Raw genomic sequence first — 56,425 nt, 5'->3', positions numbered from 1 at the left:
CCGAACGATTCCGAAGGCATCATGCAGAGGCTCGCCTAGGTGTTCGCCTTATTTGCGTTTTGTAAGGTAAATAATCCAGCGGTGAGATAACTTTTCACCAATTCATCAAACAGCAATATATCCGACCGGCTTCTTGCGATCAGCTGTGCGCCCGCGATGGCCGAATAGATCGCCCGTGCACGGGGTTCACAATCAGCGATGGAGATGCTGCTCGCGATAGAAAGCATCTTGCTCAGCCAAACAATATTGATTTCGGCGAAATTGCCCACCTCCTGCTTGGCCTGATCGGGCAGATCATCGTACTCGGTGCCCATGAAGCTTATCAGGCACATCCTGTTCCCATTCTCCAAAGCCCATCGGAAGGTTTCAGGATATCGCCGAAGGCACTCAGTGGCATCCGGGATTTCAGCATGGAGTTTGTCCAAATATGCTGATGAATCCTCCCAGTAACGCTTGGCCACAGCGCTGGCGATGTCGGCCTTGCTTGGGAAGTGATGGTAGACACTTGCAGCCTTGATGCCGACGGCCTGCGCCAGATCACGCAGGTTTAACCCGTTATATCCGTGCGCCTGCACGGCCTCCTTCGCTGCACGCAAGATCGCTTCTCTTGAGCTCAGATTCGCCATTGCAGTCATCTCTCGAACTTAACTAACTAACGTTAGATAGCTGTTGATGATGAAAAATAAAAGTGCTAACAACTCATGGAGACTAACAAGTGTTAGGTAGGCAAGAGACGGCAATGAAAATTTATGATTGGCACAAAGGGCCCTATCCTGCGCGCGTCCGTATCGCGTTGGCGGAAAAACAACTTCAGTCTGGCGTTGACTTCGTGTCTGTCGATCTCTGGAAGGGTGAACACAAAACGAATGCTTTCCTCAGCAAGAATTACTCCGGCACGTTGCCGGTTCTGGAGCTTGATGATGGCACTTTGATTGCCGAATGCACGGCAATTACGCAGTATCTTGACGCGTTGGATGGCGTGCCCTTCCTCACCGGCGAAACGCCGGTTGAAAAGGGCGTCATACATATGATGAGCAAGCGTGCGGAAATCGAGCTGCTTGACGCCATCAGCACATATTTCCATCACGGCACGCCTGGGCTTGGACCTCAGGTTGAACTGTATCAGAACCCTGAATGGGGGTTTTACCAACGTGACAAGGCGATGAGAGGCATGTGCTACTTCAACGACGTTCTGAAAGACCGATCGTTCATCGCTGGCGAAACGTTCTCAATGGCCGATATAACCGTCATAGGCGGTCTCATCTTTGCCGCTCTCGTTAATCTCAAGATGCCAGCCGACTGCAACCATCTACTCGCGTGGTACGCGAGAATGAACGAACGGCATAGCGTCCAGAACTGGATCGAAATGTCGGAACGAGTTTGAGCGTTTGAAGGATCCAAGGACTTCCAAAGCTTTACTTATCAGTCGCGGACCAATGTCCCAAAATCAGGAATTCCGCGACATTGGTCCGCTACTCAATGGGGCGCGTGATTTGAATGAGGTGGGCGACCTGACGCTCACGGCCAGCGTGGATTTCACGCACCTGACACGCCCGTCGCCTCGGGCGTTGGACCGGCCGCAGCCGATTTTTGGGCGGGGGCTTCGATCAATGTCGGCGAGGTTTATGCCTCGCTCGGGCGCGATCTCGCCGGCGGCACCCATCGGACGCCGGGTTTTGCGCATGCGCTTCACAACTCCCGCCTTGTCGCTGCGGTCGAGCGCGCGGCCCAGACCGGCGAGCGTCAGAAAAACCTGGCCTGAGCCACGGGCTTTGACCGGTCCCGACCATTCGTTTTGCGCGGCCGGGGCCTGCTCACAAAACGCATATTCGATCGTTTCAAGGGGAAATATCATGCGCATGCGCAAACTGGGCGGCAGCGGACTATTCGTGTCGGAATTGAGCTTCGGCGCCATGACATTCGGTGGCACGGACGGCATATAGGGCCAGGTCGGAAAACTGGGGCAATTGGTGGCAGACGTCCTCGTCAAGGCGGCACTGGAAGCGGGCATCAACCTGTTCGACACGGCGAATGTCTATGCCAACGGGCGAAGCGAGGAAATCCTCGGCCAGTCGCTATCCAATCTGGGCGTCGCCCGAGATGATGTCGTCATCGCCACGAAGGTCGCCTCCGCGATGGGCAATGGTCCGAACCGTCGCGGTGCGTCCCGGGGACATATTCTCGCCGAGGTCCGCGCAAGCCTGAAGCGCCTCGGCGTCGATTATATCGATCTCTATCAGATCCACGCTTACGATCCCTCGACGCCTATTGAGGAAACGCTGGAAGCACTCGACACGCTCTCGCGCGCGGGCGACGTGCGCTATATTGGACTGTCGAACTGGGCAGCGTGGCAGATCATGAAGGCGATCGGAACAGCCCGGGCGCGACAGCTTGCGCCCGTGACGTCGCTACAGGCTTATTACACGCTTGTCGGCCGCGATCTGGAGCGCGAGATCGTCCCGCTTCTGAATTCCGAACAGGTGGGATTGATGGTCTGGAGCCCACTCGCAGGCGGGTATCTGACCGGCAAATATTCCGATGGGTCGAGCGGCCATAACGGACGCCAGACAGAACTCGACTTCCCGCCGATCGACCGCGTCCGTGGCGAGCCGCTCATCGATGTCCTGAAGACTGTCGCACAGAACATGGTGAGCAGTCGGCGCAGATCGCAATTGCCTGGCTGTCGAAGCAGCCTGTCGTGTCAACCGTCATCATCGGTGCCAAACGTGTCAAGCAACTGCGTGAGAATATCCGTGCCACGGAGATTTCGCTTGATGCCGACGACCTGGACGCGCTCGATCGCGTTAGTCGCCTGCCAATTGAGTATCCTGGATGGCCGTTGACCCCGACAGGAGCCTAGGCTTCAAAATCAAAGGATGATGTCTGGCCAGCCGGAAACGGCCAACGGCCCTGTTGAAGCGAAGCGAGGATCGATGAGAACCTATGGAATTGCGATCGCAGGTTTCGGCGGCGTGGGTCGGGCAACGGCAAGCCTGCTTCTGTCGCGGCGCGAGCATTATCGCGCCGCCTATGAGGCGGATGTCAGGCTGGTGGCGGTCTGCCGATCGAAATCCGGCCTTGCAAAAGCTGAAGGCCTTGAGGTGGAACAACTGAATGCGCTTGTAGACGGTCTGTCGGGACCTGCGTTCATCGAAGCGAGCGGTGCCGACATCCTCATCGAAGCGGGACCGAGCGATTTCCGCAATGGCGGTCCGGGGCTAGCCTATATCGCTTCGGCTTTGGCGGCCGGCCGCGACACGATCGTCATATCGAAAGGCGCTCTCGTCCATAGCGGAAGGCGGCTCCGCGGTCTGGCGCAGGGCTCAGGTGCCATGCTGAAACTGAGCGGTGCCGCTGCCGCTGCACTGCCGACTATAGATCTCGTCGATCACAGTCTGAAAGGCTGTGAGGTGCTCGAAGTCGAGGGCGTTTTGAACGCCACGACCAATTATCTCCTCGACGCCATGACCACGAAAGGGCTTGGTTTCGAGACAGCGTTGCGGGAGGCGCAGCAGGGCGGTTTCGCCGAGGCCGATCCGCGCAATGACACGGAAGGCTGGGATACCGCCTGCAAGCTGCTGATCCTTGCCAATTTCGGCCTCGGTGCCGACCTGGTCATGGCTGATCTGAGCGTTGAAGGCATTCACTCGGTCACTCCCGAACGTATCGAGGCGTGGCGCCAGCAGGGTCTCGTTCCCAAGCTCATCGGCCATCTCATCCGTACGGAACGCGCCGTCCGCGCCAGCGTCGGTGTCAGAACCTACCCGTTGACCGACCCGCTCGCGAATGTGCGCGGCAACGACAAGGCGATCCGCATCACCACGGATGCGATGGGCCAAACCATTGGGATCGGCAGTGGCAAGGAGCCCCTCGCGACTGCCGCCGCTGCTCTCAAGGATCTCGAGCATATCCTTGCGGCACGAATGCCAAGGCGGCTTCCGGAGGCGGTACTGTGAAGGACGGAGGAGTTTCCGTCATCACGTCGCCTCGGGTGGTGAGCATGCCATGCGGATAGCCGAAGTGGTCGCGAGTCGGAGTCTCGGAGCTTGCCCATCCTGGCCTGTTTGCAGAAGTGAAATTCGTCGCGGTCAAGCGATAAAAGATCAGTAGAATACGTTAATAATAGCGGGAGCCGGGTGAGCCAGACTGTAAGGTACATCTCCGGCAGACAGCATCCGGGCGGGACGCAGGTATGTGTGACTTTCTTGCGATAGCAGCGATTCCTATCCTGGTCTTCATGCCTAGCGTTCTGGAATTCGGGGAGGAGTTCCATAATATATCTTATCTGATTTTTTATAAGTAATTGAAATAATTGGTCTATCGTGGCCTATACGGAGATGGCGCGCCAGCGAAGCTGGGTGGACGCGATTGTCCAACTGACAAACTGCCTACTCGGGTGCGTACGAGACAGATAACAGTTGACCGCGCCGAATAGCCTCAATCACTGTCGAAGTCCTGTTTGGGGTACCAAGGCGCCTTTTGGATTGCCGGACATGTTGGTCCACCGTAGCCTCCCTTATGCCTAAGATTTCACCGATCTCAGCCGATGTCTTTCCTAGCGCTAACCAACTGCAAATCGTGCGCTGTTGACGGGTGAGGACATGATCTTTCGGGCAACCGTATAAAGCGCGGCATCGCCGGTATGCGATGGTCGCACCCGCCTCCAAAAGTGATGTGAAGGTTGCGTCCAGATCTTCGCGCCTGCCAATATATGTAACCATGCCCAACCGTCCGTCCGGCTGCGGCACAGGAACAAACATCAAGTCGTCAAAAGTGATCTTATTCGCCCTGAGGGAATCCTCTTGCGAAAGTTGGGCGTCTCTTTGGGCTGAAGTTGTCCGAAGTGTCAGAGAACCGGGCAAGTAATCTATCCATCGGTATTTTTGATACGGCGCGAGCAAACCCCTGGCAATCTCCACCGGCCAATCATTCGGCCAATACTCCGCCAAAACCTCATGTGGCGGGTGGTCGCAGGCGAGTGGTAGGGACTCTGAAATGGTGACGGCCTGAAACCCAAAGCGACGGCCGAATATGCGAAGGGTGCGAGCCACAAGTCCAGGCTCTTTAGCCTGGGATATCGCCTCAGCGAACATTTCGAATGACCCATGCGAACACTGATCCATTAAATCGCTCCGTACTGAAACGTCGCCACGCTAGTGCGCATTCGGTCGAGAGAAAATAACTCGCTGTCATATTGACCATTATAGTAGGTGGAGGGCTATCACTTCCTCTGGAACATAGGGGTGATGAGATTGAGAAGCGTGTTCGCCCGAAATCTGCGACTTGCGCGACATCGTTCGCGGCTTTCGCAATATGAACTAGCCCAGCTTGCCGGCTTGGACCGTAACTACGTTGGCAAGCTTGAACGTGAGGAAAGTTCACCTACGGTCGACACTATCGAGGCATTGGCGATCGCACTGGATTGCGATCCTGAGCGGTTTCTCACCTTCGCGGAATAGTCTGATACGATCTCAGTCATATTGGCGGAGTGATCAGATCGCATAGCGTCACACTGAGTTCCTCGGCCAAGCGTTCCAGTGAAGAAATCGTCGGGTTTGACCTGCCGTTTTCCAATTCGCTCAGATATGCTCGCGTGAAACCGCTACGGAAGGATAGCTCTTCCTGCGTGATCTTGCGGGCTTTCCTGAAGCGTCTGACGTTTTTGCCGATGGTTATGCTGGTCTCCATCCGGCGATGCTGCAAAAATGTATACTATAGCACGACACGTTATACCCGACATTTTCGCTTGACACCGAGCGTTACCAGCTGCCTTAATTCCGTTATCGGCACACTGTGCGCATATACGGAACACGGAAGATGCAGGGAAACTTGTCGCTAGAGCGCGGTCTCGCGGTCCTAAAGGTTATAACAATGGCGGAGGAGGCACTCGGCGTCCGCGAGATCGCTCGACGTTGCGATCAAAGCCCGTCCAGCGTCCAGCGCATACTCAATACGCTAGGCGATCAAGGGTTTGTTGAGCAGGTAGCCGAGACACGCCGGTATCGATCTGGCCGCGAGATCTTGAACCTCGCCCGCAAGCAACTGGATCAAGACGAGCTCATCGCGCTCGCGAGATTTCAGCTCAAACGTCTTGCCGATGACTTCGACTTGAATGCCTTCCTTGGGTCTCGGCGAGGAACGAAGGCAATTTATCTCGATGCGCTTCAGAGCAGCGGTTCCCTGGTGATCCGTGCAACGCCTGGTGAGAAAATGCTTCTCCATTCAACCGCATTGGGAAAAGCTCTCCTGATGGATGCCTCTGACGAGGAAATTCACGAGCTCGCCAAGGCTGAGCCATTCATTCAGAAGACGCCGCGCACAGTTACGGACCCGTACAAGCTGATCGACCAGCTCAGACGTGCGCGCCAGGTTGGATACGCAACGGCCCTCAACGAGAATATTGCAGGCGTATTTTCCATTGGGGCTCCTATCCGCGATCATACGGGCGCGATCGTAGCGGCGCTCAGCTTCGCCTTTCCGCGCGCTCTCCAGCCCCGTCTTTCGGTGGCGGAGCTGGGTGTGCAGGTCGCGCAAGCCGCTAACAGGGTTCTGGGTCCTTATGATGGTATAAGCAGAAACAGGGATAATAGTGATGTTGCTTAATGAAGATCGGCTTTTCATGGAGATGGATCGGCGCGGCTTCGACGTCGTGATCGGTACAGCGGCAGAAAATGTAACCTATCTGTCAAATTTCTGGGCGCTTCCACAATGGATCCGACCTGGCCCTCAAGCATACGCCATACGATCGCGACATAACCGCGGTAGCTCAAGCATCATCACCAGCAGCGGGACACTTGATCTTGTCGCCGACCAACCGGTCTCGGCAACCCGTGTGCGTCATTACGGCGAATTTTCCGTGCGGGCCGGAAAAGATCATCAGCTTGATGAGACCAGTCGCAAGCTTCTATCCATGCAAGACGGACCATGTCACTCGCATCCGATCGATGCGCTGGCGGTGGAACTCAAAGAGCTTTCTCTCGACCGTTCTCGGATCGGTATCGATGTCGAAGGGCTTCAGCCGGGTTACCTGGAAAAACTGAAAAACGCTGTCCCGGATGCGCAGTTTGTGGATGCGGGGAGCGCTCTCCGTAAAGTCCGCAGCGTGAAGACGCGTGAAGAGATCACTCGATTGCGTCGTGTCGGCGAAATTGCCGAAGAGGCGATCGGTACGGCGCTAGACCTGGCGCAAGTCGGCATGACGGAGCTTGAAATGGCCCGCATTTTTCACACGGTGACCGTTCAGGCAGATGCCGTTCCTGTTCTCGGCTGTATCGGTTTCGGCGAACGCAGCGCTCTCATGAACGTACAACCTTCGGATCGTCCACTCCGTCGAGGCGACGTCATCCGTTTCGACGCCGGTGGGCGATACAAGTATTACCGCGCGGATATAGCCCGAATTGCCGTCTTTGGGGTTAACCCTGGGCCGATCGAAGGCCTCTATGAGGCACTTCGTGCTGGAGTTGATCGCGGCGCGGAGTTGGCTCGACCTGGTGTTGCAGCCAGCGAGCTGTTCTCCGCGGTTTGTGGTGAGGTTCGCCGATGCGGGATCATCGACTATGAGCGTAACCATGTCGGGCACGGTATCGGCCTTGACGGCTATGATGGCCCGATTCTTTCCCCTTCCAGCAACGACGTACTGGAGGAGGGAATGGTCGTTTGCATAGAGACACCTTACTACCGGATCGGCGAGTTCGGATTGCAAGTGGAGGACATGTTCGTCATCAAGGCTGACGGTGTGGAGCGGCTGACGAATGCAGGGCCGCTGCGGGTGATCCAGTCATGATCGGTCCTGATCTCGCACTAGCCTGTCTACGATGCCACGAGGTTGTCTCGGCTACCTTTCCGATTACGTCGGAAGGATGCCTACACTGCTCCACGACTGCGCCTTCTAATTTCCGCGCGCATTATGCGATACGCTGGAAACCTGACGCATGGCATGCAGGCCAAGTACCCTCGATTTGGCGATACAACGCTATGCTGCCAATTGATACGTCGTTTCGGGAGACGCTTGGAGAAGGGCTGACGCCCCTCACTCCTACCAAAAGGCTTGGTACCTTACTCAAAGTGCCGGGACTTTTGCTAAAGGACGAAAGCCGCAACCCGACTGGTTCCCACAAAGACAGATTTTCTGCAGTTTTCGTGTCCTACGCGCGCCAGCGTGGATATAGCACAATAGCAACAGCAAGTTCCGGAAATGCTGGGGCGTCTCTCGCGGCCTACGCCAGCAAAGCGGGTATGAGTTGCGTTGTCGCGACCACGGCGGGCGGTCCACGCGCCATGGCCGCGCAAATCGAAGCATTTGGTGCAACCATCGTACCTTTTAAGGACAAACACGATCGATGGCGGTTCCTGGCGCAAGGCTCAAAAGACAAAGGATGGCTGATTGCATCGCCGTTCCGCGCGCCGGTCGTCGGCAGCCATCCGATCGGGATCGAGGGCTACAAGACGCTCGCCTTCGAAATCACCGAGCAGTTGGGTGGAAGGGTACCTGAGTGGTGTGTCCTGCCCGTATGCTACGGCGATGCACTTGCCGGGGTCTGGCAAGGATTCAAGGATCTCCAGGCCCTTCATATCATTGACACGCTGCCGCGCCTGATCGCGGCAGAAGCTTATGGTTCGCTTGCGCAAACCATGATCGATGGTGGTGACAAGTTGGTCTCGATGCCACGAAATTTCGAGACAGCGGCTGTGTCGATCGGCGCAACGCAAAGCAGCTTTCAGGCTCTGAACGCGATCAGGGAATCTGGCGGTGTCGCCTGCCCTGTTACCAATGACGAACTCACCGCGATGCAATCACAGCTTGCTACAAGCGAGGGTGTTTTTGCAGAACTCTCTTCGGTAGCGGCCTTTGCGGCAATCGAAAAACTCTCCGACCGCGGACAGTTTTCCAAGAACGACACTATCGTTGCGATCACGACGTCCTCAGGACTCAAGGACCTCGAGTTCGGTGCTGTAGCGAAACGCAGGATACCGTTTCCGTCTCCCAAATCAGCCTGGGACGCGCTGGAAGACACTGCGTTCGGCTGAACCGAACGGGCATGAAATCAAAATAAACAAAAAGGGGATCTATGATGAATAGACGACAGTTTCTTATTGCCTCTGGAAGCATGGCAACCTTTCCGTCCATCGCATTCGCGCAGGCGAACGCGCGGCCGACTGCCAGCGCCACGATCCTTGTCGGTTTTTCGGCGGGTGGTGCCGGCGATCTTGCGGCTCGGGTTGCCGCGGAATTCGCAAAACAGGATAGAAGCTATCCGGTCGGCGTCGAGTTTCGACCCGGCGCGGGTGGCACGATCGCAACCGACCAGGTCAGACGTGCCACGGCCGATGGAACGATCTTATCACTTTATTCAGTGAGCCCTCTTCTTGTGGCTCCACAAATTCAGAAACTTCCTTACGATCCACTCGCGGATTTCACCTACATCGCGTCCTTCGCAAACACGGCGATCCCCGCATTTGTCCATGCAAACAGTCCGCATCAGTCTTGGGAGGAGCTCCTAGCCTTTGCGAAAGCTAGGCGGGGAAAGCTGCGCTGGGCGACAGCTGCTCCTCGAGGCATGGCTCATATCGCAACGGAGGCGGCTTTCCGTCAGGAAGGCGTTACCGGCGCCTTCGTCCCGTTCTCCGGCGGCACCGACGCAATTACGGCATTGTTGGGCGGCCATATTGATATGGTGGTTGCGGCAGATTTCGCGCCGCACTTAAATGCAGGGAAGGTGCGATTGCTCGCAGAGAGCGGCCCGGAACCGATCAAAGGGCATCCAGACATCCCGACTTTCAAGCAACTCGGATATCCCTTGTCGATTGCTAGCTCTTACGGACTGTTCGGACCGTCGAGCCTTCCTAAACCGGTCATCAGTTTCTGGGAGCAAGCCATCCGGGACATGGTCGGTACCGAACTCTACCAGAAATTCCTGACGACGCTTGGGGGGCAGACGTTTTTCCAGGATAGTGCGACGCTCACTGCTACAGTCAAATCGGACTTTGCTGCGATCGGAAAACAGATCGAATTGCTGGGGTTCGCTCAATGACCCTAAAGCGTTTCACACCTACCTTCTTGCTAGTCGGCGCACTTACCACTGCTTTTGCGTCTGTTCGTCTCGGCCTCTGGTCATTTGGAGCACCCGGCCCCGGCTTTTTCCCTCTGGTCGCGTCCTTTATCATACTTGTCGGTGTGCTTTGCGAACTGGTCGCACGACCAAGCTCCCAGGAGAGCACGGAACCGACCGACTGGGTTCGTTTCCTTCAATATTGCGGTGCGATCATCGGGTTTGTGGTCGGAGTTCATTTCCTTGGCGCCGGCCCTGCAATTTTCCTCTTTATCACGCTGGTACTCGGCCGGATCGAACGGGTCGGATGGAGGCGCTCAGCCACAATCGCCGCCGCTGCAGCCATCACGAGTTGGAGCGTATTTCATAGCTTGCTCTCCGTTCCACTCCCCCAAGGTATTTGGAGCTAGTCATGGACGCTGTACTCAATCTTATGCATGGTTTTTCTATTGCGGTCGAACCGACCAATCTCGGCATCGCGCTGATCGGCGTCATCGTCGGTACCGCCGTCGGTGTTCTGCCCGGCTTAGGTCCTACCGCAACGGTCAGCCTGCTCTTGCCCATTTCGATCTCGCTCGATCAAACGGCTGCAATCATTCTTCTTGCGGCCATCTATTATGGAGCAATGTATGGTGGATCGATCACTTCCATCCTGATCAAGGTTCCCGGAGAGGCGGCGAGTGCGGTCACGTCGCTCGACGGATATGCGATGACTTTGAAAGGTCGTGCGGGCGCAGCGCTTGGCATGTCCGCTTTTGCAAGCTTCATAGCGGGAATTGCCGCCACGCTTGGTATCGCAATCGTCGGGCCGTCTTTCGCCGAAAAAGCACTCAGCTTCGGTCCCATCGAACGCACCGGCCTTGTCCTCTTCGGACTGACGCTCGCAGCGTCGGTCGGTAATGGCTCGCGAGCAAAGGCTTGGACAATGGTCGGGCTCGGCTTGCTCCTTTCCACCTTCGGCGTTGATATTGTCTCTGGAGAGGAGCGGTTCACGTTCGGAAGCCCGGACATGCGAGACGGGATCGATATCGCCATCCTCGCTATGGGGCTGTTCGGGGTGAGTGAAGTGCTCGCGTCGGCGGAAAAGAAGTTTGCCGGCCAGTCCGGTAATCTTCCTAGCTATCGCCTGCGTGATCTCTTGCCTGATCGCCATGAATGGAAAGCATCTGCCGGACCAATTGCGCGCGGATCTGTCCTCGGATTCCTGCTTGGCCTGTTGCCGGGCGGTGGCGCTCTCATATCGAGTTTTGCCAGCTACGTGATGGAAAAGAAGCTGTCATCGACGCCTGAACGCTTCGGGAACGGCGCAATCGAGGGCGTTGCCGGACCAGAAAGTGCCAACAATTCCGCAGCACAGGCAAGCTTTATTCCACTCTTATGCCTGGGAATACCAGCAAACGCAGTTATCGGAGTGATCATGGGTGCTTTGCTGATGCAGGGCGTGACACCGGGTCCCGAACTATTAAATCTGCACCCGGATCTTTTTTGGGGTGTTGTCGCCAGCATGCTTGTCGGGAATGCAATGCTTGTCGTTCTCAACGTACCCTTGGTTCGCTTCTTCGTGCTTTTGCTCAAAGTGCCCGAAGCTGTTCTTACACCTTTGATTCTCGTTTTTTGTACCATAGGTGCCTTCAGCATCAACAATAGTCTGTTTGATGTCGGCGTCATGATCGCGAGCGGATTCGCAGCGCATGTTTTGCAGAAGGCCGGCTATGAGCTTGCCCCTCTGCTACTCGCATTCCTCCTCGGATCCCTACTGGAGCAAAATTTGCAACAAAGCCTGATCATCAGTACCGGCGACTACAGTGCATTCGTGCGAAGCCCCATCAACGCGGCGTTTATGGCCGCAGCTGTTGTGACACTGATCTGGCCCATCCTTTCCGGAAGACTACTCGATTCCAAAACGCCAGCCTAAGTGCTGGGCGTAAGCTCTGCCAAGGAGCGCCGCGCCCATTTGAAGACAGTCCAGTCAGCTTCCGCGCCGACTGTTCCGAACTCCACAGCCGTTGGCCCGGGGGAGATCGCTTCGACCGAAGGTCGGTTGCTCGAGTGAGGATCGACCGCATAGGCGGTCGATGTGTATCGGTGGCCCTCGTCCGCGGCGAGAAATACCGTTTTCAGATCGGGACTGTTTCTTGCTATCCAGTCGGCAACGAGAAAGGCAGCACCGCTGGTTGGACCAGCAAAAATTCCGTGGCTTCGGTAAAGCGCGAGCATAGCGTCGCGCGCGGGCTCCACCCCGACCCAATAGACATGATCGACCAATTCATGACGGAGATTTGCCGGTATGATGCTGTTCCCCATCCCACGTAAACGTCGCGGTGCCAATGGTTGGCCGAAAAGCACGCTGCCATGCGTATCAACGGCTACAATCTCCAGGTCGGGAAATGCTATTGTCAGAAACTGCGCGGTGCCGCTCAAAGACCCTCCTGAACCAACGCTGGCCACCAAACGATCGACGTGTCCGATTTTCTGAACAATCAAACTGGCGACAGCCGCGTATGACATCGGGTTGTCGGGGTTCGCATATTGGTTCGGCCAGAAGGCGCAAGGATCTTTCGCCAGAATCCTTTCGACAATCTCTAGGCGGGACTGTTGGTTGCCACTCCCCACGGGATCGTGGGTAACAACCAGTGTAGCGCCGAGCAACTTCAGCCGATGTTCAAATGTCTTGTCGATCAGGCTGTCAGCCGAAACCAGAGACAAGCGATAGCCTCGCGCAGCAGAGATCATCGCCAGCGCCATGCCAAATGTCCCGGATGTTGTTTCAACGATCTGGCCCCCCGGCTTCAGTAGCCCGCGATCCTCCGCGCGATCAAGCATGAACCTCGCCGGTAGCAGTTTCATCAGGCCGAAGCAGACGCCCCAGAGGTTGGGCCTCAGTTGGGCAATGCGAGGTATTTCGAAATCTTCGAGTCGGTGGCGCGATAATTCAGTCAAAGGACACCTCCGCAATCGAGGGTGTTGCGAACCGCACGACATCCATGAAGCGCTCCTGCCAAAGAAGTTCGATTGTGGCATCAATGGTCCGTCGATCGCAGGGCGGCAGCATTAGCCCAGCAATGTTACCGCTATGGGCGATTTGGATACCGATAGCGCCTGAGATCTGCGCTAGTCTCTCGATTTCCACGAACCGAGAGATAGCTAGATGACGCTGGTTCATCCTTGCACTGGCGTGACTGACCTGACCGAGGACCGAAAGATCGCAGGAATGTACCGCCTTGGCGGCTAGTGCGCGAAGTACCGAGAATTCTTCGATTTCGCGAGAAGAATATCGCGCGGGGACCAGGTTCTCGGTGATGACCGGAGGATCGCCAGTTTTGAACCCGATGATCGTCATTGCCGGATAGTCGCCGCCAAATGTGTCGATCAGTTCGCCTGAACGGTGCCCGTACAGTACTGGCTGATCGTGGAAAGCCAATGAGTCGCTGGCGATTTCGGCCGCGACCGAAATCCTCGATATAGTTCTGCGAGACAGTGTCAGCCGGGCAAGGTCTGCTATGGCCCTTATAGTCGCGATGACATCTGCGGTGGATGAGCCTAAACCAGAGCCTTGCGGTATGTTACTCTGGATTGTGAGATCGCCACCAAGATTCTTCAGCCCGAGCACGTTCAGTGTAAGTTGGGCGGCTCTAGCAGCTTTCAAGCTCGAAGGAGGACGGGTATTCACACCTCCTTCCTGTCTCGGCCAAAATGTCGCCCTGCTATGGTACAGTGGACAAGGAACGGTCAGGAGTCCGCGCTTTAGCCGATAGCGCTGGTCAAAAAATACTCCTTGGAGGAATTCGCCATGGTGCCCGTTACAACACCCGATGCCGATACGACAGTGCCGCAACGACTCTAGTTCAAGCTGACCTTCCCTCATCTTCCAGATCCCCGTTTGCCAGCAGCCTGTGCTAATTCAAAGGGAATTTAAATCCTTGTTTAGCAGCAGATTGGGCGACTATATAGGGTAAAAACCTCACCCGACCTGATGCCTCCCGGTCCGGCCGTTGCGGCTGCCAGACGGTGGATGTACCGCGAGGCCCCACGGTCGAAGGGCCACGAACGGTCGAGGTTTTCAACCTCGGCATATCTAAAGTTGCGGGGAAAAACCGGCCGCCGTTCTCTCCCCCACAAGGTCCCTCGACGGGTGTCCCCGTCCTTCCTCCCAGCTCCTGATGTCGCAGCTCGTGCAGGATCGGCCGGCATGCGCCGGCCACCCCTTCGGGCAGGTGATCCCCCTCCCGATCGATGAACCTTGTCCCCCTCTCTTCCGATCGGATCGCCGACTGCTCGGGAACAGGAGCGGGGCTCCTGCCCGACCGGGCAAGGGCCTTCCGCTTCGCGGGAAAAGGAGATTGAAAATGGCGAAATCGGCAGAGAAGAACACCGCACCGCGCGCTGACGTTTACGAGCGCATCACGGCCGCAATCGTGGCGCAGCTCGACCAAGGCACGCGGCCGTGGATGCAGCCATGGGGGGCGGGCGGCTCGCCGGTGCGGCCGCTACGTTACAACGGCGTTCCCTATCGTGGTATCAATACGCTGCTCTTGTGGATGACGGCCGCCGATCAGGGTTTCGTCTCGCAATTCTGGATGACCTACAAGCAGGCGCAGGAACTGGGCGGGCAGGTGCGCAAGGGTGAAAAATCCACCCTCGTCGTCTATGCCGGAGCAATTGAAAAGCAGGAAGAGGACGCAAAGGGCGCGCAGGCTGAACGGCGCATCCCGTTCATGAAAGGCTACAGCGTCTTTTGCGCCGACCAGATCGATGGTCTTCCCGACCATTACTATGCGAAGGCCGAGGCACCCGAGGGCGCGTTGACGAAGGAGCGGATCACCCGCGTCGATGCCTATTTCGCCAATACCGATGCAGATATCCGCGAAGGCGGCAACAAGGCGTTCTATAGCCCCGCTGGCGACTTCATCCAGATGCCGGCATTCTCGGCCTTCATCTCGGCCGAAGCCTTCGCGACAACCCTTGCGCATGAAGGAATTCATTGGAGCGCATCTCGCGTCGGGCGCGATCTTAGCCGCTATGCCAAGGATAATTCCGACCGCGCGCGCGAGGAGCTTGTGGCCGAATTGGGAAGCGTTTTTTTCGCGGCCGACCTTGGGCTTGCGATCGAGCCCTGCGACGATCATGCGGCCTATATTCAGTCTTGGGTCGCCTTATGATGAGGTCGGCATAACTTCAGTTATCTGCAGCAGCGGATAATGTGAAGGGACGCGACAGATCTGCCAGCGCCTGGGATCTCTGACCGCATTCCTCAGCATTATTTCAGAGCGTGTCGAGCCAAACGCTAGAGCCGCGAGGGCTTATGGCGACGGCGGGTTACCGGCCCTATTGCTTGGATCGACCCCGACTGTATCCGATAGCGAACATGATACTCAGGTATGTCAATCCTGCTGAACTGCAAATTAGTAAGAGAACGAGCGGGTAAAAAAGAAACGGCGCAGCGTTCGCATAGATTATTGTTCCTCGTGGACTTGGGAGTTCCCCTTGAATGAGACAAACGACGAACAGAACAAAGAAAACGGGCCCGATAAGAGAAATGCCCAGAACCGCTGCCCACCTCTGAAACCAATCTCTCACGCTATTGTGCCAACCATATCAATGGCGCGGCTGGGGCGTTTTTTACGCCCTATGATCTCGCGGCCGACTTTGAATTGAACGTGAGCGGCGAACGCATAATCGACCTGTGCGCCGGGATCGGCATGCTCAGCTATTTCGTCCTGTGCCGCTCTCGTTATTCCGGTCGGATCAAGGATCTTACCTGCGTCGAGTTCAACCCGCGATATTGCGAGGTCGGCCGCAAGCTTTTGCCGGAGGCCCGCTGGATCAACGCCGACCTGTTCGACTGGCGGGACTGGTGGCGTGATGAGCTCCGGGGCACTCGGTTCGATTGCGCCATTGGCAATCCGCCCTTTGGCAATGTTCGCCGCTCGGGCAATGCGCCGCGATACCGTGGCAAGGATTTCGAATTTCATGCGATCGATGTTGCTGCCGAGATGGCAAATCGGGGCGCGTTCATCCTTCCGCAGCAATCGGCAAGTTTCCGGTTTTCCGGATCGCAAACCTATTGCCGCGAAGTAAGCGGCAAGGGTGTGGAATTCGAGAAGGCGACCGGGTTTGTGATGGAAGACCCGCTCGGCGTTGATACCGGGCTCTACCGCGACAGTTGGAAAGATACGTCGATCATGACCGAGATCGCGACCTTCGATTTCGAAGAGGCGCGCTCACGCAAACGGATCGAAACGCAAGCGCTTGCCTCCCGCCCCCTGCCCCAATCAACCACAGCTGCCCAGCAGCTTGCTCTTTTGTGAGGTGATGCCGTGACGACGATCTATTTTGCAATGGAGTTTCACGGTCGCGGTGATCCGATGTTCGGCGGGAGCGCGGCCGGCTGGGCCCTGTATGGGACCGGTGACGGCCATCATGAGTTCATGTCGGCGTCGGACGCGCAGCGCCGTGGGGTGATCAAGTCCTATTTCGACAGCCAGGACAGAGCCGCCGCAGTTGGAGCCGCCTATCGGAAACGCGGTGGCTGCGTTGGTGCGATCCCGGTTGCACGCCACGACCGGATCGATACAGGCCAAATCCGCTGGCTGGTGGGACGTTTTCATGTCGGGCTTTCGGACGAAGAACTGACTGCGGAACTGATGAGGCGCGCTTCGTCGATCCCGGACGCGGACGTCCTCGCACAAGATGGTCGCCTATGGCCTTACCTTCCATCATGCCAATCAGGCACTGGTCCGCACGTTCGCGCTTTGAAGTCTTCGCCGCGTCGGACTGCTGCCACCGGCGCGGCGAATATCTGGCGGACGTCACAACCTTAAGGGGAGACGATGATTCACAGGATTTGTTACAATTGCGACTTGCGCCGCTTCCCTGAATCGGCGCGATTCTAGCTGTTTACTGAAATCATTGGAGAAAATACCCGAACTGGCCAAATTGCGCGCTTTACCCGACTCGTCTTATCCTTTTCCTAAGAAGTCAGACGAGGACGACGATTTGAAACAGTTTACTGCATCCGAGTTGCACGCCGCTCCGGCGGAAGTATGCGAGCAGGCATATCGCGGCCCCGTCGAAATTTTTAAAAACCGCCGCAGGAAATTCGTCATCCTCGCGGCGTCTGACTATGACGAGCTGGTCGAAAAGGCGCGCTCAACGCCTGCCCATCAGCCGACTGATTCGCATGCCTGATCCGGCGCCGGCCGGAAGCGGCGGTGCTCGACCACTGTGTGGTCTCGCACCAACCAGTACCGGATGCCGGTCCTAGACTGATTTCCTCCACAAGAGGAAATCAGGGTTTCCTAACGGAATTCGGGGTTTAAAAACCACCGTCATAATGCAAACTATTGCATAATGACGCCATTTTGCAAAACGTGGCAAATCGGTATAGCCTCCGGCCACGATGTGAAGAAGCGGCTGTAACCAGTCATTTAGGAGAAACGCAGGCCCGGAAAAAGCAAACCCCGTCGCAGCTAAAGCCACAACGGGGGAGAAAATCGCCTGGATCATTTAGCTTTGGAAGAGCTGTCTGATCCCAAATTCATCACTTTGGTCAGTGCTGAATCTAGGTTTTTTCCCTCCCACTGTCAATATCAAGCGCAGATTCTGCGAACGCTATCGCTTTGACCGGATTCCCGAGAAAAAGGAAATCCGAATGCTCCCTGTTGCGACTTTCAGGAAGGTGACGCCTGGCGTGATGGCCAGTGCGGCGCTGGCTGTGCGAGAGCATGCGCCACATGTCGACAAGTCCGACGTGGCGCGCGTGCTGAAACGTGTGCGCAGCCAGCTCGGCATCAGAGGCGTGGCCTTTGAGGTCCTCGACATGCTGCTGGCCATCTCCAAACCGGACGACTGGAAGCACGGCCGGCGCCCGGTCGTGTCCGTCTCGAACTATCGTGCCGCCTTTGAGCTTGGCGTCTCCGAAAAGACCATCACGCGCGCGCTTCGGCAGCTCGTCGAGGCAGGCATTCTTGCTTATCGCGACAGCCCGACCGGCCGCCGTTACAAGAACGACGACGGTGATGCCTACGGGCTCGACTTCACCCCGTCACTGCATCGCTATGCCGAATTAAAAGCCATGGCCGATGAGAAGGACAGCGTCTATCGCGAAGAACGCAGCACCCATCGTGAGACCGGTCGCATTTCTCGCCAGATCGTCGATACGCTGACCCATCTGCGCGCCGCTGGCCACAAGACCTCGGCCTTTGACGAGCATTTCAACGCCTTGATGCCCGATTACCATGCCCGCAGGCGCGATGCCGACTTCCTGGAAGAGCTCACCAATCTCCTCATCGATATTTTGCAGCACTTTGAGACTGGGGACCAAGAGGAAGAGACTGTGGAAGAAGCATATGCTGGAACCTCTAATTTGTCTTCCGCGGGGGACAATCCTGACCCCCAATATACAAATACAACCCCACCTTCTTATGTAGAAAAACAGCGGAATCGCGCTAGCGCGCGACGAAATCAATTTCAAGATGCCGGCTCTGCCGGCAAAATCGCTTACGAGAATAAGCTTGAGCGGGCGGGACCGAAGGCACAAGACCTCAACCGACACGAAAACCCTGACGACATCGCCTACCTGTTGCGCAAAGCCTGCTCGCAATTGCGGGCCGACTACATGATTGCAGCTGGCAGCTGGGCGGAACTCGCCCCGAGGATCGATGAGCTGCGGGCGATTATCGGGATCCCGCCGGAAACCTGGGCGCAGGGCGTAAAAGTTGGTGGCCGGTTCCACGCAGCGGCGGCGCTGGCGATCGTTGCGGAGAAGGTGATCCGCGCGGCCAGCGGACTTGAGGGCGGAACCGAAATCCGGCGGCCTGCGAAATACTTCCTGTCGATGCTCTATCGATCAGAAACTGGCGAGCTGAACCTGTTGCCGACTCTGCGTGTGTTGGCCCGGTCCGCGATGAATTGAGCCGATAGATTGCCAGCACCGGTCTGACGGTCCCCGGCGTAAGTCCGTCGATGCGGGCTTCGTGTCCTCGTCGGCAGGCTTGGCGCCGAGCAGCTGGTATCGACGAATGTGATGCGCCTGACATGAGCGGAGCGAACCGTGATCGCGAGCTGTTCTGCCCTGGGCTTTCGGATTTCGAGGTCGGCTGGAGGATAGGATCATGGTCGAGCGGATGGGGGGCGTTGGGATTGTGGTGCGTCAGCAGGTTGCCGTTTCGAGAAAGGGTGGCGGCGCGATCGGGGGCCGGGGCGGCAGCGTCGCCAATCCTGTTGACGAAAGGCCTGTCAGATGGGGCCGCTCCTTTGCCTTGGCGCGTTGTCGATCGATAGGCCACTAGGTTCGTCAGCCCGGCCAGCAACAGGGGTCGGCCACGATTTTCCCCGCGCTTCAGCGCTTCCTCGCGAACCAAAATCGCGCCCGCCGCCTGTCTTCCGCTAGCGCTTCAGCCCTTCGGGTGCAGCCCGTCCTTTCGACGTCCCTTTGTCATGTCCATCGACAACGCAAGCAAAGGAGCACCACAATGTCGAACCTCATCAACTTCATCCAGATCGACGAAGCCGCCAACACCATCACCGGCAACATCACAACCCTCACCTTCGACATCGACATCACCGGTGAGCCGGTCACCTCCGACAATCCCAAGGCCCCGGTGTTCCGCCTCTTCGCCATGACCCCGCGCAACCGCCGTATCGAGATCGGCGGCATCTGGAAGAAGCAGAACCGCCAGGATCAGGATTACTACTCGCTGTCGGTCAACACCGGCCACGGCCGGATCAATGCCAACCTCGGCCGCTATCCCGGCCAGGACGATGAAACCCTGATGGCGGTCATCCCCTGGGATTGATCGCCGGGGCCCCGCGGAGCGGGGCCTTCCCTTCTGCTCGATCCGCCTGAGCGGGTCGAGCCATTCGGCCAGTGGCCGAGCCATCTTTTCCAGCCCGAAGGGCCGAGCCCGAACAGGTTCGGGCGTAGCAGGCGGAGCTAGAACGCGCTGATCAAGTAGCGCCGAAGTGATAGCGGAGCCTTGTGGGAAAGGTGGCAATTTTTTCGAACGCGTGCTGCAGTCTCCGCGAGATTTGGTCGCCGCACGTCTTGAGTGTTCAATCCCTTCGGGACTGAGTGCTCGGAGCTAGCTGAGTTCGACCAATGCTTGTCTTCGCTCGGAACGAGACCGGGCTTTTTGACGTTTCGTTGATGAGAGTAAGGTCGTCCTGGGCATGTTTCGATGGGAGATAAGATGACAAAATCGGTCAGGATAGTTCGCTCGGAGCGGGCAAATCGGCGCGCGTAACGTCCATTTTTCTAAGCCAGAAGACCCTGAGACACGCAAGGAGATGCCGGGAAACAAAATTTTTGTTGATGTGGCCAAGGGGAGCAATAGACCAGGAAGGGCGATCTATGTAGGAAGGGTTGTATTGCGGTAGGGAGGATGCATCCGCACTCAACCATTTGTCGCCAAGACCCTTTTCTGTGAACTTGTGTCGGTTTGAAAGCAAACTTCTACGCGAGTGATTCACGCAACAAATCGGGTTAAATACTCTTGAGACATTCGGCTGTTTTGAAATGAAAGCGGGAGAGAGGCATCGCCTAGAAGGCGACGAAATGCATCGACGGTTCCAGATAAAATTTCACCGATAAGCGCGCCAATAAACTTTGAACTGCGAACCAAGGCCGACAAAATGAGTGATGAGTTAAGCATTCGGTTCTTTAATGGACCCCCGGACGCCGACGCCCTGTTGCCAGGTCAGGCTGGCGTGAATGCGTCTTTGATTGACCAACTGATTTTGAAGAAGCCAAGCAAGAATCCGCATTGGCATCGGCTGGTGTTTCATATCTTTATGAAGCCGGAAAGCGACGGGACCGTTCCTGCGAACCCGGTTCTCGCGGACGTAATTGGCGTCCACCACACGACGATTATTCGCCAAAAGAAGAATCTTGAGGCGCTGGGTTTGATCTATCGGACCAGAGTGACCGGCACCTACGCTTACCATCCAGACATCGTTGTGGTGAGGACAAAGTTGGGTCGGGTGGTTCGACACCCGCGCTATGGGCGCGCGGACATCACTGCCGATAGTCTCGGAACAGATCTACCGGTGTAACCACGCTCTTTTCGGTCGTGGTGTTATCTTCCTCATTCTGAGAGTTGCCTACCGATCGGACGGCGTCAAATTCCGCTTTCAATCCCTCGTTGCCGCTAGGCTTAAAAGGTGCCGTTCCACCTCTCGGCGGAGATTGATTTCCCTTCATCACGGCCTTCACGTAAGCCTCCAGATCGCTGCTATTGGCGAAGGTTGCATTGGGTTTGAACGTATAGGTCCAGCTTGCGGGAACGTTGCCTTCGCGCTGATCAGGCCGTCGATCCGGAAACGGAACCTCTACCTTGTAAAGATGTGGTCCGACGCCTGAGATGTAGACCTCGACCCCACGGCGGGTGACCTGAAGGCTGGCGAGGTCGGCGACGTTTAGTGCGACTTCGTGCTTGGTTTCCGGGAGCATCTTCTTGACGCCATCGGCGCCGAAATCTGGCCGCCAGTCGACATACTGGATCTGGCCGAAATACCGCTGAAGCTTGTCGGCGGTCGGGCCGGCATTGACCCTGGCGATGATCTTCGTTCCGATAGAAGCGGTCAGAGTGTTGAGGATCTCTTCGCCATAGTTTTTCTCGATCTGCGCATCGTCCTGAAGCCCGAGGACAGCGCAAACTCCCTTGGAGCGGCCGAGCGTTATGAAGCGCTCGAAATCCTTGATGCCGGGGAGTTGGCCCCATTCATCGAGAAAGAACCAGATCCGCCGGCGATCACTATCGCCGAGCAGGTTCGAGTCGGTCACTGTTGAAACTGCCACGGCGTATAGTGCGGATATCCAGCCATCCGACAGTTCGGCATACCGACCGGAATGTTGCACGAGGACCGTTCGATTGCGGGTCTTTTTGACGAGCCACTCGCGCAGTGAAAAGCGGACGCGGCCTTCATAAGTCGGCCAGGCTGTCGACAGCATATCGAGGACACGCATATGGGTTTCGAGCTGTCCGAGTGTCGACATGACCTGTTTGTAATCGGCCGACAGGAAGATGTCGGCACCACGATGATATAGCAGCATGGTGCGCAGCAGATCCTCTTGACTGCGTCGGGTCTCATTCAAAAGATCTGTCCAGGTCCAGGCACGCGGCTTCTCCGCCATGAGCTTGATCGTGCATCCGGCGAGAACCGCTCTTGCGGAGGCCGTGAAGAATGGATGGCCGCTTTCGGGGATGATACGGTGTGCGAGTTCGACGGCATCCTGGCTGACGATCAGATCCGCTGCTATGTCCCAAACCGCCGAACGCTCGTCCTGGGGTGCTAAGATCATGGGTGCGAATTCGTGGCCGGTGTCACCACGATTACTGGCAATGATCCGAGTATAGTCGCCCTTCTCATCGAAGATTATGGCCTTGTCGCCGCGCGCGATGACGGCATCGATGATGCGCCTGAAAATGACGGTTTTGCCGGAGCCCGGCGCACCGACGATCATGATGTGCCGTGTCTCACGCTCGAGGCTGAGGCGCCAGCCTCCGAAAATGTGAATTCCTGGCAGTTTTGGAAATTTGCTGTTCTTTAGTTCCTGGGCCGCGTCACGCAGAAGGCCGGGCAGACCCGCCTGGGTGAGGCCGGAGTGGATGACCCGATTTTGCGGTTGAAAGTATTTGATCCAGATTGCCATGAACGCGATGGCGATGGGGGCGACCCAGAGAATTACAAGGAAGATCCTCTGCGCCCTACCCGCCTTCGGATCGGCACCAGCGGCGGTGAGCTCTGCGGTGCATTGTCGCCAGTCCCACGGCAGAAGGCAGGCGGCGGGATCGCCAAGGCGTGAGCCGCCCCACGATCCGAGATGAAATCTCCAGTACCAGAATAATGCGGCCATTGGAGCGATGCATATTGCGATAAGTAGAAGGGGTTTGATCTCGGTATCGCGGGGCTTTTCTATCATGATCTGAAGGCTTCCTTGCCCTTGGCAATCATGGCTTCCCGAAGGGCCTGGTTTTCGCGTTGTTCTGACGCCGTCAAAAGGACCCCGAGAATGAAGGCCTTGTCTTCTTCTCGGAGCCCCGCCTTGATGACGAGACCTCCCAAAGTGATTTTCTCATGAGCATCCCTCTTCCGGCTTGCGGCCATGTGATCCCTCCAACGCTCATGATATTGATGTAACTTGAGGTTAAGCCGCCCGAGCGGTGTTGTCGGGTGCGTCCTGAAACTTAGCTGCCACCGCTTTCAGTGCGGAGAGCAGTTCGCGGTCTGCGATGTCGATATCGGCCAGTCCGGCTTTGACGGCCAGATCGCCTAGACGTTCACTTTCAGCTTTGCGATGAGCGTCAAGCTCTCCCTGAAGGCGGGCGATTTCGTCTTGAATGCGCTGGACGTTTTTCTTACGGGCCATTCCCACAATCTCCTTATCACTCCATTGAAAACATGCACTTAAGTCGCGACCTATTGCATAATGCCGCCATTTTACAAAACGCGTATCCAACGCGCAGTCAAGGAAAAATGAGTTGGCAGGGCCAACACTTTGTTTGATCCCACACCGGAGGCTCGCTCCGGTGTACTAAGGGCGCACTTATGTATCGACAGGCCGATACTTTGCTTATAGGTTGCGTCGCATGGCGATCTTTCACCTGCACGCGCAGATTTTGGGGAAAGCGAACGGCAACAGTGCCGTGGCGGCCGCTGCCTATCGCCATACTGCGAAAATGGAGAATGTCCGGACCGGGCAGGCTTATGACTATTCGCCCAAACGCGGCAATGTCCATTCCGAGTTTGCTGTTCCGGACACGGCTCCTGATTGGGCGCTCGCGCTAAAATCACTGCCAGCGCCCGAAGCCTCCAATGCATTCTGGAACGAAGTCGAGCTGTTCGAGACCAGAAGCGACGCGCAGTTCGCTCGGGAGATGACGCTTGCATTGCCGACGGAGTTGACGCGGGAGCAGAATATTGCGCTGGTGCGGGATTTCGTATCCGAGAACTTCACGTCTAAAGGCATCGTGGCAGACTGGGCCTATCACGAAACGGCGGGAAACCCGCATGCGCATGTCATGACCGCCCTTCGTCCGCTGACCGAGAGTGGCTTTGGGCCGAAGAACACGCCGCTACTCGACGATGACGGCGTCCAGGTTGTGAGGAAAAGCGGAAGTGGGAAGTATCGGCCTTTCGCCGGTGGCCCGGAACTGATCCCGGCGTTGCGCTCGTCTTGGGCAGAAGTGCAAAACGCGCACCTCGCTCGAAACGGTTTCGATATTGCTGTCGATCATCGGTCCTACAAGGATCAGGGTATTGAGCTGGACGCGACCATGCATCGCGGGCCGACGGCCGATGGTATGGATCGACGCGGTGCGGCTTCGGATCGGATTGTCGAAAACGATGCGATCGAGACCATCCGCAGGCGCCAGATCATGGATGATCCGGCAACCGTCTTGAGGCTGATTACAGCCCAGAAGGCAGTTTTCGACGAGCGGGATGTGGCGAAAGTCGTCCATCGCTATACGAGTACGCCGGAGGATTTTCAGGCGCTCTATCTGCGCGTCGGTGCGCTGGACGAGCAGGTGATGATTGCCACGCCGGTGATCGATCCGTTCACGGACAAGGTCCTTGAGAGGGCCAAATATACGACACGAGATGTCCTCGAAACCGAGCGAAAACTGATCAGCGATACAAGATCCCTATCGGTATCGACGGGGTTCGCCGTCAGCCGGGAAATGGCCGGGGAAAGATTGGTCGCCGTCGAGAAAGCGAATGGTTTCCAGTTCGATCCCGAGCAGCGGATTGTCATCGATGCGCTGACGGACGACCGGGCCATCGCAGTCATGGTCGGATATGCGGGCGCAGGCAAATCGACCGTCATGGGTGCCGTCAGGGCGATTTATGACGGCGAGGGTCGTCCGGTGTATGGCGCGGCATTGGCCGGTAAGGCAACCGTTGGCTTGCAGGAAAGCGCAGGGATAGAAAGCCGGACACTTGCGTCGTGGGAGGCATCGTGGAAGGCCGATTTGCGCCGACTCCAAAGGGGCGATGTCATGGTCATCGACGAGGCCGGCATGGTCTCTTCTGCACAGATGCAACGGTTTGTCGAGGCCGTTCATTTAGCTGGCGCGAAGCTCATCGTGCTGGGTGATGCACGCCAGTTGCAACCGATCGAATACGGAGCTGCCTTCAGGGCGATGGCCGACAAGGTCGGCTATTCGGTCTTGGGTGGAATTCGACGTCAGCGTCATGACTATATGCGGGATGCTTCGCTGGCCTTTGGCGCCGGTCGTTACGACGAGGCTCTTCAAGCCTACATTCAGAATGGCCACGTTCATCTTGAAGACGGTACGTCAGCCGCGCGCACTTCGATGGTCACGGCATGGTTCAGCGACTGGTCCGCCGGCGCAGATGTTCTCATGCTCGCCCATCGAAACAAGGACGTTTTCGCCCTCAACGAACTCGCTCGCTCGACGATCAAACGTGCGGATGGGTTGGAGAACGAATTCGAGTTCCAGGCCACGCGTGGTTCGCGGAATATTGCCGTCGGAGAGCGTATCGTGTTTCTCGAAAAGAGCCGCGATCTCGGGGTTCAAAACGGCACCTTTGCCACCGTCGTGTCTATCGACAAGGGTGTAGTAGTAGCAGAGACGAATGAGGGACATTCTGTCCGCTTCCATCAGTCGGAATATGCCAATATCGATTACGGCTACACGGCGACGATCCATAAAACGCAGGGTGCCACCGTCGACAGAGCGTTCGTTTATGGCGGCCCAACCCTCGACGCTCAGTTGGCTTATGTGGCGCTCACCCGGCATCGTGACGACGTCCAGCTGTTCGCGAGCGCAACGGATTTCTCTGGAATGGACGATTTCGTCGCCAAGCTGTCCCGTGAGCGCCTGCAGTCGACCACCTTGGCGCACGAGCACACAGAGGATTATCAGGAGTCTGTCCGAGATTTTGCGGAGCGGCGGGGTGTTGGGACCGAAGAGACCCTGGGCGAGTGGTGGCGGGCGAAGCTCGACAGCATGCGGTCCGTCCTCAATTCCGTCGTCGCGCGTTTTGATCGGCTGCGAATGATTTTGCATGGGCGGGACATCGCCGCAACGCCAGAACCGGCCGCGCGTTTCGCCGAAAGGCGGGCGCAGGATACGTCGTCTTCCACGCAACACCGGCAGAGCGCGTTTGCTCTACCGGTGTTGACGGTCGGCGTAAATCAAGCGCTGTCGAGATTGGATACACGGCGGGAGCATGTTGCCCTTGTTGATACGGACCGCGCACGGAAAAGCTGGTTTACCGCGGTCTCGTTCGAACTGAAAAACGGCAGCGCAGCTGGCGATTTGCTGAGCTTCAATCGAGCCATTGGTCGCATCATTCCGGGGCCGGCTATTCTCAGCATTGGCCCCGATCCTGAAAATGCGAGGGCGGCACCCCAGATGTTATCGCTCCCCGAGGATGTCCGAGAATTCTTTTTGGACAATTGGAAGATTGTCTACTCCGGCCAGCTTGCGGATGCGGATCAGACCAGGCTCGATGCTGCCCAGGCAGTCCTCTCCCATGCCAAGTCGGTGGGTGTCATCGACGACTATGAACGGAACCGCGCGCAATTCCTCCGACCAGAACAGCCTTTTATCGCGCCAGTGGCAGACTGGGCGCGCTCGGTTGACGAGGAGGTTGCTGATCGACTGGGGGCTAGCGAGCCGCTTGTGCGCGCTCGCCTAGACATTGGCCGCTTGGCTGAGCGTGTCTGGAAGGAGCCGGCTCCTATCGTCTCGTCGCTTATTGATGATCTGCGATTGCAGCCGGGGCTGTTTGAGGTAAGGCTTCGTGAAATCCTCGACGAGCCTCAGGCCTTTGGCGCCCTTCTTGGTGGGCGCAGCCTGCTAGGGCGTAATGATCCGGCCAGAGCAGCTGCACTGCAGTCGGCCCGGCCACTGGTTTCCGAGCTCGGCTATCTGCGCGACCGGGTCCATCTCCTGCGCCAGTCCTTCCGGGCGGACGAGATCGAGTTCCGGACTCAGATGCGCATCCCGGTGGAGGGCCTGTCGCCGGCGGCGAGGTTGCTCATCGAACGTGTCGGGGACTCGACCTCGCTTAAGGACCTTCGGACAGCCGATGAAAAGCTGGCGCTTGCTGAGGTCCGCCAGTTCGTTGCCGTCGTCGGTAGCAGACTTGGCCAATCGGACGGTGATGGCCTGCGGCAAGACCGCGTCGATCGGATCCGGTCGGTGTCCGACGTAAAGGAGTTTGCGGTCGTTCTCCAGACCTACGCCGGGGCGCGAAGAACCTTGTCGGCGATTGACAGTAGCGAACGGGCGGCCTCCGCCGAAAGAGCGATAGGCAGAGCGCGAGAGCAATCGCGCGGCCTCGAGATTTAGGCCGAGCGCGGGGCGCGGTGGAAATGAACGATTTGCATTATAAGGCCTAAATGCGAACTATTGCATAATGTGGCTAATTTGCTTACCGATGGATTCCGTTGGCAGCCCTGATTTGGGTGGCGGCGTCACACGGGGGCAAACACATGCGAATTCTGGCATGTCTCGCTTTGGCAATTGCCGTGGCAGGATGCGCGGAGAAGCCGAAATTCAAGACTTTGGCAGTCGGTCCGTACATTGATGGTAAAGTCGCGACAGCGGCCGAGGAAAAGCGTTACGCATCGCTCTATCCTCGAGCGCTCGAAGGGTATGCCCGCGCCACGATCACACTTCGCAACCCGACGGTCGCGTCAGAGGCGCTCCTCGTCACATCCGACGGCCGTTTCAATGGTACGGTCGAGGAGTTCGTGAAGCTTGTCGCTTCGAAAGTCGGCTATTCGGTGCGTGCATCGGGGGAACGCTCCGGCGCTGCGATCCATATTTCGGTGCAGATGGACGGCTACCCGTTGATCGGTATCCTGCAGGAAGGCTTCGGACAAGCGAAGCATCAGGCTCGGCTCGATATCGACCAGAGGCAGAGGGTCATGACGGTCCAATACATTCGCCCGGAGCGTAGCCCCGTCCCTCACCTGGATGATACCCGCCTATGACGACGCTGAAAACCATCCCGGCCGCCGCGACGGTCGCTTTGTTGCTATGTGCATGCTCCACGACCGAAAAGCCGAATGAGCCGCCACCGCCCCTCCTGATAGGAGGAGCCGACAAGCTGGCTGGCGCACCGCCGCTTTCCTACGAGCAGTTCGCGCGCGCCTCGCGCAACACGACGGGGGCAAGCCTAGTCGATCAGGGGCGCTTCTCGGCCTTGCGGGATGCTGCGCTGGCCTACGCGTCGCAGGCTGGGTACGAGCGCCGTCAGTGGGAGATTTTCAAGGATCTGGAAACGAAGGGGCCTGACCTTTCAAGGCAGTACAATTTCAACGATGTCGTCTACGTCGCGCCAAAGCAGGCCGGCTATGTCGTTCCGCCGGTGGTCAGCAGAGCGAAAGAAGCAATCACCATCACGCGTGGTGGGACCGAGAGCGTGGCAGCTGACGAATACTACCGAATCGAGCTGCCGGGGCGGCTGGTCAGCATTGTCCCGACGTGGCGGGACTATCTGATCATGGGCGTCGACAAGACCTTGGCTCCCGAAGACCATTTTCTGCCGGCCAATCGTGAGGAGCAGAAAATCTGGGATCGCTATATGGCAGAGGGCTGGGGTCAGGGGCGTCAGTTAGCCGAGGCGACACTGAAGGAAAATATGAACCTGCTGCAGCGCGATTATCAGGGCATGATCGAATACCGCCGCCTGGTCGATGCCGGGATGATCAACAGCTTGGTGATCCGGTCGAGCGAGGTACGGGCTCGCGGCACGGTGGACGAATTGTTTGTCGGTCAGCGCCGCGTGAAGATCGAAAACTCGGCGACCTTCAACACGAATTCCGGGCGATGGAAACCTGTCACTCGACGCTTCTCCGTCGTGAAGCCATGATCGGGGGAAAGCATGATCGACAAGGACCTCTTCAGCAAGGAGCCATTTGATCGGGATGCGACCTATAACCCGGTCCTGCAGGCAGAGCCGATACGGTTCGACAGCGACCTCAAGGCATTCGATGCTTTCCTCGTAGCGGCCGCCGAGCGCGGCGCCGCGGATATCTCGATCATGTCGGAAGGCCGGCCGCGCATCAAGGTAGGGGGCCGGCAGTACATGGCGACCAGACGGATACTGTTGCGATCGGAGGTCGATTTTCTGGTCGGCCACCTTTGGCGATCCGCGGATGCTGCCAGCATTATCAACCAAGGTCGCGCTCTCGATTTCGCATACGACATCGCCGTCGATCGCAACACAAGACAGCGGTTTCGGGTAAACGTATCCGGCGTCATGCGAGACGGAGCCCCAGGTGTCGAGGTTACGCTTCGGACCTTGCCGAATGTCACGCCCCGCTTTGAGGACGTCATGTTCGAGCCGGAACTGGTCGACTATCTCAATCCGGCGTCCGGTGTGATCGTCATTGCCGGGGGCACGGGCCACGGCAAATCGACAACTATGGCCGCGATCACTCGCCACCATATCGAGAACCGAGACAATGCTCGGAAAATCATCGACTACCAGTCCCCGATCGAGTTCACATTTGCGGATTTGCTTACCGAGCATTCAGATTCGGCCAGCTTCATCGCGCAATCTGAGATTGGCGTCGGCAGGAATTTTCCCGAGTTCTCTCAGGCTGTCTGGGCATCCCTACGCAGGGGACCATCGATCATAAATGTCGGCGAAGCCCGAGACATAGAATCGATCAAAGGATGTCTGCAGGCGAGCGTGACCGGCCATATCGTCAACACCACAACACACGCGGGGTCCGTCATTGAGGCTATTCGGCGTATGGTATTCGAATTCCCGTCTGCCGAGCAGACAGCGCGCGCTTTCGACCTGATCAGCGCCTTGCAGCTTGTCATCGTGCAAAGGCTTTTGAAGCGGTCCGATCGTCCGGGGCTGGTTGCAGTTCGCGAGTATCTGTTGTTCGATGAGGCGGTGCGCGAGCGCTACTATGAAAACAGCGTCGAGAACTGGGCGCATGTAACGAGTGGGCTGATGAAGGAGGCCCGGGCGAATTCGGCGATCCTTGCCCGATCAACGGGAGAGACTGCGCGTCGGTTTCTCGAAGACGGCATCATCGCGATGTCTGAAGCCAGGCGGTTCATACCGCGCGCGATGTTTGCGGAATAGGAGATATCAGTGAAATTTGGAATCGTGGTGTCATTCGGCTTTTCCATCCTACCTTCGATTGCAAATGCTATTGAGGTGCCCCAGGGAGAAACAGAACGGAAGGCCTAGTGCGGTGAGTATGTAACGATCCTCGAGCCTCGTAAGCCAAAGTTCATGAGCGGCAGCCCTCTCAACCAAGAGTTCTGGAAGAAAAATACGCCGGCCGCTGCCCAGGAAAAGCAGATTGCCGAATACAAAAGCAGCCTCCAGGACTTCCGCAAAAAGTCTCAAGCCAATGATGATCGAGTCCGCCTATGTCGCGGTTGGGGCTTCAGAGTGAACTGACCTAAATGGGGAGGCACTATCTGACACCTGGAAGGAAATTCCATGTCAGGTAGTTGCCCACCTTCCGCCCGACGAAGGCGGCAATCAGAAGGCCTGCGCCGAGTGCAATCTCGGTAGAGTATGCCCAAGGGTTCTTCGATATACCATAGAGCATGAACCCGAATGCGAGACCTCCAACTGAAAACATACAAATCAGGAGTATCGCGATCATCGGAAGATTGAGCAGGATAATCAAAGGCAGGAAGACAGCAACTCGAACTGTCTTCTCGATAAAGCCCATGCGAGCTTGCCGATCATAGGCGACTGGCTTTAGATATCTGAGCATGCATTCGATCCCTTCGGCCGCATTTTTGACCGCTTTCCAAGTCGGAACTAGCGCCGTGACGGAGGTCCTTGAGGTGGCGTAATTTGTCTACCTCCTGTTGATGAGTTTGGACGGTTGCCAAGATCTGAAATCGCTTTGAACGTACCCTGCACAGGGGCGGCGAGCGCTCCCGTAGTTGCAAAACCACTGGCGTTCGCCCGAGCCATAGCTTTGTCGTCTAGATCATTTGCGATAGCGTCGAACCAACGGAAGACCCTGCTCGGGAATTCCGAGATCATCGAGAACGAGCGTTCGATGATGATGAAGTATACGAACGCCACGAAAACCATCACAATAACGACGCCAAAGCACCAGACCAGGCTGATGGCGCTATCACCTATCAACGATTGCGAGGACGATATCGCATAGTAGATCCCTCCGTTGAACAAGGTGCCTGTAATCCGGAACAGAATCATCCCGATGAAAAGGCCGAAGAGCATCAATACGGGGGTGAGGATTAGGCTCAGGATGAGCACGTATCCGCGTCTTGCCTGTTGTCCGCTCATGCCCCTTCCCTCAAGCGAAAGGTGCGCAATTGCCCACAGCGGGGCTGCAAATATGGCCTCGACAACGAGGAGGAAGAATGACGAAACCCCGATGACCCATATCACTGTTGGAAGCATTGGTAGGATGAATGTGAGAAATGCGCCGACGACGCCCAATGTCGTAATCAGCGCACCGAACAGACCTACGAAAACACTGACACCAGTCCCGACGTATGGGATGATGGCAAACAGCGAAAGTGCGACCGTGACGCCTACGACAAACACCTGAAGGTAGGCGCCAAGCGAGACAAGGCCGACCATCGGGTCGCTCAAGCCCGCCACGGGATTAAAAGTTTCGAGCACGGTGTAGAGGTTCCCGGCGGACGGCATCCAATCCGAGATTTCTCCACCGCCGTCCACGAATGCTGCTCGCTCATTGACGAACGACCGTATCCCGCTCTGAGCGACGCTTTGGTTCCACCACTCGACTGCACCGTTATAAGTCGATGCAATCTGTTGTAGAAACTTGGAGGCGTCGCCGTCCGCTGACCCGAACAGATACCAGTTGTTGGCAGCATACTGTGACGCAATCGCGTTTCGCACTTGTCCGTTAGGGCTTGAAGCCGCGCCGATCGCCCCCCCAGGCGCGGCGGTCGGCATCGCGGTGGCCAAAGAGCTTGAATCTGCAGTCATTCGGCTTATCAGCTGATAATAGAATCCGGCCTGCAGCCAGCCCCCATTCTTCAGGCTGCCTGACAAGGTAATCGCTGAAGCATCTCCAACGGGCGTCACGTTGAGAGGGAGCTCCTCCTCAGCTATGTCTTTTCCCGTCTGATTGAGCTGGTCCGTATTGATGTATGTGCGGAGGATTGCGGAGTGGCGATTTCGCCAAGCTTCGAGATCCGACCGCAAGTCACGGAAAGCAGGTGCCGCTGTTCGCTTGCTGACCGCTTGAGCAACTTCGGCAGCTGTTTGCGAGTAGCTGTTCGCGGTCTCGTCGACGGCCTGTTTCATGGCGCTGATGTAGTCGGAATAGGTCTTTCCTGCAGCCTCGGCGAGTCGGTCAAAGCCATTCGTCTCCGGTGGAAGCGAGACTGTCCCGCATGCACCATAAGAGTTGGGCAGGCTATAGTGCATTTCGGTGACACCGGATTTCTGGTTCCAGCTTCTCGATACCCCTTCCAGGCCATTTCCCCCCTTCGCTACTTCCATGTTGTAGACGGCTTGGCACAGCTCCATTCGCCATAACGCCTGCAGGAATTGGCCATCCAGCGTGTCGTAATCTGCGCCGGAGACGGGCATCTTCTGATCGACGATGAGATCGACTGATTGATCCCAGAAGAAAGAAGAGGTCGCTGTGCCGACATTGACGGCATAGGCGACGGCATGCTGGATTCCATTGTAGCCGGTCGGCATGGGGATCAAGGCTGCTGCTGCCAAGACCGTCCGCAGCGGCACCCACAAAGAAGAGTGCTGTCGACCAAGGACCTCTCCCTCATGGGCGGTCTCCGTCACACCGACAATGATGTTGTAGATGATCAGAACGCAGCCTACGGCAAAGAACAGCACATTGAAATTCGCGATGAGAGACGAGATCAGGGTCTCGTCATTCGGCCCCGTGAAAAGCGGCCCGAAGATCATGTTCAGAAAGCTGTTGGAGCGGCTGTCTCCCTCCCCTGTCACGATATCGGCAAGATCGATTTCGGCAGCATAGGATGCAGAAGCAGAGGCGGCCCACAGGGTGATCCCGGTCACGATGCTCTTCATGGATCATCATCCTTATTGAGGATCTGCATGTTCGCCGGCAAGCCGCCTCGCAGATAGTCCGCTATGGAGCCTAGCCTTCCCTGCCTTATCTGCCAGGCGCGGAAGCCCGACTTGATCGAAAGGACAAAGGCGGTCAGGGCCAGCAGTGCAATGCCGGCCAGCATGAAGGTCGAGCGGTATCCAAAGTGGAGGGAGGCCGGAATTGTCAGCATGCCCATGGCCCCGGAGATCAGGTAGATTGCACGGTCCCTTTCCCAGGCGCGTAGAGCGCGGTCGATCTCCTCGGCACTCATGCCACTGGACAGCTCCCTAAATCGCTCGATCCCGCCGTCGGGATAGCGGTTGAAGAAGCTCCGGCGCGTCAAACGACCCTTCGGCCGAAGGGCATCAAATGCGTCCCGGCCGGTCTGATAGCCATCCGCAACGTGGCGCGAGGCCATCTCGCCAGCACTCTTTAGACCAAGGAAACGCCCCGTGTACCAGCGCGCTGCGCCGCGGATTCCCTTCAGCTTTTCTTCGCTCATGGCGATGCCGTGACAAGGCTGGCGGTCGTCCGGCTATCGCGATTGTCGAGCTCGGAGGATAGCAACGCAGCAACAGCTGCGGCCTCGCGACGCTCCAAGGCGAAACGCATCCAGTCGACATGCAGGTTCAATGCTTGCGTCAGCAGCTGTTCGCGCTGGACAGCTTCGGGTGACATGCTCGCCAGCTTCTGATGCCAGTCTGGATTGGCGAAGCGCGAACGCACAAAGATGTCGACTGCCTGAAGCTCGGAGACTTTGTCGCCGACCTCGTAAGGGTAGCTGGCGGACGCTGCTTTCTTTGCCCAATCGGCTAGTGCTGTGCCGCCTGTCGGCGCGGCGATATCTCCGAGATAGGCAAATACGCCGTGGGCCGCCGAACGACGGGTCGCATCGATCTGCCGCGCAGCGACCTGGGCAACGCCTTGCGGCGTCTTCATCTCCCCTTCCGTTACGGGCTTGGCAGGGACCGGATCAACCATGTTGTTGAGCATCCGGACGTAGGCCTTGGAGATGTCGCCCTTGGAAGTGTCGAGGGTGATCGCCTCAGTCAAAAGCCGGACGTCGGATGTCGGGTCTGCATAGCCACCGACATTTTTCGATGCGTCCCTGTCTGCAATGATGGCGTTCGCGACCGCCAGCCCGCCCTCGGCGACCGGCGCGCCAATCGATTCATTGCCATAGGACCAGTTGCGGCTGGCATTCGCCATGTCATTGCCGCCGTAGCCTGAGGCTCCTTCACTGGCTCTACCCATCGAGAAAATACCTGACAGGTCAACGCAGGCTGATGTCGCGGGATCGTACCGGCCCCCTTCGGCCGCCGCGCGTGCCAGCTGGCGCTGTCGGATGGTCTCGGCCATCTGCTGGCTGTCCATCAGGCGTTCGTTCGCCTCATCAGAGCGTTTCTGGTAAGCGCTCAACTGAGCGACGCCCTTCAGGATCGTATCGGCGATTTGCTGGCCGACATCGGTGGTGTGGTCGTTGATATTGTCTCTTGCAGTGTTCACGATGTTCCGGATCGTCCCGCAATTGCAATCCGCCAATGCCGGCATCACTGAAACCGACATCGATAACCCGGCCGCAATGGAAAAAAGCAGGCCCGCTTTGATGACGTTCCTCATAGACTGGACCCCGGACCATACATATTATTGTAGAATTCCTGCATCAGCGGGCTGCGATACGTGCGACGTTGCGTATCGCCGCTAGACGGGTTGCTGAATTTCAGCTGGCCGCCTTGATAATTAAATTCCATCGAGGGCGCGCTTCCGCCCCCGAGGCCGGAAGGTAGTTGCAATTGATTGAATTGGGGGAGCTGTAGGGCCGACTGCAGGGGCTCAGTCACCTTGTTCCAGGCGTCCTGCGCGTAGCTGCAAAGCTGGCTCTCCGCATTCGAGACAGCCTGGTTGAAAATGCTTTGCAGATCGGGGACTTGGATCGCGATATCGAGATTGACCTTAAACAGATTGTCGAGGCATCCCATCGAGCCGAGCGCCGGAGGCTTCTCCAAAGCCGCCTCGTGACGCTTGACCTCGGTATCGATCCCGTTTCGGATAGCGTCGACCAGGTTGACTTTAATCGTGTCGGTGCAGCCAGCCCCGGCATTCTGGAAGAGCTGCTCAATCTGATCAGCCTTTACCACATTTGCAGATGCACCGATCGAGATCGCGGTTAAGGCAAGGGCCAGCCCATGTTTGATCATAGCGTCGTCCTTTCTCCCTGAAATGGTGGAATTTCGCGAATGAGGACCGGCCGTTTCGTTCCGAGGCCGGGGAAATTTGCGGTTTGGTCGTACATGCCAGCGCCTGAGCCTACGCCAGCCCCGTCGCCACCGATCCCGGCGTAGGTCTCGCCCGAGGCGGAGGCGAGCCGCTTCATGATGTAGTCCTGAAGTTGCGCGTATGAGGTGTAGCCATTGGCAGACAGGTAATCGGCGGGCAGCACGGAAGGGTCGAAGCCACTGGCAACCCAGTCGTTCAGAGCGCCCGCACCGAGGAAGTGCGAAGCGGAGAGGAGCCCAGTTTCAGTGATCGTCACGCCGTTGATCGTCTGACCGACAAGGCCGCGGGTCGAGCTCGACATGCTCGCCCAGTTCTGGGCAGCGAGTTCACCATTGGCCCGATCCTGCAACGATGCTCCGGCTGAGGTATATCGGAGGTCGTTGAGGCTATTGACGCCGGCTGCCCGCGCAGCCGAGGTCGCTGTATAATTCGACCAATCGCCTTTTGATCCCGAACCAGTGTATTGAAAGTAGCCGAGGCTCTGCCATGTGCCGGCGGTGATCTGATATTTGCCGACGGCTGAGCCGCCGTTCGTATTGAAGATGGAATAAGAACTGCCACCCTCATGTCCTGCGATTTCATCGTTATAGTCCGCCAGGGCGGCGAATGGTACGGCCGTCGCCAGCAATAGAAGAGCAAGCCGCATCATCTCCTCGTCCCCGCGACCGAAATTTCCATGGGTCCGATCTTGGAGCGCGGCTCGGCCTCACCAAGCGAATATGTCTCAATCCCGCCGTATACAGACACCTCCACAAGCCGGCGCCCATTGGCGTCATAATCTCTGGTGATCGCGAAATCCGGGCCCAAAGCCCTCAGGACGCCGATCGATTTTCCTTCGTCATCGAGGAAGATAATCGGGCATGAGCTGTTGCCGCAGTAATAGGGCGAGGTCAGGAGGAGCGCGACTTCCTTGCCCGTCTTGATGTTTATGTCGACGGCGCTGACAGTCGCCGGTTCCAGCGGCTCGATCCCTCCACGATATTTGGCTTTGATGGCTTCGGTCGCAGTCCGAAGCTCGGCCTCGGTCGGAGGCCGCGGCGTGACGTCTTGGTGGATCGGCTGGGCCAGATAGTTCGTGCCGGACCATTTCCAGAGGCGGGTGCCGTCGAACAAGGGTTTCATCCCGGTCACGCCGACCGGACCTAGGCCGATTATCTTGCCGGGCCGGCGCCAAACCTCGAGCCATTGCGTCTCGTCATAATAGAGCGTCGCAATAAAGCATCCGGTGGCGCAGTTTCGATCCTCGCCGAGCAAAACGGCGAGCTGCTCAAAGTCCTTGTCTGGCTCCTCGAGCCAGACGCGCTGTGCTGCGACAGTCCGGAATTCTCGTCCATACATTTGCCTTGCGGTCGTGGTGGCCTGGCTGTCAGGGGATTTGAAATCGATCGTTTCCGTGACCACACTGTCGATCGGCGCGGCCGCCGCAGTGCTCAAAGCGATCGAAGAAATCATGGCGGCAAAACCCAGGCGTCTCATTGGTTCTCCTTGATCAATTCGTCGGCGAGTTCCTTCACGGCATTGCCTCGCATCCTGTCGTCGATCGCGACTCCTCGATCTTCGAGATCGGCCAGACGGCGATCGAGCGTGTCCTTGGCAGATCCATTGGGGAAGCGCCGAGCAAGAACACGCCGTGCCGCCTGGGATCCAAGCCGCTCGTAGAGAATGCCGCGCAAAGCGGTATCGACTGCCGTAGTCGAGAGCGCCCAGATTTCGATCGGGCCGAGCTGATTGAATATATGCTGGGTGTAGGTTCCGGAGTTGAGCTTCAACATGGCGACCACCGGCGCCCCCTCGCCCGGAACGGGTCCGCGTAGGCTCCGCAATGTGTCCACGACCGCCGGGCCAAGGTTGTGATCTCGCGCAATCTCCTGGATTGCCCCTTCCGTCGGGACATTGCAGAACCAGAAGCCATTCGCGAGCTTCTGGATGCTGACGTCGAAATCTTCCATTAGCTGCGAGGCAAGCGTGATCTGGACGCCCGCCTTTCTGCCAACGCGTACGTCTTGGACAGTCTGATCTCGAATGAGGTCGCCAGTCAGATGATACTCGTCGTAGCACAGCAGCTTTGGCATCTGCCGGTTATTCTCGATGCGGTGCAGATGATACTGCCGCACGCCGTCATCGATATCGCGTGTGCGCACTTCATCGGCGTCGAGCCAGAAGTCATTGGTCGTGGTTTGGCGGGCCATCATGAACATGATGGCAGTCTGGCGCTTGGCCTGGGGCCCGCTTTTGGAGACGACGCCCGCAAGGTCAAAGGCGATTACCCTCGCGTTCGAGACATCGAAACGCGTTGGGCGTGAAATGATCGGGAAATCCCGCGAGGCTGCCGTTACCATGCGCTGGAAGGCTTTCAGCACCTCCTCCCCCGTCGGGGCCTTCATATCACGGAACGGTTCGCGGACAGTTTCGAAGTTCGATACGCTGACGAGATCGGCAAGGGTCGGTACGGCGAAGCGTTGCGCCAGGGCCGCGGCATGCACTCGCCCATGCCGGAATAGAAAATCGGTGACCTCCCACCAGGTCGTTCTGGGATCGCGCTCGAAATCCAGCTCGTCCAGAGCCGCGTCGATTTCGAACGAATCCGAAATGCCATATGGCTTCGGAGAGCGGCCATCGCTGAAATGGCGATAGGCTTCATCAACACAGGCCGCCGCAAGCTGGCTGATGCCATCATAGGGGCTTTCGGAACCGTCCGGGGTGCAGATCAGGCAGAGCAGATTGACCAGATAGGCGCGCTCGAATTCGAACGGCTCGCGAATGCAAAGCTGGATATCGAATGGATTGACCGCATAATCGTCCGACATCTTCAGGCGATGAAAGACGGCTTCGTGCCGGCGATCGACGGGTAGTGCGTCGCGGATGAGGCTGATAAGCCCCGACGACGATGGGCCGACATCGATGATCGAAACGCGCGGCAGCAACCCTTCATTGGTCTTGGAGCGGCCGGATTGTCGGGTCAGGATCACACCCAGATTGGTCGAGTTCATGAGCACGGATTTTCCCGAACCCGGCATTCCGACAATCACATTCACCCAGCCGAGCTGTTTGGAGGATCCCGGTTGGTAGGGCCACAGCTTGCCATCCTTGGTGCGGAACATCATCGATCCATTCTCCCAAGGGCTCGCGGGACGACCGATAGGAGAAAGCGCCAGGACGTCGCGCAGCGTTGCGGAGGCGGCGGGGGCCGTCGAGGCAGCGTTCAGTGCGAGCGTTGATGACATAACGCACTGCATCGGGTCTCCGATCAGGGCGTCGGTCTGGCAGTTGCCCCACCGTTCAACTGACCGCCGAAGGCTGGCCACGTTCCGTTGCAGTGCCTGCAGTTCCGTTTTTGGTGCCCAGACGGCGAGAGAGCACCGCCATCTGACGATCGTATCGGAGGCACCATCGATGTCTCGCAGGGCATCAAAGGCTTCCTTGATCCGACTGTTGTGGATTTTCGAAGTGAAGGTGAAGAGGTTGAGGTAGATCTCCTTGAAAGCCTGCCCCTGGAAACCGGATGAATCGACGGTCATTGTCGTTCGCCATGAGAACCTCTCGTTTGCGTCCAACACACGGCGAATGAGGTCGTTGAATTCGACGACGATCTCCGGGCCGAGCGTGATGTCGAAGCCGGAAAAGATCGTGTCGCCTATCTGAACGGTGGTCTGATCAAGGATTTCCCCATGCTCGCTCAGAAGCTGATGGGACAGGAGAGGCCACAGGAGATTTGATATGTCCGACTTCTTCAGCTCGGCGGCACTGCTCGGCATGCGAGCTCGGATGAGATCGGATGGCAGGCTGGCTTGCCAGCTGCTGCCCTGCGCAAGGTAGGCCGGCGTCACAACGCCCTTGATCTGCGCCAGCGCCTCGCGGTTTGACAAGACGTTGAGTTCTACGCCTGCGAGATCGAATTCCCGCGTCATGGCTTCGCAAAGAGATCGATGGCGCGTGACCAGGGCCTCCATGGCTATGCCTGGAAGCTGCGCATGCTTTAACGGAGGGATACCCTTGGCGGTTTCACGAACCTTGGCCGCGCTAATTTTCAGCTCAGATTTTCTGAGCAGGGACGGCCGGGACCAAACGGCGACGTAACTGCGCTCGCCGGTGAGCTTCGTCGGCAGCAATCGCCGCCGTTCGTCGAGAAGGTCCCGAATATCGAGCCCCATATCTTCAGCTGCTCTCTGGGTCCGCCGGATCGTGTTCTTCACGTCGGCAGACGCCAGGTCCGGGGAGTGGCCGAACCAGAATTGCAGCGTGTAGCCCTGTTGGCCAAGCTGTGAGCTAAAGGCGATACGGAGATCGTTCACCGCTTTGGTCAGTTCCGCCTTTCCGGGCAAGGAACGGAAGCCTTCGAGACGGAACACCGATACGAGTGACCCGTCATCGGCAACGAGCGTATCGTCGCCTTCAACGGTGACAAGTCGGCAATACCCTTCGAGCGACTTCTTGAGTGCGGACCTTCCGAGGAAGGCCGCAACCGAATCCATAAAGCCGATAGCCCCCGCCATCAGTTGATCGACCGCAGTTGGCCTTCAACAGAGCTTGTGTCCGCCCCCGACCCGAAAATGGTCGTCACACCGACACCGAGGAAGGACGGGATTGCCACGAGCAGAGCCGCTGCAATGCCGAAAATGATCGCTTGGCTGGGCTTGGCGCCCGGATCATGCGGGTTCTGGCGATGTTGAATAAGCTTCCAAATTCCGAGGATGGCCGCAATGACGCCTGCCAGGAACGAGATTGCCCCGATAATGTCGCCGGCCGGGCCGAGTGTGTCTGTGCGAATGGTGGTGAAGATGTCGCCAAGGCCCTCTTGGGCAAATACGGCACTCGCGCCGAAGAAAAGTACCGATAGTGCCAGGGGCAGACGGGCTTTCCGCAATGCGGTCTTCTTCATGTCTCTCTCCTTATCCGATAACAAGGTTTTCGATCATTCCAGTGAATTGGACGATGTTCATTGCAAGAACGCCGCCGATGACATGCGTCAGCCCCTGCCCGAACAGCCCGTTGTAAGGGCCGCGATAGGCAGATTTGTTCATGAGAACGAGGCCCCGGATGAACCCGATCAGGCCGATGAGCTGGACGATGCGTAGGAGAGCAATCACGATGGTTCGTGCCTGCTCGTGGTTAAGCGGCTGGAGCATCTCGGGCGCGTAGGCGAAGATTTCAGAAGCCGCGACAGTTTCCTCGGTCTGGAAAAATGAGACGAGAAAGGCTGAGATTGTCGATGAGAGGGATACGAGCAGAATGGCGACGATCAATGTCGTCGTTGGTTGCCAGACGACCGGTCCATAGACCCCCTGCCCCGATGCGGTGCTTTCGCTGGCCGCTGCGAAGCCGCGTATGGCGTTCATCGCCATCAAGACACCGCAGACGAAGCAAGCCGCGACGATGAGCGCTTGTAGCGGAGGGATCAGAGCGACGACCCGTTCTACCAGTCCAGCAAGCCCATCCAGCGCCTCGCCCCCAGTCAGCATAGAGCTAGTCCCCCTTCGCTAACGGATCGGTTTTGATATCGGCGCCTTGTCCCCTATCAGGGCGACTGGTTGGAACCGGCGGAATTTCGGCTGCCGTCGTTCTGCGAGGCGTGACCACCTCATGGCGGACCAGAAGCGCAGAGGCAGGCGGAGAAGGTTTCGTGTTCGCCGTGATCTCCGTGTCGGTTGCCGTCGGGCGAACCAATTCCATTAGATCTCGATCGCTCTGCTGCAATTGCCTGACATGCGCGATGATCTTGTCGACGATGCCGCCTTGGTCCGTGAGGGCCTCGAGCTCACTGCGAAGGAAAGCGTTTTCCTGCTTGATCCTGTTGACCTCCACATAGAGCTGGTGAACGTCCGCTGGGTCAATCTGCGCTGATCGAGCACCTCTTGCGACTGCCTCGGGCACCAGGTCGTTCACGGCGGCTGCAGCGGTCGATGCTGGAGACTGCATGACGCTTGCTGACCCGTATCCGAAAACGCAGGCGATCATGGTGGCGATTGCAACGCCTCCACACGAGAACCGCCTTTCCGGTGCGTTTTCAGAGGCTTTCGTCGCTCGGACTGTTTTGGCTGACGTCATCTGAAGCTCATTGCGATGGTTTAGCAGTCGGGGCGCTTCCGCCCGCTGATGACCGAAATGGGGGTGACAATCGACTTCGTTATGGCATATTCGGCGCAAAATGCAAATCATTGCAAAAAGGGCCGATTATGCAAAACGCTAAGATTCTGCTCCTGTCAACGATTGCCGGTGTATGGGCCATCCCTGCCCACGCAGAGTTGAATCTCTGGCACCAGAACTTCGTCGGGTGCCTCACATCAGCATCCCCTTACATCAACGATGTTCTGTTCAAGGACGCAGCTGTGAGCCGCCCATTGATGAAAATTTCCGGGATGCAGGCCTGGTCCGTCCCGGACGGCAAGGGTGGTCAGCAACTTGCCATGACGACGGACGATGGGCTGACAATTTACGGCCGTGTCGTTGGGCCGCAGGGCGAAGATATTTCCGGCGCGTTGTTGGCAACGAACGCGAAATCCGACCAAGCAGGGGGAACGCCGCAGAGCACCGGAGCTCTTTCCGTGCCTCGACAGGACCAGATTGCCTCCTCGACAATGCTTCCGAACCGTACCACGCCGCGTGGATCGGCAGGCGATCAGGCCACCGTCTCACCACAGACAGTCCCGACCACCTCGCCCGTCCAATCGCCGACGAACATGACTTCTCCCGTTCCCGTCGCGACACCTTCAACTGCGCAGCCCGTTCCTTTCGCACCGGAAGTTCCGGCCGCCCCGGTCCAACCGACGGCGCCAGCAACCCCAACGCCAGAAGCATCGACCTCTGTACCCCCGCAACCCGGGACCCAGGCCGGGATCGGGTCTCAAACGGTTCTGGATGTCCCAAAGGCCACAAGTCTCGATGAACTGATCCAGCAGGCGGAAACATTCGCCATGTGGGCGCCTATGAACAATCCGAAGCCTGGCGCTCCTATCGTCTATATGTTCGTGGATCCGACCTGCCCCCATTGCGCTTGGTCCCTCGATCATCTGGAGCCCAAGATCCGTGATGGATCGGTGGCGCTCAGGATGATCATGGCTCCAATTCTTTCCGAGGAAGCTCTGCACATCGGGCTCTCGATTATCCAGAGCGACAATCCACCGGAGGCGCTTTTGCAACAGGCCAAGCTGGCGATCGGCTCGAAAGGCAAAGCGGTCAACCGGATCGATCCCAGCCAGTATGATCAGCGGGTCAAGGATGGTATCGCGCGCAATGTCCAGTGGATGCGGGCGAACGGCATTCCCGGCGTGCCCTTCTATCTTTATCGCACCGCTCAGAAGACCGAGTTCGCTTTCGGGTCCTTGTCGGACGCGCAACTTGCGACGGCCATGCCCGGTGAAGGACCTGCGCAAATGAAACAGGTTGATGCTTCGAGCGGGGGAAGCGCTCCCGGTTTGTCTGCGCCCGCCGGAAGTCCCTCCCCTGCCCCGGCAGGTCAGGTAGGCGTGACAGGAGCGGTTCAGTGATGTCGGCCAATCAGGACTATGGGGCGATTGAGACCGTCTTGATGCGAGCGGACGTGTACCGCGTAGCCTACAAGCGCATGAGCATTATCGCGCTCGTCCTCCTCGTGGTAGCCGCCATCGCTGTGACGATCGCGTGCCTCCTGGCATTCGCAAAGCCTGAGCCCCGCTATTTCGCGACGACTGTTGATGGTCGCATCCAGCCGCTTGTCCCGCTCGATCGACCGCATCTGTCGGCCAACGAGGTCGCGACTTATGCGGCTGAAGCTGTGACGCGTTCTTTCACCTACTCGTTTGCGACCTATCAGCAGGATTTCCAAGACGCCCAGCAATATTTTACGAAGCCGCGTGGCTGGAATAGCTTCGTCGAGGCAATCCAGACGAGCGGGACGCTCGACTTGGTCAAGAACAGGCGTCTCAACACGACCGCCATCGCGCAGCGCGCCGTTATCGTCCGGGAGGGCATCAATCCCGATGGAGTTTACGAATGGATCGTCCAGATGCCGGTGCGGGTGACCTATCAGTCGGCTTCGGAGGTGACCGGCCAGAACATGATGGTGACCGTCACGATGCAACGCTTGCAGACTTACGAACATCCTCGTGGCGTCGCTATTTCCCGCTTCCTTGCTGCATCGGGAGGAGCCTGATGCGTCGCTATCTCCCTATTATGACGGTTCCCCTTCTCTTCTCGTCTGCTGCTTTCGCACAACAGGCCGCGCCAGCTTTGCAGCCAGCTGCTGTGCAGGCGCAACTGCCACCGCAATCAGCTGCGCCCCCCTCCCCTCCCCCGGCCTCCCCGGACGCGGGCGGCCCGCAGGGGCAGCCCCAATATCCAGGTGTTGATCCGGATCGCTTCTCCGCTGGCGCTTCAGGTACGGAGCCAAGGCAAGCTTCGTCCGTTCCCATTATCGGCGCGAAGCGTCTTCTCCGATCCCTCGAAGAACTCGATCGTCCGTTATCGCCGGAAGAAATCACCGCTTATGGCTCATCTGTTCAGACGGCAATGCCGATGTCGCCTGAGTTGATCAGGGACTATCGTCGGCGCGTCGATGCCAGCCAGAAAGCGGCGGCTATGCCGCCCTCGGGCTTCCGCGCAAGGCCCATCAATGACGCGATCCGCGTCTCGCTCTCGGCGGGCCAGCCCCTCCAGTCATTCTACGTAACTCCCAATACCGTCTCGGTTATGTCCTTCTACGACAAGACTGGGCGAGCTTGGCCGGTCGCAAGCTATGTCGTGGGTCGAGCTGATAGCTTTCAGGTGTTTGCATTGCAGGAGGGTTCGAACCAGATCGCGATCACACCGCTCATCAACCATGGCTACTCGAATATAATCGTCTCGCTGGTGGAAGAAGATCGGCCCATCGTCATCAATCTGGAGACCAGCGATCAGCAGACGAACTTCCGACGCGACATTACGGTTGAGGGGTATGGCCCCAACGCGAAGCGAGATCCTATCCCGATCGCGGCAAAGACACCGCCGTCGGACGGCGTGATGATGGCATTCGTACAGGGCGCGGCGATCCCGCGGGGTGCCGCAAGGCTTAACACCACAGACGAGGCTGTTGAGGCCTGGAGCTACCAGGGCCAAATCTATGTCCGCACCTCCGATACTCTGCAGACCCCGTCCCCCAATCAAGCATTGACTGGTCCGGGGGGCATCCATGCCTATCGGGTGAAGCCGACACCCATGCTCCTTATTAATCGCAATGGATCGGTCATGAATGTGAGGATTGCCCGTTGAGCGAAGAGAGCCAGGAAACACACGGCGCCGGCGCGGAGCGTGAGGACGTTGCTCCGGGACTGGACCAGTCAGCTGGGGTAAAGCCCCGTGCGAAAAAGTCTGGAAACACATTGCAGAAGGTCATTGTCGTTGGGCTTCTTGCGTCTGCGGCGGGGTTTGTCAGTTGGCAGATGCTGAGGCCCAGCGAATTGGATGCCTCGCGTGTTGCAAGAGGATCCAGCAACATCGATGCGACACCAGCTGGTGGGCAGCTGGCAGAGTCCGAGCGCTATCAGGACGGTTTGAACAGTGTGAATAGGCAGGGAGTGGAACGCGCACAGAACAATGGAGCGAGCTTCGTCCCAACTCCGGACGAGCCGCTGCGAAATATAGATGACGTGCGAGATGTGACCAAGGATCCAGTGCCTCGCCGCCCAATTGCGCCCGCCAATCCTCAGGTTACGCAACGCGTCGATCACGTTACACCGGATCGGCGTTCGCCAGATGATTTTTCGGACATCAACGCTCTCGCGGAACGCATGAGCGCGCAGCAATCTGCTTTGATGACCCAGTGGTCCCCTCGCCCGTCTGGGCTGACGATGGTGGTGCAGCAACAGCTCTACAAGACCCCTGAACAGCGCCGTGCGGAGGCAGAAGAGCGGGCGAAAGCGTCGGCCGGAGACGACACATCGACGTCAGCAACAGGCGATAGCCTGATCAAAGCCGGTGAGTTCGTGTTTGCTCGAACAGTCAACGCCTCCGATTCCGATACCCCCGGCCCTGTAGTTGCGGAGATCGTGAAGGAAGGGCCTCTCTACCGCGCGCGCCTTGTCGGCTCATTCCAGCAGAACACGAATACCAACGCTCTGATCGTCGAGTTCAATCGCATGGTGTTGCGAGACGGTCGGGAGCTTCCCGTCTCCGCATACGCGGTGGACGCTCGTAAGGGTTCGATTGCGGTGACATCTGGTGTCGATAAGCGTTGGCTCGAGCGCTATGGACCTCGCGTCGCCGGTGCCTTCATCGAAGGCCTCGGTTCCACTTTGGGCCGGGTCGGGGACCGAGTTGTCGTAGGTAATAATTCGACCACAATCGTCCAGCCGTCCGCGACCTTCAAGCAAGGGGTCTACCAAGGTGTCGGACGAATCGGTGAGGAGCTTGCGGGAGAGATTTCGAATTCGGCGCCTAAGGGGCAGCTGGTCAAACTCGATAGCGGTTACACAATCGGCATCTTATTCATGGAGACGGCGAGAGCACCAAGTCTGGCATCGTCGGCAAGTTTCAGTCTTGGTTCGCGATGAGTGAGCGCGAGACTGACATCTACAAAGAGCGGATCATCTGGCGTGAGACGATCAGAGAGCCGCGGCTTGTCGGATTCGATGCCCGCATTGTTGTTTTCTTCCTCCTATTGGCTGCGCACCTGGCTTGGTGGACATTCGGCTTGCTATGCAGCGCTGTCGTCGTCTTCTTGCTGGTGGAAAAGGCGGGATACCGTTTTCCATCCGCGTTGAGAGCAATCCGTTCGACCTTTGCCGGCAATCAGCGGCCTGCTTTCTTCAAACGGAACTACCGAAACGCGGTGGACTTCGGCTTTGAATATCGACGTCACTGGCTGACAACGCCCGAAGTAGAAGGAAATGTCGCGACTCGGAGAGAGGCCGACGAGGAAGCCCTGGTCGTAGCCCACTCGCCTGCCTTGACCTCTCCTAAATAGCAGGCGCGAGCGGAAGATGTCTTGGACTATAGCGACTGGCCGACAATTCCGAATTTGACAGCCGTGCAGAATCCCAAAAAGCCGATGTTTTCCAGTATGATAGGCCATTTTCCCGCTATTTTCGCCGCGCGCTCCACGCAGTCGCGCCTACATCGGAGCGTTAACACTTTATTAACTAAAAACTTGTTGCCGGAATCACCTTTTCCGGCATAATCACGCTTATATGGTCGATTGGCCGCTAAAAGCGTTAATACCGGATCACCCAGATGAATATGAATGTCGATCACACAGCAGAGATTGATTTCGACGAAGAGATCCTTCGCCAGGGCGAAATGATTTCCGACAAGCTCAACATGCTGAGGATGGAGCAGTATCCACCGAACGCGCAAAAGGGTTTGCGTCAGTTCTCGATGGCTGAGGTTGCCGATTTTCTTGGGGTGACCCAGAATCACATCAAGAAACTTCACCTGGACGGGAAGGGACCTTCCCCTGACGTCTCCGGCTCTGGCAGAAGGTCCTATACAGCCCTGCAGATGCTTGAGCTTCGTCACTATCTGGACAAGCACGGTCGCTCAGACGCGAAGCGCTATGTTCCTCATCGTCGCGAGGGCGATGCGCTTCAGGTCATCTCGGTCGTGAACTTCAAGGGTGGCTCGGGCAAGACGACCACGGCTGCGCATCTGGCGCAGTATCTGGCACTGACCGGTCACCGCGTTCTGGCTATCGACCTCGATCCCCAGGCATCGCTCACGGCGTTGCACGGCATCCAGCCGGAGCTCGACAAGAACCCATCCCTCTATGAGACGCTGCGCTACGATGACAAGCGCGTGTCGATCACCGAAGTGATCCGGCCGACGAATTTTCCCGGTCTCGATATCGTACCGGCCAATCTTGAGCTTCAGGAATACGAGTACGAAACTCCACTTGCCGCCTCCAATAGGAACTCTCCGGACGGCCGGTTCTTCTTCACGAGGATCTCCTCAGCGCTCAAGGAGGTGGATGGTCGCTACGATGTCGTCGTCATCGACTGCCCGCCGCAGCTCGGTTATCTGACCCTCACGTCGCTGACTGCATCGACATCGGTCTTGATCACCATTCACCCGCAAATGCTGGATGTCCTCTCGATGTCCCAATTCCTTCTCATGCTTGGAGGGATCTTAGGGTCGATCAAAGAGGCGGGTGCGGTCGTGCGCCTGAAATGGTTTCGCTATCTGGTGACTCGCTATGAGCCGACTGATGGACCTCAATCCTCAATGGTCGGTTTCCTGCAGGCCATGTTCAACAAGAACATGCTGAAGAACCAGATGGTCAAGTCTACGGCGATCGCTGATGCCGGCATCACCAAGCAGACTGTCTACGAGATTGAGAAGTCGCAGTTCACGAAATCGACCTACGACCGGGCACTAGACAGTCTGAATGCTGTCAATGCTGAGGTCGTGTCCCTCATTCACAGGGCATGGGGTCGAAAATGAGAATTTTGACAGCCGTGCAGAATGGCAATTTCATGAATTATTCTAATCTCCTAGCCCGGAAAAGTGGAGATCCGAATGTCTAGAAAAGGTCTGTTGGCCGGAATAACCGCGTCAATCACCGAGGAAAACAGTAAGCCGCAAGTTTCGGAGGCACGATCCGATTACACAAGGCGTGGCGCATCCAAATCGATGATGCAGTCGCTCGACGATCTTGCTGAAGCGAGCCTGCGGATCCGAGACGGTGATGTCGTCGTCTCGCTCGATCCTGCTCTTGTCGATGCGTCGTTCCTGGAGGATCGTCTTGGAGATGGCCGAGAAGAGTTCGAAGCGCTGAAGGCTGCTGTCGAGGCGCATGGTCAATCGTCACCGATCATGGTGCGTCCGCATCCCAGCATAGAGGGTCGCTACCAAATCATTTTTGGCCACCGCCGTACGCGTGCAGCCCGGGAACTGGGGATCCCGGTCCGAGCCATTATCAAGCAGCTGGCGGATGTCGAGCATATCATCGCGCAAGGCCAGGAAAACACGCAGCGCGCCAACCTGTCGTTCATGGAAAAGGCTCTGTTTGCAAAGGGGCTGATCGATCGCGGCATGTCGAAAGAAGTCGCGAAGTCCGCGCTCAACGTCGATGATACGCTCCTGTCTCGAATGCTGGCCGTTGTCGAGGGCGTACCCGATCTTGTTCTGACAGCTCTGGGCGCTGCGAAAGGCATCGGCCGAGATCGCTGGGAAGAGCTCAAGAAGCTTGTCGCTCATCCAGTCAAAGCAGAGCAGGCGATTGCATTCGTCTCGTCCGAGGCGTTCAACGACGCAGCTGAGCCCTTCGTAGTGCTCGTGTCGTATCTGAAATCGTCCGGCAAGCCGAAAAAGCCAAAGCAGTCGAAGGGAGCAGGGGCCTGGACGCATGCATCCAAAGCCGTCACCGTCGAGGCCAAGGTGAAGGCGAAGGGGTTTACGCTTGATCTGACCGAGAAGGATGCGAAGCCTTTCGGTCAATGGATCGCCCACAATCTGGATGACCTATACGAGGCATTCAGCAAGTCGCAACTGAAAGACGGAGACTAACCCGCAAAAGAAAAAGGCCCCCTAGACGTTGCCGTCGTGGAAGCCCCTTTCGAAGTGTAAGCAGCTTGAGAGTCGCATTTCCACGAATCCCAGTCAAGAGTCTGTGGCACCGTTTCGGTGAGCAATTTCCTTTTGCCTTTTGAAAGGTGAGAGATATGCACTGTGGAAATGTAACGACGCCCTTTGGGCGGCGGCCGGCGACGCTTGCCCTGGTCAAGCGGCAGATCGCGGACAACGAAATCAAGCCGGGTAAGTGTGTCGATAAATGGTTGGTCTTTCGGGACGTGAAAGAAGCCCGTGAAGTCTTTCGGCTTCAGCCATATTCGATCGCTGTGCTCGACGCCCTTTTGACATTCTATCCGGACAAAGAATTGCGCCAGGACGCGCAGACGGTCGTGTTTCCCTCCAACGCGCAGTTGATGATGCGAGCGAACGGACTGTCTGGCGCCACGCTGCGCCGACATCTCGCCATTCTTGTCGATGCGGGACTGATCGTCAGAAAAGATAGTCCGAACGGGAAACGATATGCCCGAAAGGATGGGGCAGGGGAGGTCGAGCGTGCCTTCGGCTTCGACCTGTCGCCGCTTCTGGCTCGATCTGAAGAGTTTGCGTGCGCTGCTCAACAAGTTGCTTCCGCTCGGCGGGAATTTCTCAAGGCCAAAGAGAACCTGACGCTGTGCCGCCGTGATGTTCGTAAGATCATCAGTGCTGCGATAGAGGAAGGCGCGGACGGAGATTGGGAAGCGTTCGAGGCTGTCTACCTGGACATTGTAAGACGTATTCCAAGGACGCCAACGGCCGCGGCCGTGGCATCAATCCTCGATGAGATGCAGCTTCTTTACCAGGCACTCATCAACCGTCTGGAGATGAAAGATAATTCGGAAGATTCAAGCAGCAATGGTGCTCACAGCGAGTGGCACATACAGAATTCAAATCCCGAATCCATCCATGAATTTGAACCACGCTCTAGAAAGGAGCAGGGCGAACAGACGCGTGAAATTAGCCGGCAGACGCAGGAGCCGATAAAGACTTTCCCACTTGGAATTGTGTTGAGGGCTTGCCCCCAAATTGCGGATTACGGACGCGGCGGCGAGATTCTCAACTGGCGCGACCTGATGGCCGCCGCTGTGATCGCCCGATCGGCCCTCGGTGTCAGTCCGTCGGCTTACCAGGAAGCCAGCGAGGTAATGGGGCCAGAAAATGCAGCCGCGACGATCGCCTGCATTCTTGAGAGGGGAGGGCACATCAATTCCGCCGGGGGATATCTTCGCAACCTGACGGAACGTAGCAAACGAGGGGAGTTTTCGCTCGGCCCAATGATCATGGTGCTCTTAAAGGTGGGGGGATACCAAGATAGGAACGCTAGTTGATGAAGGCCGAACCGCAGCGTCAAGGCAGAAGTTGGCCTGATCAGGCAAAACTGCTGACCCTCGTCTTCGAACACCCAGGCGATCTCGATCGGGTATCTGTTCCTGCAGTCCGACCCAGCAAGACAACGCTCCGGCGACCTTCATGGCGAGGAACACAGGGTGAAACGAGCCACAGTCTATTGGCTATATGCCAGCGCGCCTTAGTTGGTTGATACCGAGGCGGAGATGGCGAATCCCTTGACCTGATCCTGACCGAACACCATACTCAGAGGCTAGGTTGCGCCGGGAAAGACCGCATCTGGCTGTCTGTTGTGCTGGTTGACCGACGGGGGGAAACCAACGCGGAGTGGAATGATCCGATGCGGACGCGGAAGATACACCCGGAAAAGAGTTCAGTGGAAGTGGGCGATGTAGTCGAGTTCAGGAGTGGCTCATATGACATCCGCGCTATTGTCGACGGTAGGCTTGTCGTTCGGGTGCGTGATCGTGCGACCGGATACGAGAGTTATAGGGTCTGGACCGAAGGAGAGCGGGCTAGGTTCGATCAAGACCTGGCCGTACGGGAAGAACAAGTCGATCGAAACAGTAAGATCTACGAGCGGTGGCTTGCTGGGGAAACTTATTTGAGTTTGGCACGTGAATTCGGCGTGAGCTCAACAAGGATTTCGCAAATCTGTGCGCGCCAATCGCGAAGGGAGAAGAGCGGTTCCGAGGCGTGAGTGCAAACTGGTTTACTCCGCTGGTGCCCGTTCTGTCTACATTGCGACCTCACAACAAACGTGCCGCACGTCCGCTTCGCCGCTTCGCGTTGTTGTAATAGCTTGAAGCTTGTTGGACAGATCGATGCCGCGACTGTTCCATAGCTTCCGGAAGCGGAATACCGCGTTGGCTGCCTCTGTAAGATATCCCGACCTCAGCCCGTGCGCCGAAAACTCCCCAGGCTCCAACCCCGCCATCTCCGCCCGCTGTTTTAAGATCGCATTGATCGACTGCGGATCGAGCGCCCGCTTCGACACCGTGCCCCAGCGCCCGATCCCCCGAAACACACTGCCGCCATCAATCTTGGCCACCGCGATCCACGCATTCAGCTCGTCCACCGCCCGGCCAGTCAGATAGACCACGTCATCCTGCTCGCCATTCGTCGTCTTCGTCCGGCCGAGATGGATCGCCAAAGAGGGGAGGGGAGGGCCGTCCGCAACCTCGATCGGCGCCTCGACGTTCAGCTGCTCGATCCGAAGCGCGGCGATCTCGCTGAGCCGGCGGCCGCCGGAGGCGAAAGCCACCATCAGGATCGCGCGATCCCGCACATCGCGCAAACTGTCGGTCGAGCACGTCGCCAGCAGTTTGGCCAGCACATCGCCGGTGACTGCCTTGGCGCTCTTCCGCTGTCGCTTCCGCGGCGTGGCCCGCACGGCGAGGCGGATCGCCGACTTGAGGGCAGGGGAGGCGAAGGCGCCGGGAAGTCCGCGCCATTTCGTCAGTGTCGACCAGGTGGCCAGCCGCCGGCGGACAGTGTCAGGCGCATGCGGGCCGGTCACCTTCAGAAACCCCTGGCCGCGCAGGCTTTGGTCGACCTCTGCCGGCATCCCATGCTCCGGATCGTTTTCACGTTTCGCCGGATCCCACAGATGATGCGCGACAAATTTCAAAAGCAGCGCCTCGGGCGCCGGCCAGGGCAGCGACTTTTTCGTGGCCGCCAGCGACCACGCCTGCAGATAGGCGAGATCGGAGGTGAGGGCGCGAAGAGTGTTTTCGCCCATGCCCTCGTTGACCAGGTGACGCAGCGTTTCGACATCCTGATCGGTGAGCAACTCGGCGAGTTCGTCGCGGCGCTCCATCGGCAGGACGGCAGCAATCGTATCCAGTTCGTGGGCGCGGCGATCGACGGCACTCATTTTGGCAGTCCTTGTTCGTCGTAGAACTCGCCGTGGTTGGAGGTGGCGCAGGGCGGAACGCTGGCGCGCCCATCATCCATCAGTCTTCGAAATTCATCCGCCGTACTTACAGTCTTCGAAATCGCGTTGAGCTCCGCGACCGGCGCGTCGAGCCGACGAGCGCGCTTGGCGAAGACGATCTTGCCGTGATCGAGGCTTCGGACATGGATGGACCGCTCGGTCATCTCAATGCCGAATTGCTGACGGGCAAACATGCTGCCGACTGAGCCAAAAGTTTCTATCGGACCGCTAACACGTATAGACAAAGACAATTCGCTTAGATCACGGCGCAGGCAGGCCAAACCTTGCCCGTAGCATTCCGGACGAAACAGCAGCTCCTACGCCTTTCTTTTCAAGCTCTGGCATAACAAGATTGCTAAAGGCCTGAAGATCGTTAGGCATAACGGGGCACATGACATTGAATCCATCGGCCGCGCCGCTTTCAAACCACTCTTGCATTATCGATGCAACGTCTAAGCCTGTACCGACTGCAAGGAGATGGCCGCGGCCGCTCGCGAGCCGCAGAAGAAGCTGCCTCAAGCTCAACCGATCTCGACGCGCGATGCCGAGTAGCGCATCAACGCGACTTCGACTTGCCTGTGATCGCTCAGAATCGGGCAGTCCAGTCGGAAATGGCGCATCCAGTTCGAGCCCGGAAAGATCACCCCCGAGGAACGACGAAAGCTTGGCCAGCAGATGCTGAGGTACAGCGAATGAATTCATTGCATCGAGGCGGTCCTCGGCGTCTTCTTTTGTGCTGGCAACGATCGGAATGATCCCGGGCATGACCAACAGGTGACTAGGGTCCCGCCCGCAATCCGCCGCAAGTTGCTTCATCTCGGCATAGAAGGCCCGTGCTTCGTTCAAGGAGGATTGGACGGTAAAGACGATATCGGCGTGCCGCGCAGCAAACGCTTTTCCGGCAGGGGAAGATCCTGCCTGCGCAAGAACTGGCTGACCCTGCGGTGGGCGCGGGATGTTGAGCGGGCCGCGGGTTTGGACATATGGGCCGGCGTGGCCGACTTGATGGACTGCCGCTTTATCGAAATAGCGACCACTGATTTTGTCGGCCAACCTGGCATCGACCTCCCAGCTTTGCCACAGTGCCTTGACTGCGGTCACGACATCGTCCGCTCTTGCATAGCGGTCCTGATGGTCAGGCATGGAATCCAGCCCGAAATTGTAAGCCTCAAGCTCGTTTGAAGATGTGACAATATTCCAGCCGGCGCGGCCTTTGCTGATATGGTCGAGGGAGCCAAAGCGGCGTGCAAGATGAAATGGGTGATCGAAAGTCGTCGAGGCGGTACCAATCAGGCCTATTTTAGTCGTCACCGCTGCCAGCGCCGACAGCAGGACCAACGGGTCCATCGTGCTGGAGAGATGTTTGTCGGCCTCTTCCTGCAGGGCCAACACGTCGCCCAGGAAAAGAGCGTCGAACCCGCTGGCCTCGGCGCGTCTCGCGATATCGATCCAATAGTCCAAAGTCATTGGCGCGAACGGATCACTTTCCGGCATACGCCAGGCAGCTTCGTGACTGCCGAGACCGTAGATCACTGCGTTGAGATGAAGACGACGGGTGGATGCGGTATTTCGATCTGCAACCATGTTTGCCTCGCTCCGCTGGCATTACCCAGATCAGCTTGAGGGTTCATAAGGATGACCGCCATGTCTCAGCCCCGGCATTACGGAGCACCCCTGTTCGACCGAGAGATAGCTGATGGTTGATGGCGGGCGCAAGTGCGGGCGCGGTACGTAAACGAGAGGAAGACTGAGGCGGTCTAACCGACGCTATACGCCAGGCTCGACGATTTCACCCGCTGTCTTTACCGGCCACACCGCCGATGTTGCGATCACTGTCCTGACGGTGGAAAGCCGGGATGTCCCCGATCTCGGCGAGCTTGCTGTTCTGTTTCAGAAAGCGGCGGAAATTCTCCCGGATGGCTGAGGTCGAATCCGTCCGCAGGCTGCCTCACGGCAGAACCTGACGAGGATTTCGTAGGCGAGGTTGCGTTTCTCCTCCGGCCATTCATCGAGATAATCGAAAACATCATCAACGCCGCAGATTTCCTGAACGAAGTATTTTCGCTGCTCATAGACCGGGTGCTCGAATTTATCGAATGCCGTCATCAATCCCCTTCCTGGCATGGGCTGAGCGAGCCAAAATTTGGGTTTCGGGTTCCGTCTGTTCAAGCGATAGAGTCCGTGTTGAGACAGAATTGAACACGCGGCTCCCTTCGTCTCCGGATCATCTTGGGGGCCGAATTCCATCCGTGCCGATGGGTTGAAGCGGTGGACGACCAGCCTAATTCCCCCATGGGAGGAGCGATTCATGAGCGAACCGGTAAATGACGACAGTTTGGCACGATTTCGAGCGCTGTGACCGCATGGCTGCGGTTCTATGACGTTGAGCCGGAAGACAAGGTGCTTGACGTCCTGGCCCGTGCCGCCCGCGATCATTATAGTGAGGGATATCGGACGCCCGATGATCTTGCGACCTATCTTATCGGGACCTATCTCGGTCGGTCGTCAGTGATGATCAATGCACCAACTTCAAACTCGAGCCACTGACGGATCCAGATGTTCGAGGGCTTTCAACTCCAGATGATTGAAACTTCTCGCGGCCAGATCCGGGTGAGGACGGGAGGACAGGGGCCGGCGGTCCTGCTTCTTCATGGTCATCCCCGCACGCACATGACGTGCGCATAAGCTGGCGTCGTCTCACACGGTTGTCTGCGCGGATCTGCCCGGCTTCGGCAAATCCTACGTGCCGCCGGACGCTCCCGATAGTCGGTATTCTTCAAAGCGCGAGAAGGCGGCTGTTCTCAACGAAGTGATGGAGCTGCTTGGACATCCAAGATTTTCCGTCGTCGGCCATGATCGCGGCAGTTACTCAGCGTTTCGCATGGCAATGGATCATCCGGAGATGATCAAGAAGCTCGTTGTCATCGATTGCTTGCCCATAATCGAGCACCTTGATCGCGCTGAATGGAAATTCGCCCGCGACTGGTACCACTGGTTTTTCTTTGCTCAGCCGGAAAAGCCGGAGCGAGCAATCCTGGCTGACCCCATGGCCTGGTACAGTCAAATCCCTCCTGGCCTTATGGGGCGTGAAGCCTATGACGATCTCGTCAGCGCCCTACACGATCCATCTGTGATCCACGGCATGATTGAAGATTATCGCGCTGGAATACGGATCGACCATGTTCATGAGCGCGAAGACCGGGATGCGGGCCGGAAGGTTCAATGCCCGACGCTGTGCTTATGGTCGATCCGAGACGATCTGGAGCAGATATACGGCGACCCGCTCGCAATCTGGCGGAACTGGGCGGCCAATGTTGACGGACATGGTATCGACAGCGGCCATCACGTCGTAGAGGAGAACCCCGACAATCTCGCGGCCGCCCTCGTGGCGTTTTTTCGATGAGCATAGGTCAGCCGACGGACGCGTCGCAACGGCGATCACGGATAGGTTTATCGCTGTTCTATGGCCTTGCAGGCGTTCTGCATATCGTTTGGCCCGGGCCATTCCTGTCGATTACGCCGTATTGAGTCCCGTCCCCGCACGCAGCTATCTTTTTGACTGGTATGAGCGAGCTTGCGGGCGCTGTGGGGGTATGCTTCCGACGGACGCGAGCAGCGGCCGCAATCGGGCTGGCGCTATATGCAGTCTGCGTCTATCCAGCAAATATCAAGCATGCAGTCGATAGCCTGTCCGTGACAGATGCGGGCATGCTCAGGCGGATCAATCGCACTCCCGCTCTTGATCCCCAGCCGGTCTTCGCGGAACATCCGATTCTCCGAAAATAACTCACCTGTTATTTAAGAATTGACTGTTATTATGTCGCCATGAACATCCGATCACACCCAGTTCCGGCAAATGAACGTGAACGAGTTGAAGCTCTCGCCGACTTCAATCTCATGGACATTCCGCCGGAGCAGGAGTTCGATAGGCTGGCCGAGCTTGGTTCCAGGTTATTCAATGTGCCCACGGTGCTGATTTCTCTGATTGCTGAGGACAAGCAGTTCTTCAAGGCTCGTGTCGGCCTCGATCCGTGCGAGACCAGCCGCGAGATATCGTTTTGCACCTACGCGATCATGCAGGACGATATTCTCGTCGTTCCTGATGCATTGGCCGATTTCCGCTTTGATCGTAATCCGCTCGTGGTTGGTCCACCGTATATTCGATTTTATGCCGGCAAGCCTCTCGTGACCACGACGGGTGCGCGGATCGGCACGGTTTGCCTCATCGATAGCCAACCTCGAGACACGTTCACAGCGCATGATCGACAAAACCTC

53 protein-coding genes and 3 pseudogenes are annotated in these 56,425 nt (G+C 57.6%); 32 read left to right on the top strand and 24 right to left on the bottom strand.

The genetic code is table 11. The annotated features are described in order from the left end of the window. Window positions 1-35: 35 nt before the first annotated feature. Complete coding sequence (locus tag AC2GXZ_RS30075; RefSeq protein ID WP_483762934.1) at window positions 36-626, bottom strand: TetR/AcrR family transcriptional regulator; 591 nt, start codon at window positions 624-626, stop codon at window positions 36-38. Between the two features lie 113 nt (window positions 627-739). Between AC2GXZ_RS30075 and AC2GXZ_RS30070 the strand changes: the two genes are divergently transcribed. Beyond that, window positions 740-1,384 (top strand): glutathione S-transferase, encoded by a 645-nt coding sequence (locus AC2GXZ_RS30070; RefSeq protein WP_483762933.1) that lies wholly within the window; start codon window positions 740-742, stop codon window positions 1,382-1,384. Between the two features lie 63 nt (window positions 1,385-1,447). Here AC2GXZ_RS30070 and AC2GXZ_RS30065 read toward each other — a convergent pair whose 3' ends face one another. Further along, the gene (locus tag AC2GXZ_RS30065; protein ID WP_483762945.1) at window positions 1,448-1,915 is read right to left on the bottom strand and encodes a hypothetical protein; all 468 of its coding nucleotides are present in this window, start codon (window positions 1,913-1,915) and stop codon (window positions 1,448-1,450) included. Between AC2GXZ_RS30065 and AC2GXZ_RS30060 the strand changes: the two are divergent. After that, window positions 1,854-2,860 (top strand): annotated as a pseudogene (locus AC2GXZ_RS30060) (aldo/keto reductase). The gene AC2GXZ_RS30065 and the pseudogene AC2GXZ_RS30060 sit on opposite strands and share 62 nt — an antisense overlap. 73 nt (window positions 2,861-2,933) lie before the next feature. Further along, on the top strand, window positions 2,934-3,956 hold the full coding sequence (locus tag AC2GXZ_RS30055; RefSeq protein WP_483762932.1) for a homoserine dehydrogenase: 1,023 nt from the start codon (window positions 2,934-2,936) through the stop codon (window positions 3,954-3,956). Window positions 3,957-4,388: 432 nt separating this feature from the next. Here AC2GXZ_RS30055 and AC2GXZ_RS30050 read toward each other — a convergent pair whose 3' ends face one another. After that, on the bottom strand, window positions 4,389-4,721 hold the full coding sequence (locus AC2GXZ_RS30050; RefSeq protein ID WP_483762944.1) for a response regulator transcription factor: 333 nt from the start codon (window positions 4,719-4,721) through the stop codon (window positions 4,389-4,391). Window positions 4,722-5,246: 525 nt separating this feature from the next. Between AC2GXZ_RS30050 and AC2GXZ_RS30045 the strand changes: the two genes are divergently transcribed. Then, on the top strand, window positions 5,247-5,459 hold the full coding sequence (locus AC2GXZ_RS30045) for a helix-turn-helix domain-containing protein (RefSeq protein ID WP_483762931.1): 213 nt from the start codon (window positions 5,247-5,249) through the stop codon (window positions 5,457-5,459). Window positions 5,460-5,475: 16 nt separating this feature from the next. Here AC2GXZ_RS30045 and AC2GXZ_RS30040 read toward each other — a convergent pair whose 3' ends face one another. Continuing rightward, the gene (locus tag AC2GXZ_RS30040) at window positions 5,476-5,688 is read right to left on the bottom strand and encodes a helix-turn-helix domain-containing protein (RefSeq protein ID WP_483762930.1); all 213 of its coding nucleotides are present in this window, start codon (window positions 5,686-5,688) and stop codon (window positions 5,476-5,478) included. Window positions 5,689-5,817: 129 nt separating this feature from the next. Here AC2GXZ_RS30040 and AC2GXZ_RS30035 point away from each other — a divergent pair, with 129 nt between their 5' ends. The 6 genes from AC2GXZ_RS30035 to AC2GXZ_RS30010 all read left to right on the top strand — a co-directional run bounded on the left by AC2GXZ_RS30035 (window position 5,818) and on the right by AC2GXZ_RS30010 (window position 11,964). Continuing rightward, window positions 5,818-6,603 carry an IclR family transcriptional regulator gene (locus AC2GXZ_RS30035; RefSeq protein WP_483762929.1) on the top strand — a complete coding sequence of 262 codons (786 nt, stop codon included), beginning with the start codon at window positions 5,818-5,820 and terminating at the stop codon, window positions 6,601-6,603. Further along, entirely contained in the window at window positions 6,593-7,783 is a 1,191-nt protein-coding gene (locus tag AC2GXZ_RS30030; RefSeq protein ID WP_483762928.1) for a M24 family metallopeptidase, read from the top strand. The genes AC2GXZ_RS30035 and AC2GXZ_RS30030 overlap by 11 nt, the downstream gene beginning before the upstream one ends. Window positions 7,784-7,974: 191 nt before the next feature. Further along, complete coding sequence (locus AC2GXZ_RS30025) at window positions 7,975-9,027, top strand: threonine synthase (protein ID WP_483762927.1); 1,053 nt, start codon at window positions 7,975-7,977, stop codon at window positions 9,025-9,027. Window positions 9,028-9,071: 44 nt separating this feature from the next. Next, the gene (locus AC2GXZ_RS30020) at window positions 9,072-10,031 is read left to right on the top strand and encodes a Bug family tripartite tricarboxylate transporter substrate binding protein (protein WP_483762926.1); all 960 of its coding nucleotides are present in this window, start codon (window positions 9,072-9,074) and stop codon (window positions 10,029-10,031) included. After that, window positions 10,028-10,459 (top strand): tripartite tricarboxylate transporter TctB family protein, encoded by a 432-nt coding sequence (locus AC2GXZ_RS30015; protein WP_483762925.1) that lies wholly within the window; start codon window positions 10,028-10,030, stop codon window positions 10,457-10,459. The genes AC2GXZ_RS30020 and AC2GXZ_RS30015 overlap by 4 nt, the downstream gene beginning before the upstream one ends. A gap of 2 nt (window positions 10,460-10,461) precedes the next feature. Beyond that, the gene (locus AC2GXZ_RS30010) at window positions 10,462-11,964 is read left to right on the top strand and encodes a tripartite tricarboxylate transporter permease (protein ID WP_483762924.1); all 1,503 of its coding nucleotides are present in this window, start codon (window positions 10,462-10,464) and stop codon (window positions 11,962-11,964) included. On the opposite strand, the gene AC2GXZ_RS30005 is transcribed toward AC2GXZ_RS30010, so the two are convergent. Further along, on the bottom strand, window positions 11,961-12,989 hold the full coding sequence (locus tag AC2GXZ_RS30005; protein ID WP_483762923.1) for a pyridoxal-phosphate dependent enzyme: 1,029 nt from the start codon (window positions 12,987-12,989) through the stop codon (window positions 11,961-11,963). The genes AC2GXZ_RS30010 and AC2GXZ_RS30005 overlap by 4 nt on opposite strands. After that, the gene (locus AC2GXZ_RS30000; RefSeq protein ID WP_483762922.1) at window positions 12,982-13,719 is read right to left on the bottom strand and encodes a GHMP family kinase ATP-binding protein; all 738 of its coding nucleotides are present in this window, start codon (window positions 13,717-13,719) and stop codon (window positions 12,982-12,984) included. Before AC2GXZ_RS30000 ends, AC2GXZ_RS30005 begins: the two co-directional genes overlap by 8 nt. A 676-nt stretch (window positions 13,720-14,395) precedes the next feature. On the opposite strand from AC2GXZ_RS30000, the gene AC2GXZ_RS29995 reads away from it, so the two are divergent. The 7 genes from AC2GXZ_RS29995 (at window position 14,396) to AC2GXZ_RS29965 (ending at window position 21,101) form a co-directional block, all read left to right on the top strand. Further along, window positions 14,396-15,208, top strand: coding sequence for an ArdC family protein (locus tag AC2GXZ_RS29995; protein WP_483762921.1), 813 nt, complete (start codon window positions 14,396-14,398; stop codon window positions 15,206-15,208). A gap of 498 nt (window positions 15,209-15,706) precedes the next feature. Then, complete coding sequence (locus AC2GXZ_RS29990) at window positions 15,707-16,357, top strand: class I SAM-dependent methyltransferase (protein WP_483762920.1); 651 nt, start codon at window positions 15,707-15,709, stop codon at window positions 16,355-16,357. A gap of 9 nt (window positions 16,358-16,366) precedes the next feature. Continuing rightward, on the top strand, window positions 16,367-16,870 hold the full coding sequence (locus AC2GXZ_RS29985) for a hypothetical protein (protein WP_483762919.1): 504 nt from the start codon (window positions 16,367-16,369) through the stop codon (window positions 16,868-16,870). Between the two features lie 88 nt (window positions 16,871-16,958). After that, complete coding sequence (locus AC2GXZ_RS29980; protein ID WP_483762918.1) at window positions 16,959-17,237, top strand: type II toxin-antitoxin system prevent-host-death family antitoxin; 279 nt, start codon at window positions 16,959-16,961, stop codon at window positions 17,235-17,237. Between the two features lie 463 nt (window positions 17,238-17,700). Next, window positions 17,701-18,963, top strand: coding sequence for a plasmid replication protein RepC (gene repC, locus AC2GXZ_RS29975; protein ID WP_483762917.1), 1,263 nt, complete (start codon window positions 17,701-17,703; stop codon window positions 18,961-18,963). A 559-nt stretch (window positions 18,964-19,522) separates the two neighbouring features. Further along, window positions 19,523-19,846 carry a DUF736 domain-containing protein gene (locus tag AC2GXZ_RS29970; protein ID WP_483762916.1) on the top strand — a complete coding sequence of 108 codons (324 nt, stop codon included), beginning with the start codon at window positions 19,523-19,525 and terminating at the stop codon, window positions 19,844-19,846. A gap of 835 nt (window positions 19,847-20,681) precedes the next feature. Next, window positions 20,682-21,101 (top strand): hypothetical protein, encoded by a 420-nt coding sequence (locus AC2GXZ_RS29965; RefSeq protein ID WP_483762915.1) that lies wholly within the window; start codon window positions 20,682-20,684, stop codon window positions 21,099-21,101. On the opposite strand, the gene AC2GXZ_RS29960 is transcribed toward AC2GXZ_RS29965, so the two are convergent. Genes AC2GXZ_RS29960 through AC2GXZ_RS29950 form a run of 3 tightly spaced genes read right to left on the bottom strand, consistent with a single transcriptional unit; the run spans window position 21,064 to window position 23,418 of the window. Continuing rightward, window positions 21,064-22,971, bottom strand: a complete 1,908-nt coding sequence (locus AC2GXZ_RS29960) for a type IV secretion system DNA-binding domain-containing protein (protein ID WP_483762914.1) — start codon at window positions 22,969-22,971, stop codon at window positions 21,064-21,066. The two genes, AC2GXZ_RS29965 and AC2GXZ_RS29960, sit on opposite strands and share 38 nt — an antisense overlap. Further along, complete coding sequence (locus AC2GXZ_RS29955) at window positions 22,968-23,156, bottom strand: conjugal transfer protein TraD (RefSeq protein WP_483762913.1); 189 nt, start codon at window positions 23,154-23,156, stop codon at window positions 22,968-22,970. Before AC2GXZ_RS29955 ends, AC2GXZ_RS29960 begins: the two co-directional genes overlap by 4 nt. Before the next feature lie 40 nt (window positions 23,157-23,196). Continuing rightward, window positions 23,197-23,418: a TraC family protein gene (locus AC2GXZ_RS29950; protein WP_483762912.1), complete on the bottom strand. Its 222-nt coding sequence runs from the start codon at window positions 23,416-23,418 to the stop codon at window positions 23,197-23,199. Window positions 23,419-23,638: 220 nt separating this feature from the next. Between AC2GXZ_RS29950 and traA the strand changes: the two genes are divergently transcribed. The 5 genes from traA to AC2GXZ_RS29925 all read left to right on the top strand — a co-directional run bounded on the left by traA (window position 23,639) and on the right by AC2GXZ_RS29925 (window position 30,458). Further along, window positions 23,639-27,373, top strand: coding sequence for a Ti-type conjugative transfer relaxase TraA (traA, locus tag AC2GXZ_RS29945; protein WP_483762911.1), 3,735 nt, complete (start codon window positions 23,639-23,641; stop codon window positions 27,371-27,373). Between the two features lie 143 nt (window positions 27,374-27,516). Continuing rightward, window positions 27,517-28,020: a DotD/TraH family lipoprotein gene (locus AC2GXZ_RS29940; RefSeq protein ID WP_483762910.1), complete on the top strand. Its 504-nt coding sequence runs from the start codon at window positions 27,517-27,519 to the stop codon at window positions 28,018-28,020. After that, window positions 28,017-28,901 carry a type IV secretory system conjugative DNA transfer family protein gene (locus tag AC2GXZ_RS29935; protein ID WP_483762909.1) on the top strand — a complete coding sequence of 295 codons (885 nt, stop codon included), beginning with the start codon at window positions 28,017-28,019 and terminating at the stop codon, window positions 28,899-28,901. The genes AC2GXZ_RS29940 and AC2GXZ_RS29935 overlap by 4 nt, the downstream gene beginning before the upstream one ends. Before the next feature lie 12 nt (window positions 28,902-28,913). Beyond that, window positions 28,914-30,134: a type IV pilus twitching motility protein PilT gene (locus AC2GXZ_RS29930; protein WP_483762908.1), complete on the top strand. Its 1,221-nt coding sequence runs from the start codon at window positions 28,914-28,916 to the stop codon at window positions 30,132-30,134. Between the two features lie 153 nt (window positions 30,135-30,287). Beyond that, window positions 30,288-30,458: a hypothetical protein gene (locus AC2GXZ_RS29925; protein ID WP_483762907.1), complete on the top strand. Its 171-nt coding sequence runs from the start codon at window positions 30,288-30,290 to the stop codon at window positions 30,456-30,458. A 16-nt stretch (window positions 30,459-30,474) separates the two neighbouring features. Here the strand turns inward: AC2GXZ_RS29925 and AC2GXZ_RS29920 are convergent, their stop codons facing one another. From AC2GXZ_RS29920 to AC2GXZ_RS29870, 11 genes are all read right to left on the bottom strand, one after another. Beyond that, a complete protein-coding gene (locus AC2GXZ_RS29920) occupies window positions 30,475-30,738 on the bottom strand; it encodes a hypothetical protein (RefSeq protein WP_483762906.1) in 264 nt (87 codons plus the stop codon). Window positions 30,739-30,830: 92 nt separating this feature from the next. Then, a complete protein-coding gene (locus AC2GXZ_RS29915; RefSeq protein WP_483762905.1) occupies window positions 30,831-33,074 on the bottom strand; it encodes a DotA/TraY family protein in 2,244 nt (747 codons plus the stop codon). Beyond that, window positions 33,071-33,598, bottom strand: a complete 528-nt coding sequence (locus AC2GXZ_RS29910; RefSeq protein ID WP_483762904.1) for a hypothetical protein — start codon at window positions 33,596-33,598, stop codon at window positions 33,071-33,073. Before AC2GXZ_RS29910 ends, AC2GXZ_RS29915 begins: the two co-directional genes overlap by 4 nt. Further along, window positions 33,595-34,602, bottom strand: coding sequence for a hypothetical protein (locus AC2GXZ_RS29905; RefSeq protein WP_483762903.1), 1,008 nt, complete (start codon window positions 34,600-34,602; stop codon window positions 33,595-33,597). The genes AC2GXZ_RS29910 and AC2GXZ_RS29905 overlap by 4 nt, the downstream gene beginning before the upstream one ends. Window positions 34,603-34,712: 110 nt before the next feature. Next, window positions 34,713-35,294, bottom strand: a complete 582-nt coding sequence (locus AC2GXZ_RS29900) for a hypothetical protein (protein ID WP_483762902.1) — start codon at window positions 35,292-35,294, stop codon at window positions 34,713-34,715. After that, window positions 35,291-36,022, bottom strand: coding sequence for a hypothetical protein (locus tag AC2GXZ_RS29895; RefSeq protein WP_483762901.1), 732 nt, complete (start codon window positions 36,020-36,022; stop codon window positions 35,291-35,293). Before AC2GXZ_RS29895 ends, AC2GXZ_RS29900 begins: the two co-directional genes overlap by 4 nt. Then, on the bottom strand, window positions 36,019-36,849 hold the full coding sequence (locus AC2GXZ_RS29890; RefSeq protein WP_483762900.1) for a hypothetical protein: 831 nt from the start codon (window positions 36,847-36,849) through the stop codon (window positions 36,019-36,021). Before AC2GXZ_RS29890 ends, AC2GXZ_RS29895 begins: the two co-directional genes overlap by 4 nt. Further along, a complete protein-coding gene (locus AC2GXZ_RS29885) occupies window positions 36,846-39,866 on the bottom strand; it encodes a hypothetical protein (RefSeq protein WP_483762899.1) in 3,021 nt (1,006 codons plus the stop codon). The genes AC2GXZ_RS29890 and AC2GXZ_RS29885 overlap by 4 nt, the downstream gene beginning before the upstream one ends. Next, entirely contained in the window at window positions 39,866-40,252 is a 387-nt protein-coding gene (locus tag AC2GXZ_RS29880; protein ID WP_483762898.1) for a hypothetical protein, read from the bottom strand. Before AC2GXZ_RS29880 ends, AC2GXZ_RS29885 begins: the two co-directional genes overlap by 1 nt. A gap of 10 nt (window positions 40,253-40,262) precedes the next feature. Next, window positions 40,263-40,715, bottom strand: a complete 453-nt coding sequence (locus tag AC2GXZ_RS29875) for a hypothetical protein (RefSeq protein WP_483762897.1) — start codon at window positions 40,713-40,715, stop codon at window positions 40,263-40,265. Window positions 40,716-40,836: 121 nt separating this feature from the next. Then, on the bottom strand, window positions 40,837-41,256 hold the full coding sequence (locus tag AC2GXZ_RS29870; RefSeq protein ID WP_483762896.1) for a hypothetical protein: 420 nt from the start codon (window positions 41,254-41,256) through the stop codon (window positions 40,837-40,839). Window positions 41,257-41,294: 38 nt separating this feature from the next. Between AC2GXZ_RS29870 and AC2GXZ_RS29865 the strand changes: the two genes are divergently transcribed. From AC2GXZ_RS29865 to repC (AC2GXZ_RS29830), 8 genes are all read left to right on the top strand, one after another. Beyond that, on the top strand, window positions 41,295-42,857 hold the full coding sequence (locus tag AC2GXZ_RS29865; protein ID WP_483762895.1) for a hypothetical protein: 1,563 nt from the start codon (window positions 41,295-41,297) through the stop codon (window positions 42,855-42,857). Further along, window positions 42,857-43,501 (top strand): type IVB secretion system apparatus protein IcmL/DotI, encoded by a 645-nt coding sequence (locus AC2GXZ_RS29860; RefSeq protein WP_483762894.1) that lies wholly within the window; start codon window positions 42,857-42,859, stop codon window positions 43,499-43,501. The genes AC2GXZ_RS29865 and AC2GXZ_RS29860 overlap by 1 nt, the downstream gene beginning before the upstream one ends. Continuing rightward, window positions 43,501-44,595 (top strand): DotH/IcmK family type IV secretion protein, encoded by a 1,095-nt coding sequence (locus tag AC2GXZ_RS29855; protein ID WP_483762893.1) that lies wholly within the window; start codon window positions 43,501-43,503, stop codon window positions 44,593-44,595. Before AC2GXZ_RS29860 ends, AC2GXZ_RS29855 begins: the two co-directional genes overlap by 1 nt. Beyond that, on the top strand, window positions 44,592-45,875 hold the full coding sequence (locus AC2GXZ_RS29850) for a DotG/IcmE/VirB10 family type IV secretion system protein (RefSeq protein WP_483762892.1): 1,284 nt from the start codon (window positions 44,592-44,594) through the stop codon (window positions 45,873-45,875). The genes AC2GXZ_RS29855 and AC2GXZ_RS29850 overlap by 4 nt, the downstream gene beginning before the upstream one ends. After that, window positions 45,872-46,288, top strand: coding sequence for an IcmT/TraK family protein (icmT, locus tag AC2GXZ_RS29845; protein ID WP_483762891.1), 417 nt, complete (start codon window positions 45,872-45,874; stop codon window positions 46,286-46,288). The genes AC2GXZ_RS29850 and icmT overlap by 4 nt, the downstream gene beginning before the upstream one ends. A gap of 272 nt (window positions 46,289-46,560) precedes the next feature. Continuing rightward, window positions 46,561-47,760, top strand: a complete 1,200-nt coding sequence (repA, locus tag AC2GXZ_RS29840) for a plasmid partitioning protein RepA (RefSeq protein ID WP_483762943.1) — start codon at window positions 46,561-46,563, stop codon at window positions 47,758-47,760. Between the two features lie 75 nt (window positions 47,761-47,835). Then, window positions 47,836-48,825: a plasmid partitioning protein RepB gene (gene repB / locus AC2GXZ_RS29835; RefSeq protein ID WP_483762890.1), complete on the top strand. Its 990-nt coding sequence runs from the start codon at window positions 47,836-47,838 to the stop codon at window positions 48,823-48,825. Window positions 48,826-48,980: 155 nt separating this feature from the next. Beyond that, window positions 48,981-50,195: a plasmid replication protein RepC gene (gene repC, locus AC2GXZ_RS29830; RefSeq protein WP_483762889.1), complete on the top strand. Its 1,215-nt coding sequence runs from the start codon at window positions 48,981-48,983 to the stop codon at window positions 50,193-50,195. Window positions 50,196-50,963: 768 nt separating this feature from the next. On the opposite strand, the pseudogene AC2GXZ_RS29825 reads toward repC (AC2GXZ_RS29830), so the two are convergent. The 4 genes and pseudogenes from AC2GXZ_RS29825 to AC2GXZ_RS29810 all read right to left on the bottom strand — a co-directional run bounded on the left by AC2GXZ_RS29825 (window position 50,964) and on the right by AC2GXZ_RS29810 (window position 54,256). Then, window positions 50,964-52,090, bottom strand: a pseudogene (locus AC2GXZ_RS29825) (site-specific integrase). Next, on the bottom strand, window positions 52,087-52,314 hold the full coding sequence (locus AC2GXZ_RS29820; RefSeq protein ID WP_483762888.1) for a hypothetical protein: 228 nt from the start codon (window positions 52,312-52,314) through the stop codon (window positions 52,087-52,089). Before AC2GXZ_RS29820 ends, AC2GXZ_RS29825 begins: the two are co-directional and overlap by 4 nt. A gap of 97 nt (window positions 52,315-52,411) precedes the next feature. Further along, the gene (locus AC2GXZ_RS29815) at window positions 52,412-53,734 is read right to left on the bottom strand and encodes an LLM class flavin-dependent oxidoreductase (RefSeq protein WP_483762887.1); all 1,323 of its coding nucleotides are present in this window, start codon (window positions 53,732-53,734) and stop codon (window positions 52,412-52,414) included. A gap of 306 nt (window positions 53,735-54,040) precedes the next feature. Next, window positions 54,041-54,256 (bottom strand): DUF982 domain-containing protein, encoded by a 216-nt coding sequence (locus AC2GXZ_RS29810; RefSeq protein WP_483762886.1) that lies wholly within the window; start codon window positions 54,254-54,256, stop codon window positions 54,041-54,043. A 450-nt stretch (window positions 54,257-54,706) separates the two neighbouring features. On the opposite strand from AC2GXZ_RS29810, the pseudogene AC2GXZ_RS29805 reads away from it, so the two are divergent. Together AC2GXZ_RS29805 and AC2GXZ_RS29800 are read left to right on the top strand one after the other, a co-directional pair. Then, window positions 54,707-55,553: pseudogene (locus tag AC2GXZ_RS29805) on the top strand (alpha/beta fold hydrolase). Window positions 55,554-56,047: 494 nt separating this feature from the next. Next, on the top strand, window positions 56,048-56,425 hold a 378-nt coding region (locus AC2GXZ_RS29800; RefSeq protein WP_483762885.1), incomplete at its 3' end, for a GAF domain-containing protein.

This window comes from Aliirhizobium sp. YIM B11859 (genome assembly GCF_057163345.1).
This window is presented reverse-complemented; position numbering and strand designations above follow the sequence as displayed.

What these genes read in the sequence shown, in the direction of transcription:
- AC2GXZ_RS30020 (WP_483762926.1), top strand. Translation starts at nt 9,072, where the DNA reads ATGAATAGACGACAGTTTCTTATTGCCTCTGGAAGCATGGCAACCTTT.
- AC2GXZ_RS29920 (WP_483762906.1), bottom strand. Translation starts at nt 30,738, where the DNA reads ATGGGCTTTATCGAGAAGACAGTTCGAGTTGCTGTCTTCCTGCCTTTG.
- AC2GXZ_RS30045 (WP_483762931.1), top strand. Translation starts at nt 5,247, where the DNA reads ATGAGATTGAGAAGCGTGTTCGCCCGAAATCTGCGACTTGCGCGACAT.
- AC2GXZ_RS29995 (WP_483762921.1), top strand. Translation starts at nt 14,396, where the DNA reads ATGGCGAAATCGGCAGAGAAGAACACCGCACCGCGCGCTGACGTTTAC.
- AC2GXZ_RS29910 (WP_483762904.1), bottom strand. Translation starts at nt 33,598, where the DNA reads ATGAGCGAAGAAAAGCTGAAGGGAATCCGCGGCGCAGCGCGCTGGTAC.
- AC2GXZ_RS29855 (WP_483762893.1), top strand. Translation starts at nt 43,501, where the DNA reads ATGCGTCGCTATCTCCCTATTATGACGGTTCCCCTTCTCTTCTCGTCT.
- AC2GXZ_RS29820 (WP_483762888.1), bottom strand. Translation starts at nt 52,314, where the DNA reads ATGACCGAGCGGTCCATCCATGTCCGAAGCCTCGATCACGGCAAGATC.
- repA (WP_483762943.1), top strand. Translation starts at nt 46,561, where the DNA reads ATGAATGTCGATCACACAGCAGAGATTGATTTCGACGAAGAGATCCTT.
- AC2GXZ_RS29940 (WP_483762910.1), top strand. Translation starts at nt 27,517, where the DNA reads ATGCGAATTCTGGCATGTCTCGCTTTGGCAATTGCCGTGGCAGGATGC.
- AC2GXZ_RS29890 (WP_483762900.1), bottom strand. Translation starts at nt 36,849, where the DNA reads ATGAGACGCCTGGGTTTTGCCGCCATGATTTCTTCGATCGCTTTGAGC.
- AC2GXZ_RS30035 (WP_483762929.1), top strand. Translation starts at nt 5,818, where the DNA reads ATGCAGGGAAACTTGTCGCTAGAGCGCGGTCTCGCGGTCCTAAAGGTT.
- AC2GXZ_RS30030 (WP_483762928.1), top strand. Translation starts at nt 6,593, where the DNA reads ATGTTGCTTAATGAAGATCGGCTTTTCATGGAGATGGATCGGCGCGGC.
- AC2GXZ_RS30015 (WP_483762925.1), top strand. Translation starts at nt 10,028, where the DNA reads ATGACCCTAAAGCGTTTCACACCTACCTTCTTGCTAGTCGGCGCACTT.
- AC2GXZ_RS30025 (WP_483762927.1), top strand. Translation starts at nt 7,975, where the DNA reads ATGCTGCCAATTGATACGTCGTTTCGGGAGACGCTTGGAGAAGGGCTG.
- AC2GXZ_RS30075 (WP_483762934.1), bottom strand. Translation starts at nt 626, where the DNA reads ATGGCGAATCTGAGCTCAAGAGAAGCGATCTTGCGTGCAGCGAAGGAG.
- repC (WP_483762889.1), top strand. Translation starts at nt 48,981, where the DNA reads ATGCACTGTGGAAATGTAACGACGCCCTTTGGGCGGCGGCCGGCGACG.
- icmT (WP_483762891.1), top strand. Translation starts at nt 45,872, where the DNA reads ATGAGTGAGCGCGAGACTGACATCTACAAAGAGCGGATCATCTGGCGT.
- AC2GXZ_RS30040 (WP_483762930.1), bottom strand. Translation starts at nt 5,688, where the DNA reads ATGGAGACCAGCATAACCATCGGCAAAAACGTCAGACGCTTCAGGAAA.
- AC2GXZ_RS30070 (WP_483762933.1), top strand. Translation starts at nt 740, where the DNA reads ATGAAAATTTATGATTGGCACAAAGGGCCCTATCCTGCGCGCGTCCGT.
- AC2GXZ_RS29970 (WP_483762916.1), top strand. Translation starts at nt 19,523, where the DNA reads ATGTCGAACCTCATCAACTTCATCCAGATCGACGAAGCCGCCAACACC.
- AC2GXZ_RS29955 (WP_483762913.1), bottom strand. Translation starts at nt 23,156, where the DNA reads ATGGCCGCAAGCCGGAAGAGGGATGCTCATGAGAAAATCACTTTGGGA.
- AC2GXZ_RS30010 (WP_483762924.1), top strand. Translation starts at nt 10,462, where the DNA reads ATGGACGCTGTACTCAATCTTATGCATGGTTTTTCTATTGCGGTCGAA.
- AC2GXZ_RS30050 (WP_483762944.1), bottom strand. Translation starts at nt 4,721, where the DNA reads ATGGTTACATATATTGGCAGGCGCGAAGATCTGGACGCAACCTTCACA.
- AC2GXZ_RS29965 (WP_483762915.1), top strand. Translation starts at nt 20,682, where the DNA reads ATGAGTGATGAGTTAAGCATTCGGTTCTTTAATGGACCCCCGGACGCC.
- AC2GXZ_RS29880 (WP_483762898.1), bottom strand. Translation starts at nt 40,252, where the DNA reads ATGAAGAAGACCGCATTGCGGAAAGCCCGTCTGCCCCTGGCACTATCG.
- AC2GXZ_RS29930 (WP_483762908.1), top strand. Translation starts at nt 28,914, where the DNA reads ATGATCGACAAGGACCTCTTCAGCAAGGAGCCATTTGATCGGGATGCG.
- AC2GXZ_RS29900 (WP_483762902.1), bottom strand. Translation starts at nt 35,294, where the DNA reads ATGATCAAACATGGGCTGGCCCTTGCCTTAACCGCGATCTCGATCGGT.
- AC2GXZ_RS30065 (WP_483762945.1), bottom strand. Translation starts at nt 1,915, where the DNA reads ATGGCGCCGAAGCTCAATTCCGACACGAATAGTCCGCTGCCGCCCAGT.
- AC2GXZ_RS30055 (WP_483762932.1), top strand. Translation starts at nt 2,934, where the DNA reads ATGAGAACCTATGGAATTGCGATCGCAGGTTTCGGCGGCGTGGGTCGG.
- AC2GXZ_RS29875 (WP_483762897.1), bottom strand. Translation starts at nt 40,715, where the DNA reads ATGGCGATGAACGCCATACGCGGCTTCGCAGCGGCCAGCGAAAGCACC.
- AC2GXZ_RS29860 (WP_483762894.1), top strand. Translation starts at nt 42,857, where the DNA reads ATGTCGGCCAATCAGGACTATGGGGCGATTGAGACCGTCTTGATGCGA.
- traA (WP_483762911.1), top strand. Translation starts at nt 23,639, where the DNA reads ATGGCGATCTTTCACCTGCACGCGCAGATTTTGGGGAAAGCGAACGGC.
- AC2GXZ_RS29810 (WP_483762886.1), bottom strand. Translation starts at nt 54,256, where the DNA reads ATGACGGCATTCGATAAATTCGAGCACCCGGTCTATGAGCAGCGAAAA.
- AC2GXZ_RS29960 (WP_483762914.1), bottom strand. Translation starts at nt 22,971, where the DNA reads ATGATAGAAAAGCCCCGCGATACCGAGATCAAACCCCTTCTACTTATC.
- AC2GXZ_RS29925 (WP_483762907.1), top strand. Translation starts at nt 30,288, where the DNA reads ATGAGCGGCAGCCCTCTCAACCAAGAGTTCTGGAAGAAAAATACGCCG.
- AC2GXZ_RS29895 (WP_483762901.1), bottom strand. Translation starts at nt 36,022, where the DNA reads ATGATGCGGCTTGCTCTTCTATTGCTGGCGACGGCCGTACCATTCGCC.
- AC2GXZ_RS29815 (WP_483762887.1), bottom strand. Translation starts at nt 53,734, where the DNA reads ATGGTTGCAGATCGAAATACCGCATCCACCCGTCGTCTTCATCTCAAC.
- AC2GXZ_RS29950 (WP_483762912.1), bottom strand. Translation starts at nt 23,418, where the DNA reads ATGGCCCGTAAGAAAAACGTCCAGCGCATTCAAGACGAAATCGCCCGC.
- repB (WP_483762890.1), top strand. Translation starts at nt 47,836, where the DNA reads ATGTCTAGAAAAGGTCTGTTGGCCGGAATAACCGCGTCAATCACCGAG.
- AC2GXZ_RS29935 (WP_483762909.1), top strand. Translation starts at nt 28,017, where the DNA reads ATGACGACGCTGAAAACCATCCCGGCCGCCGCGACGGTCGCTTTGTTG.
- repC (WP_483762917.1), top strand. Translation starts at nt 17,701, where the DNA reads ATGCTCCCTGTTGCGACTTTCAGGAAGGTGACGCCTGGCGTGATGGCC.
- AC2GXZ_RS29885 (WP_483762899.1), bottom strand. Translation starts at nt 39,866, where the DNA reads ATGGCGGGGGCTATCGGCTTTATGGATTCGGTTGCGGCCTTCCTCGGA.
- AC2GXZ_RS29915 (WP_483762905.1), bottom strand. Translation starts at nt 33,074, where the DNA reads ATGAAGAGCATCGTGACCGGGATCACCCTGTGGGCCGCCTCTGCTTCT.